Origin of the sequence: Blastococcus mobilis (genome assembly GCF_900188025.1) — a bacterium.
In the GTDB taxonomy this organism is placed as follows: domain Bacteria; phylum Actinomycetota; class Actinomycetes; order Mycobacteriales; family Geodermatophilaceae; genus Blastococcus_B; species Blastococcus_B mobilis.
The window spans coordinates 1-56694 of the sequence record NZ_FZNO01000012.1; the positions used below are offsets into that span (position 1 = coordinate 1).

Here is a 56694-nt window from a genome sequence, read left to right on the forward strand (position 1 = left end):
AAGGGCAGCGCGATGATGTAGACCTCGGGGTGGCCGAAGAACCAGAACAGGTGCTGCCACAGCATCGGCCCGCCGTTCTCATCCGAGTAGATGAGTGCACCGAGGTTGCGGTCGGCCAGCATGCCGAAGATGGCGGCGGTCAGGATGGGGAACGCCGCCAGGATCAGCACGCTGGTGACGAGCGCGTTCCAGGTGAAGATCGGCATCCGGAACATCGTCAGACCGGGCGCGCGCAGGCAGACGATCGTGGTGATGAAGTTGACCGCACCCAGGATGGTGCCCAGGCCGCTGACGGCCAGGCCGGCGAACCACAGGTTCGCGCCGATACCCGGCGAGTGCACGCCGTTGGAGAGCGGGGCGTAGGCGTACCAGCCGAAGTCCGCGGCGCCGGCCGGGGTGATGAATCCCGACACGGCGATGGTGCTGCCGAAGAGGAACAGCCAGAAGGAGAACGCGTTCAGCCGCGGAAAGGCGACGTCAGGAGCGCCGATCTGCAGCGGCATGATCAGGTTGCCGAACGCGAAGAACAGCGGCGTCGCGAACATCAGCAGCATGACCGTGCCGTGCATGGTGACCAGCTGGTTGTACTGCTCCGGCGACAGGAACTGCAGCCCCGGCTGTCCGAGCTCACCGCGCATGAGCAGGGCCATCAGGCCGCCCGCGAAGAAGAACGCGAACGACGCGGTCAGGTACATCAGGCCGATCGTCTTGTGATCGGTCGTCCGCAGCAGGTTCGACAACCGCGAACCCCTGGCCGCGACGTGCGCAGGGCTGGGTCGGCTGACGATCGGCTGCGGCGCGATCGCGGTCATGCCACACACCTCGTCCAGGTCGTGCTGCACCCGACGGGGCCCCGTCGGGGACCCCTCACGCTGCGGGACATGAGCGGCTCCCCGGTCTTCTGCGCTGGGCGCATGCTTGCGGTTCGCACGTCGCTCGCCGTACCGGGAGCGGCATGGTCATCGTGACGCATCCGACGGGGAAGGGAAACCCGAATCGGAACCGGCCCAGGCGTTGACCGATGTGGTCACGCGAGCGGCGTCAGCAGCGCACCGAGGCCCTGCCCGGCGTGGCCATCAGGCCGCGCGAACGCAGGCGCCGGCGTCGACGACGGCCGCCCGAGCTCGCCCGCCGAACGCGCGGGTCAGCGGACAGGAACCGCCCCGCCACCGCCGCCCATCTGCACGTCGGCCGGGAGTTCGGCCTCGGTGGTGGCGGCCGCCTTCGTGTCCCGGCGGGTCCGCTTCTCGACGTAGCGTGCGAGCCAGGACAGCAGGACGTTCACGATGATGTACATCAACCCGGCCCCGACGTACAGCGGGAAGGTGTAGATCCCGCCGAACTCGAAGTTCAACGTCTCCACGAGGCTGCGGGCGGTCCTCAGCAGCTCCATGTACCCGACGATGAATCCGAGGGAACTGTCCTTCAGCAGGACGACGAGCTGAGCGATGAGCACCGGCAGCATGCGCCGGACCGCCTGCGGCACGAGGACGAAGCTCATGACCTGCCACTTGCGCATCCCCAGCGCGTAGGCGGCCTCGCTCTGCCCGCGGTCCACCGACAGGATCCCCGCACGGATGATCTCGGCCAGGACGGCCATGTTGTACAGCGTCAGGCCCAGTGCGAGCGCCCCGAAGGCGCTGATGGAGATGCCGACCTGGGGGAGGAAGAGGAAGCAGAAGAGGATCAGGACCAGCAGGGGCACCGCGCGGAAGAACTCGATGGTCGCGGCGACGGGCAGCCGGACCCAGGCGTGGTCGGACAGCCGGCCCACCGCGAGCAGTGCTCCCAGCAGTGTCGCCGCAACCATCCCGACCGCCGCCACCTGGAGGGTGTCGACCAGGGCCTCGAGCAGTCGTTGCGGGACGTTCACGCGGGTGTCGAACAGGATCGCCCACCGGGCGGGGTCCAGCTGCCCGTTGACGCCGAGCCGCCAGAGCGCCAGGCCGATGAGGAGCAGCACGAGGAGGGTCCCGAGGACGCTCCCCAGGCGCTGGCGGCGCCGGGCGGCCGGTCCGGGGACGTCGAAGAGCACCGAGGCGGTCATCGGACGATCGCCAGACGTCGCTCGAGCACGCGGATGCCCCACGCGGAGGGCAGGGTGATCATCAGATAGCCCACGACCACGGCCACGAACACCAGCGCCAGCTGGTCGGCCGAGGCGTTCGCCAGCCGCTGCAGCACGGCCGTCAGGTCGGTCACGGCGAAGCCGGCGGCGATGGAGGTGTTCTTCGCCAGGGCGATCCAGACGTTGCCCAGCGGTGGGACGACGGTGCGGAAGGCCTGGGGGAGGACGACCGTCGTCAGCGTCTGGCGGAAGTCCAGCCCCAGCGCCCGCGCCGCCTCCGCCTGACCCGGCGGGACGGAGTTGATCCCCGAACGGACCGCCTCGCAGACGAAGGCCGCGGTGTAGAGGGCGAGCGCCGTCACGGCGGTGATGAACCGGCTCGGGAACTGCAGGTCGACGTAGACCAAGCCGAAGGCCAGGAAGAAGAAGACCACCGTCAGCGGAGTGTTGCGGAACACCTCGACGTAGAAGGTGGCCAGAGCCCGGAGGGCCGGGATAGGACTGACCCGCATGGCGGCCAGGATCGTGCCCAGCAGCAGGGCGAGCACACCGCTGACCACGGCCAGGCTCAGCGTGGTGAGGAACGCGTCGCGCAGCAGGGTGAAGTTGTCGGCCAGGAAGGACATGTCACCTCCCTCTCGGTCGGCGGGGAAGGGTGGTGCCTGCCGGGGGCCGACGAGCGGCCGGCCCCCGGCAGGCCGGGACGGTCAGTACCGGTCGACCTTCGGCGGCTCGGGAGCCTCGGTGTTGGTGATCGCACCTGCGGTCTTGTCCCAGGCCTCGGCCCAGGTGCCGTCCTCGAAGGACTCCTCGAGGACGTCGTTGATGAAGTCGCGGAAGTCGTCCTGACCCTTGGGCAGGCCGATGCCGTACGGCTCCTTGGTGAACGGGTTGCCGACCAGCTCGAAGGCCTCCGGGTCGCCGGCGACGAAGCCGGTGAGGATGACGTTGTCGGTCGTCACCGCGTCGACGTTGCCATTGCGCAGGTCATCGGCGCACTTGGAGTAGGCGTCGTAGAGGACCAGCTCGGCCTCGGGGTAGTTGGTCCGGATGTTCTCCGCCGGGGTCGACCCCTCGACCGAGCAGACCGACTTGCCCGCGAGGTCCTCGGGGCCCTCGATCTTCTCGGGGTTTCCGGCGGCGACCATGATGTCCTGCCCGGCCTCGTAGTACGGCCCGGCGAAGTCGACGACCTGCTTGCGCGTGTCGTTGATCGTGTAGGTGGCCACCACCATGTCGACCTGCCCGTTCTGGAGGAACGGCTCGCGGTTGGCGGACACGGTCTCGGTGAAGGTGATCTGGTCCTCTGTCAGCCCCATCTTGGCGGCGATGAACTTGGCCATCTCCACGTCGAAACCCTCGGGGTCGCCGGCCGTGTTCGCCAGGCCGAACCCGGGCTGGTCGATCTTCGTGCCGACCCGGAGTTCGCCGGCCTCGACGATCTCGGCCATGGTGCTGCCCGGCTCGAACTCGACCTCCTCCACCTCGGCGGTGGTCTCCTCGGCCTCTTGCTGGGCCTGGTTGCCGGCCTCACTGGCACAGCCGGTGAGGACGACACCGAATGCCGCCAGGGTGGCGGCATAGCGGGTGATGCGCATGGATGATCCCTTCGGGGTCAGTGGTTGAGGATCTTGGACAGGAAGTCCTTGGCCCGATCGGATTCCGGGCGGGTGAAGAAGGTCTCCGGATCGGCGGATTCGACGACCCGGCCACCGTCCATGAAGACGACGCGATTGGCCGCGCGGCGGGCGAAGCCCATCTCGTGGGTGACGACGATCATCGTCATGCCCTCGCGGGCGAGCCCGGTCATGACGTCGAGGACCTCGTTGATCATCTCGGGGTCCAGTGCCGAGGTCGGCTCGTCGAAGAGCAAGACCTTGGGGTCCATCGCCAGCGCCCGGGCGATGGCCACGCGCTGCTGCTGGCCGCCGGACAGCTGCGCCGGGTACTTGTCCGCCTGGGCGCTCACCCCGACCCGGTCGAGAAGCTCGCGGGCGCGCCTCTCGGCTTCGGCCTTCGACGTCCCGCGGACCTTGATCGGGCCCAGGGTGACGTTCTCCAGGATCGTCTTGTGGGCGAAGAGGTTGAAGCTCTGGAACACCATGCCGACGTCGCTGCGCAGGCGCGCGAGCTGCTTGCCCTCCTCGGGCAGCCGCTGGCCGTCGATGGTGATCTCGCCCTTGTCGATGGCCTCGAGACGGTTGATCGTCCGGCACAGCGTGGACTTCCCCGAACCGGACGGCCCGATGACGACGACGACCTCGCCGCGGGCGATCTCCAGGTCGATGTCCTGGAGCACGTGCAGTTCACCGAACCACTTGTTGACGCCGGACAGGCGGACGAGAGGCTCTCCGTTGGGGCGGCTGGTCACGTGAGGACCCTAAGGGGGGCGGAGAGAAGTTCCTCATCGAGGCGATCACGAAGGGGTAACGAAGCGGGCCGCCACGGCCGGGGACTCCTGGTCCGCGGGCCCCTGCACCGCCGCGCCGTACCCTCGCACTGTCATGAGCAGCCCAGCCGAGATCCCCGTTCCGCGCACCTACCGCGTGCGTACCTACGGGTGCCAGATGAACGTCCACGACTCCGAGCGACTGTCCGGACTGCTCGAAGCCGCCGGGTACACCGCCGCGCCGGAGGACGGTGACGCCGACGTCGTCGTGCTCAACACCTGCGCGGTGCGGGAGAACGCCGACAACCGGCTGTACGGCAACCTCGGGCATCTGCGGCCGGTCAAGGACGCCCATCCCGGCATGCAGATCGCCGTCGGCGGGTGCCTCGCGCAGAAGGACCGCGGCGACATCGTGCGCCGCGCCCCGTGGGTCGACGTCGTCTTCGGCACGCACAACGTCGGTTCGCTGCCGGCGCTGCTGGAGCGCGCCCGGCACAACGCCGAGGCCCAGGTCGAGATCGCCGAGTCCCTCGAGGTCTTCCCGTCGACCCTGCCGGCCAAGCGGGACTCCGCCTACTCCGGCTGGGTGTCGATCAGCGTGGGCTGCAACAACACCTGCACGTTCTGCATCGTCCCGTCGCTGCGCGGCACCGAGAAGGACCGCCGTCCGGGCGAGATCCTGGCCGAGGTTCAGGCGCTCGTCGACCAGGGCGTGCTCGAGGTGACCCTGCTCGGGCAGAACGTGAACGCCTACGGCGTCGAGTTCCGCGACCGCGGCGCCTTCGCCGACCTGCTGCGGGCCACCGGGCGGATCGAGGGCCTGGAGCGGGTGCGGTTCACCAGCCCGCATCCCCGGGAGTTCACCGACGACGTCATCGCCGCGATGGCCGAGACGCCGGTGGTCTGCCACCAGCTGCACATGCCGCTGCAGTCCGGGTCCGACGACGTGCTGCGCCGCATGCGCCGCGGCTACCGGCAGGAGCGCTACCTCGGGATCATCGAGCGCGTGCGGGCGGCGATGCCCGACGCGGCGATCACCACCGACATCATCGTGGGCTTCCCCGGCGAGACCGAGGAGGACTTCCAGCAGACCCTCGACGTCGTCCGGCAGGCGCGGTTCTCCAGCGCCTTCACGTTCCAGTACTCCAAGCGGCCGGGCACGCCGGCGGCGGAGATGGACGGGCAGGTGCCCAAGGACGTCGTCCAGGAGCGGTACCTGCGGCTGACCGCGCTGCAGGACGAGATCAGCTGGGCGGAGAACCGGGGGCAGATCGGCCGCCGGGTCGAGCTGCTGGTCGCCGCGGGGGAGGGCAGCAAGGACGCCGCCACCGGCCGGCTCTCGGGGCGCGCGCGTGACGGCCGGCTCGTGCACTTCCGTGCGGCCGACGGCGTCCGTCCCGGTGACGTGGTGGAGACCGTCGTGACCGACGCCAAGCCGCACTTCCTCGTCGCCGACGGCGCGCTGCTCGCCCACCGTCGCACCCGCGCCGGGGACGCCGCCGAGGCGGGGACGCGGCCCACGACCCCCGGTGTCCTGCTGGGCATGCCGCGGATCGGCGTCCCGGCGCAGCTGGCGCCGGCCGGCGGCTGCTGACGGAGACCCCCTTCTCTCCACCCCTCGCGAGCTCGGGGCGGTGCCCTGAAGGGGGCCGAGCCGCTAGCGGCGGCCGGCGGACTTCTCCGCCTCGGCCAGCCACTCGCGACGGGTGGCGAGGTTGGCCTGCGCCTCCTCGATCCGACGGCTGTCGCCGGCCGCCTCGGCCTTGGCCAGCTGCTCCTCGGCCTTGGTGACGGCGGCCCGCATCGAGGTCACCATCGGGTTCTCCGGAGCGGTCCGGGCACGGGTGCTGTCCGCGGCCCCGCGGACCTTCTGCTCCACCGCCTGCATGCGGTCCTCCAGCGCCCGCATCACCGCGCGGGGCACGTGCCCGATGGAGTCGTACCGCTCCTGGATCTTGCGGAGCGCGTTCTGTGCGCCCCGCAGATCGGTGGAGGGGTCGAGCCTCTCGGCCTCGGCGAGCAGCTCCTCCTTCTGCTGCTGGTTGGCCAGTTCCTCGCTGCTGCGCTTCTTGTCCGATTCGGACCGGGCGGCGAAGAAGACGTCCTGGGCGGCGCGGAACTCCTTCCAGAGGTCGTCGTCGCCCTCCCGTCCGGTGCGCGGGACGGCCTTCCAGCGGTCCATCAGCCACCGCATGGCGGCGCTCGTCGGGCCCCACTCGGTGGAGGTCGCCAGCTTCTGCGCCTCCTTGATGAGCTCCTGCTTGGCGGCGCGGGTCTCGCTGCGTTGCGCGTCCAGGGAGGCGAAGTGGGCGCCCCGGCGCCGGCCGAAGGCGTCACGGGCCGCGGCGAACCGGCTCCACAGCGCCTCGTCGGTCTTCCGGTCGATCCCGCGGATGGTCTTCCACTCCTCGACGATGGCCTTCAGCCGATCGCCGGCCGCCTTCCACGACGTCGACTCGGCGGCGATCTGCTCGGCCTCGGCGGCCAGCGCCTCCTTGCGGGCGACCTGCGCGGCGCGGGCGGCGGCCTTCTCCGCGCGGTACTCCGCGGTGGCGGAGTCGGCGGCCCCGACCATCGCCCGGGCCCGAGCGGCGAGCCCGTCCAGGTCCCCGACGGCCGCGGCCGAGGGGATCGTCTGGGCCAACCCCTGCGCCTTGGCGCGGATCTCCGACGGGTTGCCCGTGTGCGCCTTCAGTCGCGCCTCGAGCAGCGCCACCTCGGTGGCGAGGTCGTCGTAGCGGCGTCCGTAGTGGGCGAGCCCCGCTGCCGGCTCGCCCGCCTGCCAGGAGCCGACGGCACGCTCTCCCTCGGCCGTGCGCACGTACACCGTGCCGTCCTCGTCGACCCGGCCCCACTGGCCGGGGTCGCTGGCCGGCGCGGCCGGGGCCTCGGCGGCGGGCTCGGCGGCAGCAGGCGCCGCGGGCGCGGCGGAGGGGTGTGGAAGGGGCCGGGGCGCCATCGGCCGCGGCTTCGGCAGGGGCGCGTCCGTGGTCGGGTCGGCGACGGCGGCGTCGCTCGGTGAGGGCGCCTCCGGGGTACCGGCCTCCGAGGTGACCGCCGCCGACGCGCCCGTCCCGGCGGTCGTCTCCGTGGACGGGGCCCCGGAAGACTGCTCGCTCACCGCCTCGGGGGTGACCGTCTCCGTGTTCTCCGCAATCGGCGAAGAGTCCTGCTGCGCCCCGTCGCCGGGGTTGACCGTGCTCGACACGTCGGCAGTGTCCCACGTCGCATCCGGGAGACTGATCCCGTGAGTGCCATACCCGCAGGGCCACCGACGCCGGGCGCCCGCGCCTCGGCCGCCGTGGCCTTCTGCCCCGCGCCGCCGCTCCTGCTCCCGGCCGTCGAGGTCCGGGCGGACGACGCGACGACGGAGCTGCGCGCGGCCTGCGCCGCCGCGGTCGCGGACATGCTCCAGGTCCTCCCCGAGGTGGTGGTCGTGGTGGCCGACGGAGTTCCTCCCGGCGAGCGCTTCGGTGCGGGTGACGCCGGCGACCTGCGCGGCTTCGGCGTCGACGTCGCCGTCCCCTTCGACGGGCAGGTGCGCCCGGGCGGCCGGTGGGTGCCGCCGGCGCACGCCCTCGGCGCCTGGCTGCTCGACCAGGCGCGGTTCGCGGGCACGCGGATCGGCGTCGGACCCTGCGACCTGGGCCGGTTGATCCCCGAGCTCCCGGTTCCCGTCGGCATTCTCGCGATGGGTGACGGCTCGGCCCGGCGCAGCCTCAAGGCCCCGGGATACCTCGACGACGGCGCCGGACCGTTCGACGCCGGCGTCGCCCGGGCACTGGACGCCGGGGACGTCGCGGCTCTCGCCCGGCTCGATCCGGACGAGGGCAGGCGTCTCCTGGCTGCCGGTGTGCCCGTCTGGCGAGCGGTCGGCGGCGCGCTCGCCGGCCGGACGGTGACCGCCCGGTTGCACCACGACGCGGCGCCGTTCGGCGTCGGGTACCTCGCGGCGTCGTGGGTCGCTGCGTGATCGCGCCGCCGGTCGTCGCGGTGGTGGGACCCACCGCGACCGGCAAGACGGCGCTGGCCGTCGCCCTGGCGCACCGCCTGGGCGGCGAGGTGGTCAACGCCGACTCGATGCAGCTCTACCGCGGCATGGACATCGGCACCGCCAAGCCCGACCTCGCCGAGCGTGACGGCGTACCGCACCACCTGCTCGACATCTGGCACGTCCGTGAGGCCGCGTCGGTCGCGGAGTACCGGCGGCTGGCTCGCGCGGAGATCGACCGGCTCCGCGGCGCCGGCACCGTTCCGCTCCTCGTCGGTGGGTCCGGCCTCTACCTGCGCGCCGTCCTCGACGAGCTGGAGTTCCCGGGGACCGACGCGGCGCTGCGCGCCCGGCTGGAGGAGGAGCTCGCCGCGGTCGGACCGGCGGTGCTGCACGGGCGCCTGGCAGCCCTCGACCCGGCGGCCGCCGCCGCGGTCCTGCCCAGCAACGGACGCCGCATCGTCCGCGCGCTGGAGGTGATCGAGCTGACCGGCGGCCCGTTCCGCGCGCAGCTGCCCGAGCCCCGGCCGCACTATCCGGCCGTCGTCGTCGGCCTGGACCGAGACCCGGCGGAGCTCGACGCGCGGGTTGCCACGCGCGTCGACCGGATGTGGGCCGCCGGTTTCGTCGAGGAGGTGGCGGCGCTGGCCGCCGACGGCCTGCGCGAGGGGCCGACGGCGTCGCGCGCGCTGGGCTACGCGCAGGTGCTGGCACAGTTCGACGGCGAGCTGACCCCTGACGAGGCGCGGGAGCGGACCGCCGGCACGACACGGCGGTTCGTGCGCCGGCAGCGGTCGTGGTTCCGTCGTGACGCATCGATCAGCTGGTTCGACGCGGGGCGCCCCGACCTGGTCGACGCCGTCGCCGCAGTGATCACCGCCCGTACGATCGAGACGTGAGCGAGCTCGCGGGCGCACGAAGAGACACAGCACCGCGGGGCGCGGGTTCGGCGAGCGTCAGCGAGGAGGACACGTGAACCGGACGTCTCCCCGGGTGCTCGTCGGCCACGGGACCGAGAACGACTTCGTCGTGCTGCCCGATCCCGACGGCAGCGTGTGGCCCGGACATCGGCTGGACGGCGCGCTCGTCCGCCGGCTGTGCGACCGGCGGGCGGGGCTCGGTGGGGACGGCGTGCTGCGTGTCGTCCGCAGCGTGCACGTGCCCGATGCCGCGGACGTGCTGGGTGCGGACCTGGCGCGCTGCGAGTGGTTCATGGACCACCGCAATGCCGACGGCTCGACCGCTGAGATGTGCGGCAACGGGATCCGGCTGTTCGTGCACGTCCTGGTCAGCGAGGGGCTGCTCGACCGCGCCACGTGCGAGGCCGGCGTCCTGGTCGGCACGCGCGGCGGACCGCGTCGGGTGGGCGCCACTCCGAACGGTGACTACTGGGTGGACATGGGGCCTGCCCGGGAGTTCGGCACGGGTAAGGCCGAGGTGTCCAGACAGGTCTTCTCCGGCTTGGCCGTGTCGATGGGCAACCCCCATCTGGCCTGCCTCACCGACGCCGAGATCGACACGCTCGACCTGACCGGGACACCGTCGTTCGACTCCGCTCTCTTCCCGGACGGCGTCAACGTGGAGCTGATCAACGTCCTGGAGGCCGGAGCGCACGTCCGGCTCCGGGTCGTCGAACGAGGTGTGGGGGAGACCCGGTCGTGCGGCACCGGCGCCTGCGCAGCCGGCTACGCGGCCCTGGTCGCCGACGGGCGGACGGAGGGGACGGTGCAGGTCGACGTCCCCGGAGGCCGCCTGTCGGTGGAGGTGACCTCCGGGACGACGGTGCTCACCGGACCCGCGGTGCTCGTGTCCGCCGGCGTCCTGTGCCCGGAGTGGCTCGCGGGCTGACCCCGCTCAGGGGTTGTCCGGGGTGTCGGCCCGCGTCTCGGGCTCGGCGGTGGGTGCCTCGGGCTTGTCGGCCGGCCCGACGTTGCCCGTCCCGCGCGGCTCGCCGCGGCCGGTGTCCTGGTCGGCCCCGCCGAGGGGGTTGCGCGGCGGGCCCTCGAGGCCCCGGGGCTCCCGGCCCGGGTCCTCGGTCTCGCTGTTCGACCCCAGGCTGCTGGATCCGGTGTCGCTCATCAGGACCTCCTCGTCGAGAGAGACTGTGTCCCGCGAGCCCTACCCGGCCACCGGCGGGATGCACTCAGTCCCGCGATGTGTTGTACAAGCCGATGCCACGAGAGATGCAGACAACTCAGGTGCCTCGACTGCAGGCACATGCCACGCTGGAGACGATGACGACCGCACCCGACCACGATCCGTCCGAGCGTCCCCTCGACGCCCCGACCTCCCCCGCGCCCACCGGGCAGTGGGACGAGCCCGACGACACGACCGGCTCCTATGCGCTGGAGGCCCGCGGCGCGCTGCGCCGCGTGGCCGGGCTCTCCACCGAGCTGGCCGACGTCACCGAGGTCGAGTACCGGCAGCTGCGCCTCGAGCGCGTCGTGCTGGTCGGGGTGTGGACCGAGGGCACCCAGGCCGACGCCGACCGCTCGCTGGCCGAGCTCGCCGCCCTCGCCGAGACGGCGGGCTCGCAGGTGCTGGAGGCGGTCAGCCAGCGCCGCGACAAGCCCGATGCGGCCACCTACGTGGGGTCGGGCAAGGCCAACGAGGTCCGGGACATCGTCGCCGCGACCGGTGCCGACACCGTCATCTGCGACGGTGAGCTGACCCCCGGCCAGCTCAACCAGCTGGAGAAGATCCTCAAGGTCAAGGTCGTCGACCGGACGGCGCTGATCCTCGACATCTTCGCCCAGCACGCGAGCAGCCGGGAGGGCAAGGCTCAGGTCGAGCTGGCCCAGATGCAGTACATGCTGCCGCGGTTGCGCGGTTGGGGTGAGTCGCTGTCCCGGCAGGCCGGTGGACGCGTCGCGGGCGGTGGTGGGATCGGTACCCGGGGTCCCGGTGAGACCAAGATCGAGACCGACCGGCGGCGGATCCGCTCGCGCGTCAGCAAGCTGCGCCGCGAGATCGCCGGGATGGCCACCGCACGCGCCACGCAGCGGTCCAGTCGCGACCGCAACGCCACCCCCAGCGTCGCGATCGCCGGCTACACCAACGCCGGCAAGTCCAGCCTGCTCAACGCGCTGACCGGTGCCGGCGTGCTGGTGGAGAACGCGCTGTTCGCCACCCTGGACCCGACGGTTCGCCGGGCGCAGTCACCCGACGGCCGGGAGTACACCCTCACCGACACGGTCGGGTTCGTCCGGCACCTGCCGCACCAGCTGGTCGACGCCTTCCGCTCGACGCTGGAGGAGGTCGCCGCCGCCGATCTGCTGCTGCACGTCGTCGACGGCTCCGACCCCGACCCGCTCGGGCAGATCGACGCCGTCCGTGTCGTGCTCGGGGAGATCGACGCCGCGTCGGTGCCGGAGGTCATCGTCGTCAACAAGGTCGACGCGATGAGCGAGGAGGACATCCTGACCCTCCGCCGGGCGCTGCCCGGCGCGGTCTGGGTCTCCGCTCGTACCGGGACCGGGATCGAGGGCCTGCGCGAGCTGATCGCTGCCCGGCTGCCACATCCGGACGTCGACGTCGAGATCCTCGTGCCCTACCACCGCGGCGACCTGGTCGCCCGCATCCACCGGGACGGCGAGGTGCTCGCCGAGCGCCACGAGGACGGGGGCACCCGGCTCAGCGCCCGGGTCGACGGTGGACTGGCTGCCGCGCTCGAGGAGTTCGCGGTTCCGGTCGCCTGACACGTTCGGGGCGGAACCCGCTCGCCGGGTCACGGTGAGGTCACGGGCCGGTACGGTGACCTGGTGACGAGCGGCGTGATACGGGACGCCGGCGCGCCCGGCCGGACCCGCGTCGTCTCGACGGGCCGCCCGTCCTGGTGGCTGATGCTGGTCGCGCTGATCGTCGGGGGGCTGATCACGGTCGATCTGCTCGCCGGCGGCGTCCTCGAGCAGATCGACCTGCGGGTGTCGCGGATCCTCGGCGGGTGGGGTCTGCGCGACTCGTCCGCCTATCCCGTCGTCTGGCTGGTCACCCAGCTCGGCGGGCGGGCCACGATCCTGATCGTTCTGGCGATCCTCGTGGCTTACCTGGCCTGGCGCCGGCGGACCTGGGTGCCGCTGCTCCGCGTGCTCCTCGCGCTCGGCACGCTCACCGTCGGCGTCTACGCCATCAAGTACGGCACCGGGCGCACCGCCCCCGGCCATCCCGACGAACTGTTCTTCCACGTCGACGGCGCCTCCTTCCCGTCGGGACACGTGGCCAACGCCGTCATCATGTGGGGCGTGGCCCGGTGGCTCGCGGTGGAGTACGGCTTGCCGGCCCAGGTGCAGCGCGCGTTCTGGTGGCTGAGCGTGGCCGGGCCGGTGGCGACCGGCCTCGCGATGGTGTCGCTGGACTTCCACTGGGTCACCGACGCGGTCGTGGGCGGTGCCGTCGGCGTGTTGCTGTTGGGCGTGGTTCACAGACTCGATGCAGTGGTTCTGTCACGCTGGGTACGTGCCCGAGGCCGGCCGACCGCCTAGCCGCGTACGGGGACGGCTGTGGGTGACGGGGGGAGCCCTCGCTGCCTCCGCCGTCCTCGGGTCCGGTGTGCCTGCGCTCGCGGAGGACGCCGGTGCTGCGCCCAGCGTCCAGTGCTCGATCACCGATCCGCGCCTCGCCGAGATCTCGGGGCTGGTCGCGGTCGGGGACCGCGTGCTCGCGATGAACGACGGCGGCGATCAACTGGCCGTCTACCTGCTCGACCCCGCGTGCCAGGTGATCGACGCCCACACCGCCGCGGTCGACCCGTACGACCCCGAGGACATGGCGGTCGCCGCCGACGGGACGATCTGGTTGGCAGACACCGGCGACAACAACGCCACTCGGACGACGATCGCGCTGCATGCGCTGCGCCCTGACGGCTCGACGGGGATCGTCCGGCTGACCTATCCCGACGGGCCGCACGACGCCGAGGCCCTGCTCCTCGCGCCGGACGGGACCCCGTACGTGGTGACCAAGGAGGTGCTCGGCGCCAGCGGTGTCTACAGCCCGACGGCTGCGCTCACCGACGGGGGCACGGTCGCCCTGGGGAAGGTCGCCGGGGTGAACATGACGCTCACCGGAACCGAGGGCGGACCAGTGGGGCGGGCGAGCCAGCTGCTGGTCACCGGCGGGGCGGTCGCCGCCGACGGGCGGCACCTGGCGCTGCGCACCTACACCGATGCCTACGTCTGGCCGTTGGCCGGCAGCGACGTCGCCGGCGCCCTCCGGGTTGCCCCGGTCCGGATCCCGCTGCCGAACTCCCCGCAGGGCGAAGCGATCAGCTTCTCCGCGGACAGCCTGGATCTGCTCGTAGCCAGTGAGGGCCTGCCCAGCGACCTCATCCGCATCCCCCTGGCAGCCGCCGTCACCGCGTCGACCCAGCCGGCCGTGGAGGGGGCGGTCCCGGGCTGGACCGACCTCACCAGATCGGGACCGTCCCCCTGGACCTCGGCACTGATCGCCGCGGCCGTGGCCACGGTGGTGGTCTGGATCGGCGGCAGGCTGCGCCGGCGCGCCTGATGCCCAGGTCGGCACTCACCCCTGGGAGCCGGCGCCCCGGGCTCAGACGCGGCGCAGCACGCTGACCACCCGGCCGAGCACGGTGGCGTCGTCACCCGGGATGGGCTCGTACGCCGGGTTGTGCGGCATCAGCCAGACGTGACCGTCGCGCCGCTTGTAGGTCTTGACGGTGGCCTCGCCGTCGATCATGGCGGCCACGATCTCGCCGTTCTCCGCCGTCGGCTGCTGGCGGACGACGACCCAGTCACCGTCGCAGATGGCGGCCTCGACCATCGAGTCACCGGCGACCTTCAGCATGAAGAGGGTGCCCTCGCCGACGAGCTCCCGGGGGAGCGGGAAGACGTCCTCGACGGCCTGCTCGGCGAGAACGGGGCCACCTGCGGCGATCCGTCCCACCAACGGGACGTACATCGGCGCCGGGACCTGGGTGTCCTCGCCCGGGCCGGCGTCGGCCGTGGACGGGACCGCGTGCGGCGAGTCGTCCGGCAGCCGCACGTCCAGAGCGCGCGGGCGGTTGGGGTCGCGGCGCAGCCAGCCCTTCTTCTGCAGGACGGAGAGCTGGTGGGCGACCGAGGATGCCGAGGACAGGCCCACCGCCTCGCCGATCTCGCGGACCGAGGGCGGATAGCCGCGGCGCTCGATCGAGTCGCGGATGACCTCGAGCACCCGGCGCTGGCGCTGCGTCAGGCCGTCACCGTCGGCCGCCCTGTCGGGGAACGACCGGACAGCGGCCGTCCCGGCTCCCGTGGTGGCGCCCCTGGACGCCTCGCGGCCACCTGAGCTCCCGCTCTTCTCCGCCACGTCGCCTCCTCGCCCGCCGCTCGCGCAGCGCCCTTGTCCGTCTGTCGGACGGTAGCGCGTCTGCGACCTCTGATCAAACACTTGTTCGAAGTCGGGGTCGCGTCCTGTCGCTTTCGTCGGTGTCATCCGGTAGACATCGAACAGTCGTTCGATTCGAACAGGCGTTCGAGGTTCGGACAGTGTCGGGAAGCAGGGAGGGGCGGGTCATGGGGTCCGTACAGCAGGCCGTGCTGGAGTTCGACGAGGAGATCCCGGCGCCGTGGCGGCCGCGGCTGGTGCCGTCGCCGGAGGTCGGTCAGGGATTCGCGCTCGCTGTCCCGGCGCGCCGCAGCCCGTCACGGGTGGGTGTCTGCCGGCCGCCCGCGTCCGCCGCCGGACGTGAGGCGACCACCCGGCGGGTGGGCGGGCGACCCGCGGTGCGCGCCACGTCACCGGGGGCACGGCCGGCGGCGCGGCCGCCGGCACGTCGTCGCTCCGCATCCGCTCCGACGGCGAACGCCCGGCTGCCGCTCACCCGCCGTGCCCGCAGGCTGGTGGGGGTTCTCCTGTTGGCCACGGGGGTGGCACTGGGCTCGTGGCTGGAGCCTTTCGTCGGAGGTGACGGCGACCTGCGCCTGGCGGGCGGGAGCAGTGTGGTCGTGCAGCCCGGCGACACGCTGTGGTCGATCGCTTCGGCGCTTCCAGGGGACGGCGACGTGCGCGCCCTGATCGACGAGATCCAGGAGTTGAACGGCCTGAGTGGCGCGGACGTGCGTCCCGGGCAGGTGTTGCTGCTCCCGTGAGCGGTGCGGCCCACGTGACCCACCCTCGGTCTCGGTCGGCCCGGTTGCGCTCGCGTAGTGGCGAGGGGGTCGCGGCTGCCGACGCGCACGACGCCAGGCGCGCAGCTCGCCACGGCAATAGGTCCACAACCTGAGCGCGCGACTTCGTCAACCCTCAGTGCGCCCGGGTTCACAGTCCGTGGTCACATCAGCGCTTACGGTCATCGCGTGTCAGGCGCCATGGAGAACCGAGCAGCGGTGTTCACCAGTCAACCCCAGGCAGTGGAGGTCTACCAGGCAGGTGCCTGGTGGGCCGGTGAGCTTCTCGGCTGGCGGCACGACGCCACCGGCTCCTGCCAGGTGTGGGTGCGCGTCGTTCTGGGTGGCGTCGAGGAGACCGCGTGGACCGATCTGGCTTCCCTGCGCCTGCCCGAGCGGCACCTCGCCCTGGCCGCCGAGCCCCCGGCCGGAGGAGGCGCCGCCTACGCGCCCGTGACGCAGGAGATGTCGGTGGCACGTCACCCGTCGGGCCGTCGTGCCCGCTCACTGGAGGGCAAGGCCCCGGTCACCCCCGGGCTGCCCGTGGTCCGCGATCTCTCCGTCGTCCCCGATCTCCCGTCGCCGGGCGGCCGGCGCACCGCCGACGAGACGGCACAGTTCGCATCGATCGGCCGCCGTCGTGCGCCCGAGACCGCCGATCTCCCGTCCGGTGGCCGCCGCCGCGCGCCGGAGACGGCCGAGTCGGCCTCGGGCGGCCGGCGTCGTGCGCCCGAGGGTGCACCGGCCGCGTCGGGCGCGCCCGGGGCGTCCGGTCGGCACCGCGCGCCCGTGGATCCCGGTCGGCACCGCACCGCCGACACCGGTCTGTCCCCCGTCGCGTCCGAGGCGTCGCCGACCTCCGCTCGCTCGTCGGTCGACCGGCGGATGGAGGCCGGTGCCCAGGCGATGCCGCGCGTCCCCGGTGCACGGGTGGACGAACCAGCCGCGCGGGCCCGGATCGGCTGGACGGCACCGCAGGGCCTCGAGCCGGAACTGCTCACCCGGCCGATGCGGCTCAGCGACCACGCTCCGCACCCCCGGCGTCCCCGGGTGGACGGCACCCGCGGCTGAGGCCCGGCGCCTGAGTTCTTCCGGTCAGCTCCCGATGGTCGAGCGCGGGCGGGCTGCGTGGTCGTGCGACGTCCGTTCGCACGGGGTGACGGCCGGGCCGCCTGGCGCTGCGAGGCCTGCCGCACCGGTCCGGAGATGGCGCGCACCCCGGGCCGCGGCTCGCGCCTGATGACGACCGTCGGGATGTGCGGCTGCTGTGGAGCCGCCGGCGCTCGCAGGGCCGGAAGCGTGCCGCCGCGGGCGACCGGTTCCGGGCTGTTCCCGGCGCGTCGCGGCCGCGTGTCGTGTGACTCGTGGGAAGCGATGTCCTCCCTGATGACGGCAGTGTCGGTGCGGAACACGCCGAAGCGACGATCACTTGCACATCTTGTGTAGCCCGGCCTAGGGTTCCCCTACATCTAGTAGTTACAGAGTTGTAAGCCTGTCCACAGGCCGCTCCTCAGGTTCTCCCCGGGGCATCCACCGGATGTCCCCAGGAGGGTCCACAGGACGGCTCCGGCGGACCGGCCGAACGCTCGGGAGGAGGCGAACCGCGATGCGCTGCCCGTTCTGCCACAACGCCGACAGCCGGGTCATCGACTCGCGGGAAGCCGACGAGGGGGCGACCACCCGCCGTCGCCGCTCCTGCCCCAAGTGCGGGCGCCGGTTCACCACGGTGGAGGAGGCCGTGCTCGCCGTCGTCAAGCGCAGTGGCGTGAGCGAGCCGTTCAACCGGTCCAAGGTGGTCGCCGGTGTCCGGCGGGCCTGCCAGGGCCGGCCGGTCGACGAGGACCAGCTGCAGTTGCTGGCGCAGCAGGTCGAGGACGCCATCCGTGCCACCGGTGCGGCGGAGGTCCCCAGCAACGAGGTCGGGCTGGCCATCCTGCGGCCCCTCCGGGAGCTCGACGAGGTGGCCTACCTGCGCTTCGCGAGCGTCTACCGCTCCTTCACCTCGGTGGCCGACTTCGAGAAGGAGATCGCCGAACTCAAGGCCCGGCCGTCACAGGCTGCCGAGCCGTCCGCATCCGGCCCCCCGGGCACCGTCACCGGCGCCTGAGAACTGTCAGCACCACCCGCTAGACACGTTCTCGAGAAGCACGATCGCGGCTCTTCCCCAGCCCACCGCTCCACCCCCGCGCAGCACCACACCGCGCACCCGACACATCGAACGACGACCCAGTGATCCACGAGCAGGGAGAGCTCCACACCATGACCGAGACAGACGACCGCCTGGCCGGCTCCCGCACCCGACGCACGGCCAAGACGCCGAGCCGGGGCAAGGGCCTGAAGATCAAGCGCGTCTTCACCACCGCAGGTGTGCACCCCTACGACGAGGTGACCTGGGAGCGCCGCGACGTCGTCATGACGAACTGGCGCGACGGTTCGATCAACTTCGAGCAGCGCGGCGTGGAGTTCCCCGCCGAGTGGAGCATCAACGCCACCAACATCGTCACGACGAAGTACTTCCGTGGTGCGGTCGGGAGCCCCCAGCGGGAGAGCAGCCTGCGTCAGCTCATCGACCGGGTGGTGCTCACCTACGGTGCGGCGGGTCGGGAGCACGGCTACTTCGCCAGCGAGGGCGACGCCGAGATCTTCGAGCACGAGCTCACCTGGATGCTGCTGCACCAGGTGTTCAGCTTCAACAGCCCCGTGTGGTTCAACGTCGGCACGAGCGCCCCGCAGCAGGTCAGCGCCTGTTTCATCCTCGCCGTCGACGACCAGATGGACTCGATCCTCAACTGGTACCGCGAGGAGGGTCTGATCTTCAAGGGCGGCTCCGGCGCCGGCCTCAACCTCTCCCGCATCCGCTCCTCCAAGGAGCTGCTCTCCTCCGGTGGCACCGCCTCCGGCCCGGTCAGCTTCATGCGCGGCGCCGACGCGTCCGCCGGGACCATCAAGTCCGGTGGCGCGACCCGCCGCGCGGCGAAGATGGTCGTCCTCGACATCGACCACCCCGACATCGAGGAGTTCATCGAGACCAAGGCGCGCGAGGAGAACAAGATCCGCGCGCTGCGGGACGCCGGCTACGACATGGACCTCGGTGGCAAGGACATCACCAGCGTCCAGTACCAGAACGCCAACAACTCCGTGCGCGTCTCCGACGAGTTCATGCGCGCGGTGGAGGAGGGCACCGACTTCGGTCTGCGCGCCCGCCTCGACGGCTCGGTCATCGAGACCGTCGACGCCAAGACCCTGTTCCGCAAGGTCACCCAGGCCGCGTGGGAGTGCGCCGACCCGGGCATCCAGTACGACGACACGATCAACGACTGGCACACCAACCCCGAGACCGGCCGGATCAACGCGTCCAATCCGTGCTCGGAGTACATGAGCCTGGACAACAGCTCGTGCAACCTGGCCTCGCTCAACCTCATGAAGTTCCTCAAGAGCGACGGCACGTTCGACTCGAAGAGCTTCGTGAAGTCCGTCGAGCTGGTCATCACGGCGATGGACATCTCCATCTGCTTCGCCGACTTCCCGACCGACCCGATCGGTGAGACCACCCGGGCCTACCGTCAGCTGGGCATCGGTTACGCCAACCTGGGCGCCCTGCTCATGGCGACCGGCCACGCCTACGACTCCCGGGGCGGCCAGACCCTCGCCGCGGCGATCACCTCGCTGATGACCGGCACCGCCTACCGCCGCTCGGCCGAGCTGGCCGGCATCGTGGGCGCCTACGAGGGCTTCGCCCGCAACGCCGACGCCCACGCCCGCGTCATGCGCAAGCACGCCGCGGCCAACGACGCCATCCGCCCGGTCGGGGCGGACGACGCCGACGTGCTGAAGGCCGCCACGCAGCAGTGGCAGGAGTGCCTGGAGATCGGCGCCGACAACGGCTGGCGCAACGCGCAGGCCTCGGTGCTGGCCCCCACCGGGACCATCGGCTTCATGATGGACTGCGACACGACCGGTATCGAGCCGGACTTCTCGCTGGTCAAGTTCAAGAAGCTGGTCGGCGGCGGCTCCATGCAGATCGTCAACCAGACGGTGCCGCGCGCGCTCAAGAGCCTGGGCTACCAGGAGGAGCAGATCGAGGCGATCGTCGAGTTCATCGCCGAGCACGGTCACGTCGTGAACGCCCCGACCCTGCGTCCGGAGCACTACGAGGTCTTCGACTGCGCCATGGGCGAGCGGGCCATCTCCCCGATGGGCCACGTCCGCATGATGGCCGCGGTGCAGCCGTTCATCTCCGGCGCGATCAGCAAGACGGTCAACATGCCGGAGTCGGCGACCGTCGAAGAGGTCGAGAACATCTACTTCCAGGGCTGGAAGATGGGCCTCAAGGCGCTGGCCATCTACCGCGACAACTGCAAGGTGGGCCAGCCGCTCTCCGACGCCAAGGCGAAGAAGGCCGACGCCCAGGTCGAGGAAGCCGCTCCCGCCGCACTCGCGCAGCCGGTGCGCAAGCGGCTGCCGAAGAAGCGGACGAGCGTCACCACCTCCTTCAGCGTCGCCGGCGCCGAGGGCTACATGACCGCAGGCATGTACGAGGACGGCAGCCTCGGTGAGGTCTTCCTCAAGCTGGGCAAGCAGGGGTCGACCCTCGCCGGTGTGATGGACGCCTTCTCGATCTCGCTGTCCATCGCGCTGCAGCACGGTGTGCCGCTGGAGACCTACATCCAGAAGTTCACCAACATGCGGTTCGAGCCGGCCGGCATGACCGACGACCCGGACATCCGGATCGCGCAGTCGGTGATGGACTACATCTTCCGTCGCCTGGCGCTGGACCACCTGCCCGTCGAGAAGCGGGCCGGCCTCGGGATCTTCACCGCGGAGGAGCGCGCCGCGCAGGTGGCCGGCTACGACGCCTCCGCGTCGACGGCCGCGGTCGTCGAGGAGGAGGAGGTCGACCTCGAGGCGCTGCGCGGCTCCGCACCCACCGAGACCGCCCCGGTCAAGGAGAAGGTCACCCCGGAGGGCCCGAAGACGGTCAAGGAGGCCCACTCGTCGGCCGAGCTCCTCGAGCTGGTCACCGGCACGGCCACCGACGCGCCGCTGTGCATGACCTGCGGCACGAAGATGCGCCCGGCCGGGAGCTGCTACGTCTGCGAGGGCTGCGGCTCCACCAGCGGCTGCAGCTGAAACCCCGCCTTGTTGCATCTGATGCAACATGCGAGGCGCGGGGTCCAAGGGTGAAAGCGTCTTGAACGGAGGGCGGTGTCGGGTGCTCCCGGCACCGCCCTTCTGCATGTCAGGTGCGGGATGCGCGCGTCGGCTGCGGTCCAAGGCCTCGTTGCCGGAGTGAGGCCGCTACGGGGAGCTCCAGGTGCGGTGGGGCAAGGGCATTCGCGGTGGTGCACCGTGCTGCTCTTCCCCCGAGTTCGACTGGGTGGGCGACGCCGCGGCCAGACCTCACCCGTCCCGACTCGTGGCTCGCGGCCTGTCGACCGCTGAGTCGCACCGACACGTCGCCGACAGGTCCTCGTCGTTCCTCGCCATCCGGGTCGCAAGCCCCGGCGAAGCCTGAGCGGCCCACTGGGGGACGCCTCAGCAACCAGTGAGGACGGTGGCCGGGGTGAGCGTCGAGTCGTTCTGGCGCACTCGACGCGGGTGGCTCCGGTACGGCGACACGTGGGGACGACGACTGCCCGCCCTCACGAGCAGTTGACGAGTGCCGAATGCGGCCGGTCCCCGGCCGAGAGCGTCGATCTGGTGAGCCGCCTCTCGGTCGCTCTAGCGTGAGTCATGCGTGCTGCAGTGATCACCGCGCTCACCGGGCCGGATGCCGTGGAGGTCCAGGAGCGGCCGGAGCCCGTGCCCGAGTCGCACCAGGTACTCATAGACGTCGAGTGCGCCGGTGTCACCTTCCCGGACGTGCTGCAGACCCGGGGCCTCTACCAGCGGCGTCCCGACGTGCCGTTCACCCCCGGGTGGGAGGTGTCCGGGGTGGTGCGGGCGGACGCCGGTGGCTTCCGTGCCGGTGATCGGGTGGCGGCCATGCCCATCACCGGCGGCCTCGCCGAGAGCGTGGCGGTGGACGGCCAGATGGTGTTCCCGCTGCCCGACGGCCTGTCGTTCAACAAGGCTGCCGCACTGCCGCTGAACTACCTGACGGCGCACTTCGCGCTCACCCGCCGCGCGCAGCTGAAGGAGGGCGAGAGCGTCCTGGTGCACGGCGCCGCCGGGGGGCTCGGCACCGCCGCCTGCCAGCTGGCTGCGGCCTACGGCGCGCGGGTCGTCGCGGTCGTGTCCTCGCCCGAGAAGGGGGAAGTCGCCAGGGCGGCCGGAGCACACGACGTCGTGCCGGTCGACGGCTTCCGCGAGGAGGTCCGGCGGCTGACCGAGGGCCGCGGGGTGCACGTCGTCGTCGACCCGGTCGGCGGGGACCGGTTCACCGACTCCCTGCGCTCGCTGAGACGGGAGGGCCGGCTGCTCGTCCTCGGGTTCACCAGCGGTGAGATCCCCACCGTCAAGGTCAATCGGCTGCTGCTGACCAACACGTCAGTGCTGGGCGTGGCCTCGGCCGAGTTCTGGTCCGACGAACCCGACTACCCCGGTCGGCAGTGGCGCGACCTGGTGCCGCTGATCACGTCCGGCGCGATCGACCCGCCGATCGGCCCGCTCTTTCCTCTGGAGGAGGCCGCCGCCGCGATCCGCGAGCTGGACGAGCGCCGGGCCGCCGGCAGGGTGCTCATCCGACCGCGCTGACGTGCGACGTCGTGCGGGCTTGGTCGCACGACGAGACAGTGGAGGTTCAGCCGGCCAGGACCGGAGCCCAGGCTCGTCCAGAGCCCGGCCGGCTGTGCGCAACGCGAGACCCCGCCGTGGAACGGGCTTCCGCACCGACGCGCGCCAGGAAGGGCACCGGGAACCACTTGTCGCTGACCTCGCCTTCCGCGAGTGAGACAGCTGCTGCGGTTCGGCTGGATCGAGGCGCAGTGCTGCCTGTTCGCCGTGCTGTTCTTCCTGGGCCTGGCTCTCGTGCGGCTCGTTCCGCTCCCGATGGATCCCGCTGACGCGCTGCTGCTCTGGTGCCTTGCGGTCACGCTGGTGCTGTGGCTCGTCCGCTGGGAGCCCGGCCGCGAGGTCGTCGTGATCTTCGGCTTCCACCTCGTCGGTCGGCCGCTCGAGTTGTTCAAGGTGCGGCAGGGATCGTGGTCCTATCCCGACACCGGTCTCGCATCGATCGGTGGGGTTCCGCTCTACAGCGGCTTCGTGTACGCCGCCGTCGGCAGCTATGTCTGCCAGGCCTGGCGCCGGCTGGACCTGCGCATTACGGGTTACCGAGCCCGTGCCACGGCGTGTGTGGCCGTCCTCATATACCTCAACTTCTTCACGTCCCACGTGATGTGGGACGTGCGGCTGGTGCTGGCGTTGGCCCCGCTGATGGTGACGAGGCGTACGTGGGTGCATGTCACCGTCGGCCGGAGCCGCTACGCGATGCCGCTCGCGCTGTCCTTCGTCCTCATCGGCTTCGTCCTCTGGGTTGCGGAGAAAGCCGCCACCTTGCTGCGGGCCTGGCAGTACCCGTCGCAGGAGTCCGTGTGGACGCTCGTGCACGCTGCCGAGCTCGGATCCTGGTCGCTGCTCGTCGTGGTCAGCATCGTGCTGGTCGCGGCGGTCGAGGCGCACGAGGGACAGCTGTACGGGACCGCTCGCGAGCCGACCGTCGTGAGGCAGACGAAGCGCCGCGGAGCTGCTGTCCCCACCGGTCGCCGCTGCACCCCGCGGAGCCACGCCCACCGTCCACGGGTGACTCGGTAGCGGCCACCTGATGTGAGGGGAACGGCGACCCGACGCGTGCCACGCACCGGGTCTGTTGCTGAGGGCGGAGGAGCCCGTGGCCGGGCGTCGCTCCCCGCGGACCGCTGGCGTGGATGTCATACGGCGTCGCCGTTGCAGACAGCCGGCCGGCGGCCACGTCCGCCCCGTCGGCGCCCGGGCGGTGCTTGCGGCCGCAGCCTGACGGGGCTCGGGGGCGACGTCCGCCGCTCCGTGGATCGACGAGCAAGGACGGATCGCTGGCCCGTCACCGGCCCGGCTCCTTCGTCCGGAGCCGGGCCGGTGACGTCCGCGCGGGTATCAGCCCGAGCCCTCGCGCATAACCGGCGGTAGGCACGAAGACCCGCGATCGGGCGGTCAGCAGGGGCCGGGGGTGACGGTGCCCTCCGTCATGGTGTCCGGGGCGAGCGTCAGGCACGCGACCTCGCCGTCGTAGGTCACCTGGACCCGATCGCCGACGGCCTGGAGCTCCAGTGGCGGCGTCATCCCGGCGAGTACTCGGCGATCATCGGCAGGTGCTCCACCGTCGGGGGAACCCCTTCCATCTCGGCGTACACCTGGAAGTCCATGCTGATCGACTTCGCCATCGCGGTCGCCCCGACGTCGGTTCCGCCGGCCCCCACCGACCCGCCGGGGAGCAGCTGCGGGGTGGCACCGCTCATCGCGATCAGCTCCTCCACGTCGACCGCCACGGCATCGTCCGGCGCCTCGATCGGCTCCCCGTCGGCAGCCTCCACGCAGATCACGAAGTGGCCGGCCGGCCCGTCCCGGAACTGTGCGAGGTCCAGCTCCACGCGCTGCAGTTCGCCGTCCTCGACCCAGAACGAGGCACTGACCTCCTGGTCGGGCACCTCGCGGGCAGGCGGCATGCCCTCCTCCGCGCCGGGCATGATCTCGGCCAGCAGCTCGGTCAGCTCGTCCCCGACCTGGGCGTACATCTCACGGGTGTTCACCGTCGCGATGAGCCGGTCGCCGGCCCTGCGAACAGCCACGGACGCGTCCATCGCCTTCCCGGCGAGGTCCATCACTCGCTGCCCGACGTCCTCGGGCAGCGGCATGCCCTCCTCCTCCATGATCTTCTGCTGCTCGGCGAACCACGAGCCCTCGCCCATGTCGACCGATACCCAATCCCCGGCGAGGGCGGCCTCGGCGGTCTCCTGCAGCGAGCCGAGGTCCGCCGCATCGAGTTCTGCTTCCAGCTCGTCGACGCCCTCGGTCATGTCAGGGAAGCGCTCGGTCAGGGCGGGCAGGTCGACCCGCGCGTAGAGAATCTCGTCCACGACGCGCAGCTCGCCGTGGTCCTCATCGTCGAAGAGCACCCGGAGCCGGCTGGTGTCGTCGGCGGTGCCCGTCTCGTCCTCGCCGTGGTCGTACGCGATGGCGAGCTCGGCGCCGAGCAGGTCGCGGAGCACGGAGTCGTCGGCGGCGGCGGCGTCCTCGCCCGCGGCGATGAGGAACGCGCGCACGTCCTCCTCCGAGCTCGCCAGGGAGACGACGACCGACCCGCTACGGGCCTCGGCGAACGCCGCGAGGGCATCCCGCAGCTCGACCTTCGGGGCGACGGAGTCCACGCCGCAGGCAGCGGTGCCGGCGAACAGGACGAGGACCGCACCACGGGTCAGGGCACGGGACGGGCTCATGGGGCCTCCAGATCGACGTGCCGACGCTCGTCGGCGCACCGAATGGTGCCCGGTGTCGCCGCCTCTCGAGGGCGGTGTCCACAGCCGGTCACTCAGCCGGGTCCGCCTTCGTTCGGCAGCGATGGTGAACGCGAGAGGACACGCGGTCGCGGCGCGCTGACTCGTACGCGAGCCGGCTGCTCTGCCCGCACGCTGCGTGCCGGCGGGCCCCGTACCGCTGTTCAATCTCCGCGACAGGCCATGGGCGCCCCCAGCACCCCGTCAGTCGGGACTTCACATGACCAGTGGTCGCACCTCCGTCCTGAGCGGTCTCACCGCGCTCCTCGTCGCGGTCGCGCCAGCCGTCGCCGCCGCGAACCCCCCTGCGCTTCCCCTGCTGCCGGACGGGCCCGTCCCGGAGCTGTCCTGGACGCAGTGCGGCACCACCAGCGATGCCGTCGCGGCCGGCGTCCAGTGCGCCACCGCGGCGCTCCCCATGGACTACGACCAACCGCAGGGGACGCAGGTGCACATCGCCGTCGCGCGGGTGCCGGCGACGGACCCGACGCAGCGGATCGGCTCGCTGTTCTTCAACTTCGGCGGTCCCGGCGCCCCGGCGGTGGCGTACCTGCAGTCGACGGGCGCCGGCATCTTCTCCGCCCTCAACGCGCGCTTCGACATCATCGCCTTCGACCCGCGGGGCGCGGGCCAGAGCGAGCCGTCGATCGACTGCCGGGTGGATGCGACCACCGAGGGGTTGGTCCCGCGGCCGGCGCCGACCCCCTTCGACCTGGACGCCGGCGCGCTCGTGGCCCGCGCCCAGCGCTACGTCGACAGCTGCCTGGGCAACAACGGTGAGATCCTTCAGCACGTCTCGACCGCCAACGTCGCGCGGGACATGGACGCGCTCCGTGCCGCCGTCGGGGACCAGCGGCTCAGCTACCTCGGCTTCTCCTACGGGACGTTCCTCGGGGCCACCTACGCCGCCCTCTTCCCCGACCGGTACCGGGCCCTGGTGCTCGACGCCCCGGTGGACCCTCAGCAGTGGATCCACGACCCCGTCTCCCTGAGCGCCACCCAGCTCGTCGCCTTCGAGCGCGCGCTGGACCGCTTCCTCGCCGCCTGCGCCGCGGACCAGACCGCGTGCTCCGGGTTCGGCGACGGTGATCCATCCACCGCCTACGACGCGCTGCTCGCATCGACGGCCGCGACACCCATCCCGGCGCCCAGGTACACCGAGAATCCCGCGCCGGTGACCGTCGACGACATCAGGGACGCCACGCTCCAGCTCCTGTACGCCAAACGGTTCTGGGGTCTGCTCGGTGCTGCGCTCGCCCAGGCGGAGTCGGGGGACGGGTCGCTGATCCGGTTGATCATGGACCGGGTCGTCGCGCCGCGGGACGACCCGCGCCAGGACCGCTTCTTCGCCATCGCGGGCAGCGAGCAGCAGTGGCCTCGGGACGTCGATGCCTACCTGGAGCGTGGAGCGCGCGAGTGGGCGGACCACCCCCACTTCTGGTCGCATTTCGCCTACGCCGAGATCCCGTTCGCACTGTGGCCGATCCGGGACGAGGACGCCTACGGGGGCCCCTTCACCGTCGCCCCGTCATCCGTCACCCCGCTGGTCATCGCCACCACGTACGACCCCGCGACGCCGTACTCGCTGGCGGCGGGCATGGTGAGGGCACTCGGCAATGCCCGCCTGCTCACGATGGAAGGCGATGGCCACGCCGCCTACGGCCGGAACTCCGCCTGCATCGACCGGTTGACCGAGAGCTACCTGATCGCGGGCACTCTCCCCGCCGCGGGGACCGTCTGCCGGCAGGAAGTCCCGTTCGTCGCCCCCGCGCCGGCCCCGTCCGGCACGGGACGGGTGACGGTTCCGGACGCGGTGGGGACCGGGGTTCTCGGCCGCCCCTGACCGCTGGCCGGGACCGGGGCCCTCGGGGTCGGTCAACGAGGACGTTCGCGGGAGAGGGACCCCGCCCGGATACGCCCGAGGACGGCCATCCAGGCTCGGATGACCGCCCTCGGGCGTAACGCGGTGCGGCCGGTGTTTCAGCGCCGCCCGCAGGCGGTGAGGTTCACCCGCAGCTGCTGCCCGCGCTCGACGGTCACCGGCACCCGCTCGACCACCCGGCCGTCCCGCTCACAGGTCAGTGTCCAGTTCTCCACCAGTCCCGCCACGGTCTCGGACTCGGCGTTGAACAGCGAGGCGGTCAACGTCCAGCTCGGGGTCACCGAGGCGAAGTTGAGCACCCGCAGGACGTACGTGCCCTGCGCCGGGTCCTGGAGCAGCACCCGCTCCTTCTCGCCGACGAAGTTGCCCGAGCCGCCGACCGAGGTCAGGGAACCGTCGGCGTTCTTGCGGTAGACCTCGAGGTCCAGGTCGTCGGGGGTGGGCCAGTCGAGGGCGATCTCGAACAGGTCGACGTCCTGGTCGATGGTGAACTCCCGGTCGGTGGACTGGGCCGGCAGCGTGGTCCCGGTCCAGGACTGCTCCGCCACCGGCTCCCCGGACACCGTCTCCACCTGCCGGTCCATCACCACCGGTCGGGTGGAGGGGTTGACGTGCCAGGTGTACTTGCCGTCCGGCCCGACCGTCATGGTGGTGTCCAGACTGTCCTGGATGGAGCCGTCCCAGGTCGGGGTGGCGAAGGTCTTCCGCAGCCGCAGCGTGGCGCCGGCGGGCGCCTTGCCGGTGAGCACGGAGTGCGTCGCCGGGTTGACGGCGTTCTCCAAGGCGATCAGGTACGCCTCCCGGTTCCCCTTGCCGGCGTACTCCCCGGCGCCCAGGTACTCGTCGACCACCTCGGGGAACGGCGGGTGGAACTCGTCGGGGCCGATCTCGAAGGTGTAGCCGAAGCCGCCGGTGGCGTTGTACGACCAGTCCTCCGTGGAGCCCGTGGTGTCGTAGAGCTCCCACGCGTGCTGGCTGGTGTAGCCGTTCTGCGCGGCCATCTCGTCCCCGAGCGCCTTCAGCGCCGCCTCGTCGAACGGGTCGCCGAGCGGCATCCCCTCGCTGGGCGCGACCAGGTCGGGTGCCGCGCCGTTCGGTCGGAGCACCAGGTTCGAGAAGGTGTGGTTGGTGATCAGGGTGGTCACGTGCCGGCTGCTGACCAGCTCACGGATGTTCTGGGTCTCGGGCTCGGAGAACGGCGCGGCACCCCGGTACGTCGGGTCGGCGAACAGGTCCGACGCCCCGGGACCGCCCCAGTAGCCGCCGTAGTTGCGGTTGGGGTCGACGCCGACCCCGTAGCCGCCGTTGCTCGTCACGGCGAGCGCGCAGCTGCCGTCGGGCGTGTCCTGCCCGTCGACGACGCGGCAGTTCTTGCGCTTGTAGGCGTTGCCCGGCGTGCCCAGGATCGTCGCGGTCCCGCCGCCGTCGGTCTCGCGCAGGTCGACCAGCCCGCCGTCGGTGCGGGACAGGTGGAAGCCGTCGACGTTGACCACCGGGACGACCACCACGCGGGACCGGTCGACCAGGTCGGTGATCCGGGCGTCGGTGCCGTAGTTGGTCACCAGGTCCACCGCGAACTCCATCGCGTGCTCCCCGGACGGCCACTCCCGCGCGTGGTGGACCCCCAGCATCAGGAAGGTGGGCAGCCCGCGGTCGGGGCCGCGCACGTCCTTGCCGATCTCGACGCCGTGGATCTTCCGGCCGTCCAGCGACGGGTGCGGCAGGGTGATGAGCTCGACCAGGTCGGGATGGTCGCGCTCCAGCGCTGCCATGTCGGCGTTGTAGTCGTCCAGGGTGCGGTAGCCGTCCCGGCCGGAGGGCAGCGGCGAGCGCGCCGTGGCTGCCGCGTACGCGGCGTTGGCGCGGTTGTTCTCCGCCTCGCGTGCGAGCAGATCGGGAATGCGGACGTCGTAGCCCAGCCCCGCCGACACCAGTGCGGTCACGTCGGCCGGGCTGTGCAGCACGACCTCGACGTAGTCGTGGCCGGCATGCTCGGTGAGGTCCAGGCCGAGGGTCTGCAGCAGCCGCTTGTCCTCGCGCGTCGGGGTGTCGACGGTGACCAGCTGCGGCCGGAACTCCTCCGACGTCGCCGCGGCGGGGGCCGTGGGGCCGGCCGTGGCGAGGCCGACGAGCACGGCGGTGGGGAGCGCGCACAGCGCGGCACGTCTGCGGACGGAACGAGTGGTCATGCGCGTCTCCGAACTGAGCAGGGGGTTCGTCGTTGCGTAGCCAACGAGCCTGCGACCCAGAGGTCACGCCGCGCCGTCCCTCGATGTGGCAGGCGCTGATCCGGCGTGACCCGTCCCCCGGGAACCGGCCCTCGGGTGCCGGCTCGACAGGCGGCCGGGCGTGGGCGAGGCTGCGGCCATGACGGCGAACCCGTACGCGGTCCCGGTCGACCAGTTCGTCGCGCGAGCCCGGGTGCCGCTCGTCGATCAGGTCGAGCTGCAGCCCGAAGCGCAGCAGCCGCCGGCCGACTGGTCGACCGACGTGGTGACCTACGGTGGCGACGTGGACGGGGAGTGATCACGCTGCCTGGTCGAACCGGAGACAGCGGCCGGCCGCCGGGGGAGTCCGACGGCTGGGACGAGCTCCTCGTCCAGCTCTCGCCGGAGGTGGCCGCGCTCGTCTCCGCCGCCGACGAGCTCGTCCGGCGCACCGACCCGGAGGTGGTCCGCGTCGTGTGGCCGCACCAGAAGACGGTCGGGTACGGGGTCGGCCCGAAGAAGATGTCCGAGCACTACGCCTACCTCGCCGTCCACCCCCGGCACGTCAACCTCGGCTGCAACTACGGCGCACACCTCGGCGACGGCGGCCTGCTCGAGGGCACGGGGCAGAACATGCGCAAGATGACGGTGCGCAGCGTCGAGGCGCTGGACGACGCGCGGCTGGTGCCGCTGCTCCGGGCGGCCCGCCGGGAGCGGCTCACCGCCCTCGGGCGAGCCTGACGAGCTACCGGCCGCGCGGCAGGCTCTTGTGGTCGCGCTTGTTCCAACCCAGTGCGGCGGTCCCGACGAAGAAGATCAGGCCCACGACGGCGAGCCAGAACAGCCCCTCCACGACCGCGCCGATCACGGTGAACGCGAGCCAGATCACCAGCAGCAGTCCGAGAAGACGGAGCATCGGGATCTCCCTGTGTCGGTCGGCAGCGCCCTCAGCCTAGGGCCCGGACGGCCGCCTTCGTGATCGTCACCGCCGAGCGATGTCCGGCCCGCGGACCGGTTCCGATCACCGGCGGGAGCGCACGCACCGCGGCCCCCGGCCAAGATGGACCCATGGCCTACCGCGCAGCCGACGACCGTTACGACTCGATGACCTACCGCCGGACCGGCAGGAGCGGCCTCGACCTGCCCGCGATCAGCCTGGGCCTGTGGCACAACTTCGGTGACGACATGCCCTTCGACCGGCAGCGGGCGATCCTGCGCCGCGCCTTTGACCTCGGCATCACCCACTTCGACCTGGCCAACAACTACGGCCCGCCCTACGGGTCCGCCGAGCGCAACTTCGGCCGGCACCTCGCCGACGACTTCGCGCCCTACCGCGACGAGCTCGTCATCTCCACCAAGGCCGGTTACGACATGTGGCCCGGCCCCTACGGCCAGGGCGGCGGCGGCCGCAAGTACGTGCTGTCCAGCCTCGACCAGTCCCTGGAGCGGATGGGGCTGGACTACGTCGACATCTTCTACAGCCACCGCCCGGACCCGACCACGCCGCTGGAAGAGACGATGGGCGCCCTCGACACCGCCGTCCGGTCCGGCAAGGCGCTCTACGCCGGTATCTCGTCCTACTCCCCGCAGGACACGGCCAGGGCGGCGGCGATCCTCGCCGACCTCGGGACGCCGCTGCTGATCCACCAGCCGTCGTACTCGATGCTCAACCGCTGGATCGAGACCCAGGGGTTGCTCGACACCCTCGAGCAGGTCGGCGCCGGCTGCATCGCGTTCTCGCCGCTGGCGCAGGGCATGCTCACGAACAAGTACCTCAACGGCGTCCCGGAGGGCTCCCGGGCCAGTCTGGACAAGTCGCTGTCGACCGAGCTGCTCAGCGAGGAGGCGCTGCGCCGGATCCGCACGCTCAACGACATCGCGCAGACGCGCGGGCAGAGCCTGGCGCAGATGGCGCTGGCCTGGGCGCTGCGGGACCCGCGGATGACGACGGTGCTGATCGGGGCCAGCAGCGTCGTCCAGCTCGAGCAGAACGTCGGGGCGCTGCAGAACCTGTCGTTCAACGACGACGAGCTGTGCGCCATCGACGAGCACGCCGTCGACAGCGGGATCGATCTCTGGGAGGCGCCCCGCACCGCCTGATCCCGTCGCGGGGACGCGCCCCGTTCCCGATGAGCGCCCTGCCGCGCTGAGGCACCGGACGGCGGATCTCCCTCGTCCGGGGGATCAGGTCGGACTCGTTCCGCGCCGATCTCGCGGAAGTGACCAGAGCCCAGGTGCGCGGCCGCGCGGCCGACACGGCCGACACGGCCGGCCGCCCCGTCGCCCCGGCCCCGCTGGCCCGGCCGACCGGGGCGCGGGACGGCGTCCCGGCGCCGGACGGCCGCCGGCGCCTGTTCCTCGTCCGGGGCGCGGCGCTGGCCGCCCTGGTCTCGACGTTCGCCTATCTCACCTGGCGGGTCGCGGACACCCTGCCCGAGGGCCCCGCGCTGTGGATCGGCGTGCCCTTCCTCGTCCTCGAGCTGTACGGCGGGGTCGCCCTCGTGCTCTTCGTGATGACGACGTGGAACGTGGCGCCCGCGACCGTTCCGCCGTCCCGCCCGGACGGCGAGCGGCCGACGGTCACCGTCCTGATCGCGACGTACAACGAGCACCTCGACGTCCTGCTCCCCACCGTCGCGGCGTGCCTGGCACTCGAGGGAGAGCACGAGACCTGGGTCCTCGACGACGGGGACCGGCTCGAGGTGCAGGAGATGGTCACCGCCCTGGGTGCGCGCTACATCAGCCGTCCCGAGCACGACCACGCCAAGGCGGGCAACCTCAACCACGCCCTCGGACTGGTCCGGACCGACCTCGTCGCCGTGTTCGACGCCGATCACGTGCCGGACGGCGAGTTCCTCACCCGCACGCTGCCCTACTTCGCCGACCCACGCCTGGCGCTCGTGCAGACGCCCCAGCACTTCTACAACACGTCCTCCTTCGAGCACCTCCGGCCGGGCGCCGACCTGCACGAGGAGTCGCTGTTCTACCGGGTGATCCAGGCCGGGAAGCACAACGCAGGGGCGGCGTTCTGGTGCGGGACCAACGCCGTGCTGCGCGTCGAGGCGCTGCGGGACATCGGCGGGGTGGCCACGGAGTCCCTCACCGAGGACTTCCACACGACCATGAAGCTGCACCGCGCCGGCTGGCGCAGCGCCTATCACAACGAGGTGCTCGCCCGCGGCCTGGCCGCCGGTGGGCCGGCGGCCTTCTACGCGCAGCGGCGGCGATGGGGCCGGGGGGCGATGCAGGTGCTCCGGCACGACAACCCGCTCACCTCCTCGGGCCTCACGCTGGGCCAGCGGCTGGGCTACATCTACTCGCTGTCCGCGTGGTTCGACTCGTGGCGGACGCTGGGTCTGGCGCTGGTCCCGGTGGCAGTCCTGCTCACCGGGCTGTTCCCCGTCGAGGCTCGCCCCGTGCAGTTCGCGGTCATGGCCGGGTCCGCGTTCGTGCTGCAGCAGCTGGCGCTCACCCTGTTGTCCCGTGGGTTCGCGCCCGCGCGCTTCGCGCTGCTGTTCGAGGTCATCCGGCTGCCGTCGAACCTCGCGGCCACGCTGTCCCTCGTCCGGCGGGGGACGGGCCGCTTCGCGGTGACCGCCAAGGGCAGGACCGGCGACGCGCGCGTCCGGGCGCACGTGCCGGGGCTGCTCGTGGCGCTGGCCCTGCTGCTCGGTGGCACCGTGGTCTACGCCCTGCTCAGCCTCGTCGGCTGGACGCCGACGGCGTATCCGCTGCGCGGCATGATGCTCGTGCCCCTCGTGTGGATCGCCCTCACGCTGGCCTTCGTCGTCGCGGGGATCCGGCGGATCCGGGATCCCCGCTTCTCGACCGAGCGCCGCGACGGGCACCGCTTCCCGGCCGTCCTGCTGGCCACCGTCACCGGTGCTCCGGCTCGGGTCGTCGACGTCTCCCTCGGCGGTGCGCAGGTCGTGGTGCAGGGTGTCGGCACCCCGGTGGGGGACGACGTGCTGCTCGCCGTCACCGTGCCCGACCGGTCGGAACCGGTCGTCTTCCGGGCCACCGTGCGCAGTCGGCAGGGCGGCCTGCACCGGCTGCAGTTCATCGGCCGCCAGTGGATCGCCCTCGCCGCGCTCTCGGCGACGGCCTTCGGCGCCGGTGCGGCGCGGTGGGCGGCGGTCCGCGAGCAGGCCGCGTTCCAGCCCCGCGAGGACGTCGTCCGCATCACCACCCCCCTGCCGGTTCCGCCGCCGGCAGCCCCGGACCGGCTCCGGGTGGAGCAGCCGGCCCTGGCGCGGCGCTGAGCGCCGGGGCTCCCGCGACGCTCGGGCGTGGGGCAAGCTGGCGGACGACGACCGGCGAACGGAGCGCTCATGGCAGGGAAGTCCGAGACGGGGTTGCGATCGGTCGAGCGCGGACCGACTCCGCCGACAGCAGCCGGGGGTGACCCGGAGGCCGAGCGCTGGCTGGCGGAGCACCGGACGGGCGCGGAGCCCGGTGAGGTGCTCGCCTTCTTCGACGGGCTGCCGACGGTGACGGTGGCGGAGATGCTCGGCCGGTGGCGGGGGAGCGGCCTGCACACCGGGTCGCGGCTGGACGGGCTGCTGGAGGCCTACGGCTGGTACGGCAAGGAGTTCAGCGGTCCCGAGGCGGTGCACCCGCTGCTCTTCCACGGCCGTGACGGTCGACCTCGGCCGGTCGACCCCGCACTGATCCCGCTCGGCCTGCTCCGCGACTACGCCGGACTGGCCCGGTCGTGGCCCATCCGGACGGCGTTCGGTCGCCTGCGCCCGCTGGTCCACACGAACCAGCCCAAGGCACGGCTGCGCACGGTGGAGCACCGGGGGGTGAACACCGCGGCGATGGTCTACGACTCGCTGCCCGTCATCGACGTGTTCCGGCGGGTCGGCGCCGACGTCGTCCTCGGGGCGATGGACATGCGGGGCCTGCCCGAGCCGTTCTTCTTCCTGCTGGAGCGCGACGAACCCGCCTGAGCATCAGGCGGACGGCACCTGCAGCTCGGCCAGCAGGCCGCGGATGCGGCCCTCGATCTCGTCCCGGATGGGCCGCACGGACTCCACCCCCTTGCCGGCGGGGTCCTCGAGCTGCCAGTCCAGGTAGCGCTTGCCGGGGAAGATCGGGCACGCGTCCCCGCAGCCCATGGTGATGACGACGTCGGAGGCCTCGACCGCGTCGGTGGTGAGCACCTTCGGCCGCTGGTCGGAGATGTCGATGCCCACCTCGGCCATCGCCTCGACGGCGGCGGGGTTGACCCGGTCGCCGGGCAGGGAGCCGGCCGAGCGCACCTCGACGGCGTCCCCGGCGAGGTGCCGGAGCCAGCCGGCGGCCATCTGGGAGCGGCCGGCGTTGTGGACGCAGACGAACAGCACGCTGGGCTTGTCGGACACGGATGGCCTCTCGGGGGTGGGGGTGGTTGTCACGTCGTGGTGCCGGCGGGATGGAGTTCGGCGAGCAGCCAGCGCACGCGGGCGTCGAGGTCGTCCCGGATCGCCCGGACCTCGCCCACGGAGAGGCCGGCGGGGTCACGGACCTGCCAATCGAGGTAGCGCGTGCCCGGATACACCGGGCACGCGTCGCCGCAGCCCATGGTGACGACGACATCGGCAGCGCGGACGACGTCGTCGGTGAGCGGCTTGGGGAACTCGGCGGAGAGGTCGAGACCGATCTCGGACATCGCGGCCACTACCGCGTCGTCGACAGAGGGTGCCGGCTGCGAGCCCGCTAAGCGCACGTGGACCCGCCCGCCGGCGCGGTGCTGCAGCAGGCCGGCTGCCATCTGGGAGCGGCCGGCGTTCTGCACGCACACGAAGAGCACCTCGGGCACGTCGCCGGCGAGCACGCCCTTCGACCGGGCGAGCGCGGTCAGTCGTTCGGTGGCGAACCGGCCGGCGAGCACGGGCAGGTGGGTCGTGACCCTCGCCGTCCGGGCCAGGGCCGTGTAGGACTCGAACACGTAACGGTCGATCGTCTCCCGGGCGAACACGCCGGTGAACCGCGCCGACAGCTCGTCGGCGAGCCGGTGCAGGGAGGCCTCGGGCATCAGCAGACCGGGCACGGCTCTCTCGTCGCTCATTGCGCATTCCGGGCGGGGACGGGGACGGTGGGGTCGCCGGGGAACCAACGGCGGGCCGCCCACAGGGCGACGTAGACCAGCGCGACCAGCACCGGTACCTCGATCAGCGGGCCGACGACGCCGGCGAGCGCCTGGCCGCTGGTGACGCCGAAGGTCCCGATGGCGACGGCGATGGCGAGCTCGAAGTTGTTGCCGGCGGCGGTGAATGCCAGCGTGGTGGTCTTCGCGTACCCGAGCCGCAGCCGCATGCCGAGCAGGAACGAGCCGCCGAACATGAGTACGAAGTACGCCAGCAGCGGGAGGGCGATCCGGGCGACGTCCCAGGGCTGAGACGTGATCGCCTCACCCTGCAGCGCGAACAGCATGACGATCGTGAACAGCAGCCCGTACAGCGCGACCGGGCCGATGCGGGGCAGGAAGCGTTGTTCGTACCAGGTTCGGCCGTTCCGCCGCTCACCCAGCGTGCGGGTCAGGAACCCGGCGACCAGTGGGATGCCGAGGAAGACCAGCACGGAGGCGACGATCGCCCACACGCTGAACTCCGCTGACGTGGTCGACAGGCCGAGCCAGCCGGGGAGGACCTGAAGGTAGAACCACCCCAGCGCGGCGAAGGCGATGATCTGGAAGACCGAGTTGATCGCCACGAGGACCGCGGCGGCCTCGCGGTCGCCGCAGGCCAGGTCGTTCCAGATCAGCACCATCGCGATGCAACGGGCCAGGCCGACGATGATCAGACCGGTCCGGTACTCGGGCAGATCGGGCAACAGCAGCCAGGCGAGGGCGAACATCAGCGCCGGGCCGAGCAGCCAGTTGAGCACGAGTGAGGCGCCCAGCAGCCTCCGGTCGCCGGTGACCCGGTCGAGCTCGGAGTACCGCACCTTCGCCAGCACCGGGTACATCATCAGCAGCAGGCCGACGGCGATCGGCAGGCTGACGTTGCCCACCTCGACGGCCGACAGGGCGTCGTCCAGCCCCGGCACCCAGCGGCCCAGCGCCAGGCCCAGCGCCATCGCGGCGATGATCCAGACCGGCAGGAAGCGGTCGAGGGTGGAGAGCTTCTGGAGGACCGGGGCGTCGTCGGGGACGTCGACCCGGGCGGTCTCCCGGACGGCGTCGCTCACGCCGGGACCGGCATGGTCGTGTCGAACAGGTTCGCGACGGCGGACAGGGCCTCGGGCTTGACCGCGTAGAAGACCCAGACGCCGCGCTTCTCGCGGTCGAGCAGGCCGGCGGAGTGCAGCACCTTCAGGTGGTGGCTGATCGTGGCCTGGGTGAGGTCGAAGGCGTCGTTGAGGTCGCAGACGCACGCCTCGCCCCCGGCGCTCGCGGCGATCAGGCTGACCAGCCGCAGCCGCACCGGGTCGGCGAGCGCCTTCAGCAGCGGAGCGACCTGCTCGGCCTGGTTGGCGGACATCGGCGTCCCGGTCAGGGGAGTGCAGCAGGCCAGGCCCGGGTCGCTCATCGGTTCTCCTCGTTCGCAGACATCGGCGACCATCGTACAGACGAGAATCGTATTGACAACCATCGATGCGAGTGGTCGCATGACGGTCAGGCATCGACGACCGTCGATGTCTTCGATTGAAAGGGGTGCCCACCATGTCCCGCGTCCAGCTGGCCCTCCGTGTCGCCGATCTCGACGCCGCCGTCGACTTCTACTCGCGGCTGTTCGACGCCACCCCGGCCAAGCGCCGTCCCGGCTACGCCAACTTCGCCATCGCCGAACCGCCGCTGAAGCTGGTCCTGCTCGAGGGCACCCCCGGCGAGGCGACCCGCCTGGACCACCTCGGCGTGGAGGTTCCCTCCGCCGAGGAGGTCACGGCCGCGACCGCCCGGCTGGCCGATGCCGGGCTGGCCACCCGCGTCGAGGACAACACCACCTGCTGCTACGCCGTCCAGGACAAGGTGTGGGTGACCGGTCCGGGTGGCGAGCCGTGGGAGGTCTACACCGTCACGGGCGACGTACGGCCCGACCTGGAGGGCAGCGCCGAGGCCGAGCCGTCCGCCGTCGCGGGCGACGGCTCGTGCTGCAGGGAGGGGTCCGACACCGACGCGCGACTGGCCACCGCCTGCTGCTGAGCCTGACACTGGGTGCTACGAACTGGCGGTGATCGCAGCTGATCACCACCAGTTCGTCGCATCCGATGCGGAGGCGCTGCCATGGATCTCGACGAGGTGGCCGACGAGCTGTACGAGGTGCCGCCGGAGGAGTTCATCGCTCTCCGCGCGGCTCGCCAGGACGAGGCGCGGGCCGGCGGTGACAAGGTGCTGGCCACGGCGATCGGGACGCTGCCCAAGCCGTCGACCGCGGCCTGGGTGAGCAACCTGCTGGTGCGTGCGCAACGGCCCGAGATCGAGGGCCTCGTCGAGCTCGGGGGGCTGCTCCGGGAGGCGCAGGAGAACCTGGCCGGCGACCAGATGCGGGCGCTGAGCTCCCAGCGCTCCCAGTTGGTCAGCGCACTCACCCGCCAGGCGTCCGCCCTCGCCCGGGAGCGCGGTCGCCGGATCAGCAGCGCCATCGCCGACCAGGTGGAGGAGACGCTGCGCGCCGCGATGGCCGACCCCGAGGCGGGGGAGGCGCTGCTCACCGGCCGGCTCACCTCGCCGATGTCCTACAGCGGCCTGGGGACGACGGTGTCGCGACCGGACCTCCAGCTCGTCCGGCCCCCGGTGGTGGAGCGCACGCCGCGGCCCGCGGCCACCCCGCAGCGCCCCGCGGCCGACGAACGCAAGCGGGCCCGGGAGCGGCAGCGGGCGGAGGAGCGCCGCGCGGAGGAGGCGCGACGCCGGCGGGAACTGGCGGAGGCCCTCCGGGCCGCCGAGGAGGCCGCGGACCTGGCCGCGGAGGCTCAGGCAGCGGCCGAGGACGAACGGCAGCGGATCGACGAACTGGAAGCGCGTCGAGCGTCCCTGGAGTCCCGGGTCGCCGAGCTCGCCGACCAGCTCGCTCGTGCCGAGGGCGAGGTGACCGAGGTCTCCGCGCAGCTGAAGAGGGCCGAGCGACGGCGGAAGAGCGCCGAGCACGAGGCGGCCGAGGCGGTGGTCGCCCGTGAGCGCGCCCGCGCCCGGGTGGAGGAACTCGGTGGCAGCGCACCCGATGGAAGCTGACGAGGTTCAGCCCATCGTCTTCTGACCGTCGAGGGATTCCCGGACGATGTCGGCGTGCCCGGCATGCTGGGCGGTCTCGGCGACGATGTGGAGGAAGACCCGGCGGGCGGAGCGGACGGCGCCCGGCTGGAACCACGGTGCCTCCGGCAGCGGGTGCGAGGCGTCCAGGTCGGGGAGGGTGTGCACCAGCTCGTCGGTGCGCCGCGCGACGTCCTCGTAGTGGGCCAGGACGCCGGCGAGCGTCTCACCGGGCAGCAGCCGGAACTCCTCCGCCCACTTCTCGAACCCCGCCGGGTCGGTCGGCGTGGCCATCGCCTGTGTTCCCTCGACGATGAACCGGGCCCAGTTCGCCTCCTGGTGGGCGACGTGCTTTACCAGCCCGCCCAGGGTGAGCTCGCTGGCGGTGGTCCGCTGCCGCGCCTGGTCGTCGGTGAGCCCGCGCACCGTGTGCCGCAGGAAGTGCCGGTGCGCCGCCAGGGTCTCCAGCAGGTCGGCCCGCTCGCCGGTGAGGGTGGTGCTCGTCATCGCTGCCTCCCGATGCGTCCCCGTGGGTCCGAACCGGACGGTAGGGGCGGGCAGTGACATCCGGGCCGATCGGCATCCGGCGATGACCTCGGCGCCGAAGAAGGGTCATACCCACGACCTAACGTGCGGCGTGCAGACGCCGATCGTGAGGAGGCCGTCATGAGCCCGACCGGTACCAGCCTCGACCAGCTCGACCACGACATCTCGGTCGCCTACATCGCTCTCGGCGTGGCCCGGTCGTCCTACACCCGCTGCCCGTCGGCCGAGAACGCGCGCCGGGTGGACGAGGCGGAGGGCGCCGTCGACCGCCTGCTGGACGAGCGGTTCGCCGCGCAGCGGTGACCGCCGCCGGCCTGCGGGGCCCCGAAGCCCTCCCTAGCCTGTCCGCATGACCGGGAGCACGGGGCGCGTCGCGATCATCACCGGCTCCGAGTCGGGTATCGGCCGGGCGATCGCCGTGGCTCTGGCGGAGCAGGGCTGCGACGTCGGCATCACCTGGTACCGCGACGAGGCGGCAGGGCAGGCGACCGCCGAGGAGGTGCGATCCCTCGGCCGGCGCGCGGAGGTCCGCCACCTCGACCTCACCCGGCTGCCGCAGGCCGCAGACGTCGTCGACGAGCTGGCCGAGTCCCTCGGCGGGGTCGACGTGCTGGTCAACGATGCGGGCACCGGGCACGTGACCCCGTTGCTGGACCTCGACCTGGCCACCTGGCGGACGGTGCTGGCCACGGACCTGGACGGGGCCTTCCTCTGTCTGCAGCGCGCCGCCCGGCGGATGGTCGCCGCCGGCCGTGGTGGGCGGATCGTGAACATCACCAGCGTCCACGAGCACCAGCCTCGCGTGGGCGCCGCCGCGTACTGCGCGGCGAAGGGCGGCCTGGGGCTGCTCACCCGGGTCGCCGCGATCGAGCTGGCCGAGCACGGCATCACCGTCAACGCGGTCGCGCCGGGGGAGATCGCCACGCCGATGACCGGCCAGGAGGACGAGGACCCGACCGGTCCCGGACACGAGCGCCCCGGTGTCCCGCTGCGGCGGCCCGGCGACGCCCGCGAGGTCGCCGCGGTCGTGGCCTTCCTCGCCTCCGCCGCCGCCGGCTACGTCACCGGGGCATCGTGGGCCGTGGACGGCGGCATGCTGCAGATGGGCCCGATGGCCGGCTCGCACCTCGACAGCGACGACTGGCGCCGGCCCTGAGCCGGCTCACGCGGTGAGCAGGTCCAGCAACGCGGCGCGGTCGGGACCGGGGGAGGGCCGTGGGGCCGCGTCCCCGTGCCGCTCGATGCCCGCCTGGACGGCCGGTCGGCTCAGGACGTCGCGCGGGAAGGTGAGGCAGGTGACGATCTCCAGCAGTCCCCGGTACACGTCGGGGTCGTACATCGCCGCGCTCTGGAACCGGATCATGAGCGGGTCGGGCGGGGCCGGCGGGATCCCCTGGCGGATGGCGTCCATCTCCGCGGCGCGGGCCCGGTCCGCTCTGACCTGGCTCCAGTAGAACGGGGCAACCACGGCGTCGGTCCGCTCCTCGTAGACCCGGGCGAGCGTCACGGGGTCGTCGAGGTGGCCGGCCACCGCCCGGCGAAGAAGTTGGGCCTGGGCGAGCCCGACCGACAGGCCACGGCCGGCCGACGGGTTGGTGCACGCCCAGGCGTCCCCCACCTGGACCACACCGGTCACCACCGGTTCGCCGTCCACGACGAGCCGCCGGTAGCAGTCCACGACGCCGGCCATGGCGAGGACGCCGGTGATCGGGCGACCGTCGAGCCAGTGCGCCTGCCTCGGGCAGGCGGCCACCACGCGGTCGAAGACCTCGGGGTTCCGCAGGGCCTTCAGCGGGGTGTCCCTGCTGAGCCCGAGGATCGTCAGCGACCAGGTGCCGTTGTCGCCCTCCAGCGTCAGGATCGAGAAGCTGCCCATGGGCGTCAGCGCGGCACGCGTCCGGCGCGGCGGCGTGGGCCCGGTGAAGTAGCGCGAGTAGTACACGAGGCTGCTCGTGTCGGACTCGACCTGCGGCGGACGCGCTCCCAGGGCAGCCAGCCAGTCGACCACGGGCGTGCGCCGGCCCATCGCGTCCACGACGAGATCGGCGGTGAGCTCCTCTCCGGAGGCGGTGCGCACGCCTGCGGCATGCGGGACGCCGGGGCTCGCCGACGGCCCGGACACGAGCCCGGCGAGCTTGACCCCTCTGCGCACGGTCAGTCCCGGCTGCTCCTCGGCGGCGCTCGCGACCACGGACTCGAGCACCGGCCGGCGGGCGGTGACGAACCGGATGCGGTCGTCGCCGGGGCGCGAGGCGCGATCGGTCAGCGTGGGCGGCATCGTCTCCAGGCTGTCCACCCAGACGCCGCCCGCGGCCACGAGCCGGTCCATCAGCCCGGGCAGCTCCGCGTCGCTCACCTCGCGGAACCGGGAGAACAGCGTGTGCGGCTGGTGGAACTGGGCGACTCCGGTGCGCCGCCAGGACGACCAGGCCTCCGCCGGCGTCCCCGGTGCGCGGTCCGGATCCCCCTCGAGCACAGTGACCTCGTGGCCGTCGCGCGCCAGCATCATGGCGGTGCACAGGCCGATGACGCTCCCACCGCACACGATCACCGATGCCATGGGGGCCTCCCGGCGACGGACCTGGCTCCGATCGGCCGACCGTGGCAGGCGGCAGCGCCCCGGGACAGGGTCGTGCGGCCTTCAGGCGGTGCGGCCGCCGCGCTTCTGCAGGTAGAGGTCGGCGTCCGCGCGGGCCAGGACGGCGGGCAGGGTGTCGCCGGGTCGCATGGTCGCGATGCCGACCGACCAGGGGAAGGCGTGGGTCGTCCCCAGCTGGCGCAGGATCTCCTGGGCGCCGCCCTCGTCGGTGGCCGGGAGGCGCAGGAGGAATTCATCGCCGCCGTATCGGCCCAGCAGGTCGGACTCCCGGAGCCGGGCCGTCCAGCCGGCGGTGAGGTCGCGCAAGAGCGCGTCGCCGGCGCCGTGCCCGTCGCGGTCGTTGACCTCCTTGAAGCCGTCGAGGTCGAGGATCGCGACGCTGAGCGGCTCGCCCGTGCGCTCGGCGCGGGCCAGGTGCCGCGCCGCTTCGGTCTCCCACGCCCGGCGGTTCGCCACGCCGGTGAGCGGGTCGGTGGTGGCGGCCCTGCGCAGGTTCCGGGCGAGCCGACCGTGCGCCTCGGTGAGCGCGACGACCGACACCACGATCGGCGCCCAGGAGGCGGCGAACACATCGGGCTCCGCGGCGACGGCTCCGGCCGTTGCCAGGACGACGAGGAGCGCGGCGTGCAGCCGGGCCGCCGGCAGGTCGAAGAAGTGGGCGGCGAACAGGCCGACGGCGATCAGTGCGGGTCCCAGGCCGACGATCCCGATGGCGGTCACCGACTGCCAGGCGAGGAGCGCGACCAGCACGCCGGCCAGAGCCACGGCGGAATGCATCATCCAGTCGCGCAGGCGGAAGCGGAGGCACCAGATCAGCACCCCGCCGCCGAGCCCGGTCGCCGCGAGCACCCACAACAGTCCCACCGGGGTGTCGCGGTGCATCGGCCAGCGTGTCGAGCTCAGGCACAGCACCCCGCTGACGCCGTACAGCACCGCCAAGAGCAGGGCCGGCGTGCGCCGATCGACAAGCATGCGCGTCATCCTGCACGCCGATCTCCGGCACCCCGGAGCGCAGCCACCCGGGGGAGTGGCGCGTCGTTCAGCCTCCGGTGAGCTCGCTCGGCACGGTGATCACGTCGACCATCGCGCCCCGCCGGTGCACGGTCATCGGCAGCGGCCGCCCGATCGCCTCGGCGAAGAGGAGCCGCTGGAGGCTCTGCGCATCCGCGACCGGGCGCCGACCGGCCTCCAGGACGAGGTCGCCGGCCTTGAGCCCGGCCCGGTCCGCCGGGGCGCCCGGAACGACGTCCACGATCCGCAGCCCCCGCCGCCGGCCGGTGCGCTCGGCCAGCGCGGCCGGGAGCGGCGCCGGCGTGCTCACCAGGCCGAGGTAGGCGCGGCGCACCCGCCCGTCGGCGACCAGCGTCTCGATGATCCGCCGGCTGGTGTCGTTGATCGGCACCGCCAGACCCAGGCCCCAGCCGGCGACGGCGGTGTTGATGCCGACGACGCGGGACGAGGCGTCGGCCAGCGCCCCGCCGCTGTTCCCCGGGTTGAGTGCGGCGTCGGTCTGGATCACGTCCTCGACCACCCGCGCCGTTCGCCCGTCCCTGGTCGGCAACGACCGGCCCAGTCCACTCACCACGCCCGCCGTGACCGACCCGGTCAGCCCCAGGGGATTGCCGACGGCGACGACGAGCTGGCCCACCCGCAGCGTGCCGGCGTCCCCCAGCTCCGCCGGCGGCGGCGTCTCGCCGCGCGCCCGCACCACCGCCAGGTCGGACAGCGGATCGGCGCCGACCACCACGACGTCGGCCTCGCTGCCGTCGCTGAACACCGCCACCCCGCGGGCCGCCCGGGAGACCACGTGCGCGTTGGTGAGCAGCAGGCCGTTCCCGCTGACGACGACCGCCGAGCCGGCCCCGCCCCGCCCGTCCCGGCCCGTCACCTGGAGGGCGGCGACGTGCGGGGTGAGATCGGCGGCGACCGCGGTCACGATCCGGGAGTACGCATCGAGCGCCGGCTCGGTCGCGGGTTCGGGTGCCACGCTCATCGGGCCCTCCTGATTACCGGCTTACGGAGACCAGTGAACGCCTTTCCGGGGCCGGACGGCAGCTCTCATGCCCTGGGCGAACAACGCCCCGATACTGGGCCGATGATCGGGCGCGGGCACCGGTGACCACGTCGGACGCCGGCCGGCGCCGGGCTGCCGACGCGGCGTGGCAGGCGCTGCGCCCCTCGCTGACCGACGACGCCGTCACCGCCCTCGGCGGAGACGAGGCCGACGCCTTCCTCACCCGGGTCGAGGTCGCGCTCGTCGACGTCCACGAGCCCCTGGCTGTCCTGTACGGCGAGCGGGGCGACGTCGACACGCTCTTCGAGCAGGCGCTGCGGACGGCGCTGGCCGCGGCGGCCGAGCGTCCCGAGCGCCTGCGGCGCCTCGACCGTCGCCGGGAGATCGACCCCGGCTGGTTCCAGCGGGCCCGGATGCAGGGCTACGTCTGCTACGTCGACCGGTTCTGCGGCTCGCTCCGCGAGCTCCCCGGGAAGCTGGACTACCTGGGCGAGCTCGGCATCACCTATCTGCACCTGATGCCACTGCTCCAGCCCCGTCCCGGGGAGAACGACGGCGGTTACGCCGTCGCCGACTACCGCGCCGTCGACCCCCGGCTCGGGACGATGGCCGACCTCGAGGACGTGGCCCGCGCCCTGCACGACCGGGAGATGAACCTGTGCATCGACCTGGTGCTCAACCACACCGCGCGCGAGCACGACTGGGCCCGAAGCTGGCTGGCCGGCGATCCCGCGTACGCGGGCTTCTACACCGCCTTCCCGGACCGCACGATGCCCGACGCCTACGACGCGACCATCCCCGAGGTCTTCCCGGACCGGGCGCCCGGATCGTTCAGCTGGGTGCCCGAGGCGTGCGACGGTGCCGGCGGGTGGGTGTGGACGACCTTCTGGCCCTACCAGTGGGACCTGGACTACACGAACCCGGCGGTCACTCTGGCGATGCTGGGGGAGATCACCTGGCTGGCCAACCGTGGCGTCGACGTGTTCCGGATGGACGCCGTGCCGTTCATGTGGAAGCGCCTGGGTACCAGCTGCCAGAACCAGCCGGAGGGTCACACCCTCCTGCAGCTGCTGCACGCGCTGACCCGGCTGGCGGCTCCGGGCGTCGTCTTCAAGGCCGAGGCGATCGTCTCGCCGGAGGACCTGGTGCCCTATCTCGGGGGCCACGACCGGTACCGCCCCGAGTGCGAACTGGCCTATCACAACCAGCTCATGGTGCTGAGCTGGAGCAGCCTCGCCACCGGGGACGCCCGGCTGGCCGCGCACGCCCTGCGCCGCATGCGGCCCGTCCCCCCGAGCACGTCGTGGGTGACGTACGTGCGGGGGCACGACGACATCGGCTGGGCGATCAGCGACGCGGACGCGGCCGCCGTGGGCGTCAGCGGTTTCGGGCACCGGCGCTTCCTCAACGACTTCTTCAGCGGACGCTTCCCGGGTTCCTTCGCGCGGGGTGCGCTCTTCCAGGAGAACGAGGCCACCGGCGACGCCCGCATCTCCGGTTCCACCGCGTCGCTGTGCGGCATCGAGGACGCCCTCGAGCGGGGGGACGGCGCGGCGCTGGACGCCGGTGTCCGACGGTTGGTCCTGCTGTACTCGGTGATGTACGCCTACGGCGGGATCCCGCTGGTCTACATGGGCGACGAGCTGGCGCTGCGCAACGATGCCGCCTACCTCACCGACGCCGAGCGGGCGCCGGACAACCGGTGGATGCACCGCCCGCCGATGGACTGGGAGGCCGCGGCTCGCCGGTCGGACCCCAGCACCCTGGAGGGCCGGGTGTTCGGCTGGCTGCGGCGGCTCGGGGAGGCGCGGCGGTCGCTGGTGTCGCTCCGCGGCGGGGTGGAGTCCGACGTCCTGGACGCCGGGAACGAGGCGGTGCTCGCCTGGCGGCGCAGGCATCCCCGCGGCGGGGCCTTCGTCGCCGTGGCGAACGTCAGCGCGCAGGCACAGACCGTGGACGCCGACACCGTGACCGGTTTCGGCACCTACCGCGAGGTGATCAGCAGCGATGGGCCGCTCGGCATCTCGGGTGGGCGCCTGCTGCTGCCGGCACTGGGCTTCGCCTGGTTCGCCGAGCCCTGAGCGGGGTGCGGCGCCGGGGCGCAGGACCTACCGTCAGGAGCACGGCTGGCCCTCAGTCGCCCCCGCGTCCGGGGAGGCCGGCGACCATGACGTCGCCTCGCTGCACAGGAGCGCGCGTGGAGGTGGAGCCCTCCCGGCGACCGACCGCACCGCGGCCCGTCCCGACGTCCGCGCCGGCAGGCGCCACCTTCGGCGTCGAGGAGGAGTTCCACCTCGTCGATCCCGACACATACCGGCTGACCCGCAGCCCGGCCCTCGCCGCGGCCGTGCTGCGCCACGAGGCGGGCCGGCACCTGCACGCCGAGATCACCACCACGCAGCTGGAGTCGGCGACCGACATCTGCCGGACCCTGGCGGAGCTGCGTGCCGAGCTCGTCACCACGCGCGCCGAGGCGGCCGGCGCCGCCGCCCGGGCCGGCGTGCGGATCCTCGCCGCATCGACCCATCCGTTCGACAGCTGGCAACAGCAGGACATCACCCCGGTACCGCGGTACGAGGCGATGGTCGACCGGTGGGCCGGTCTGGCGCTGCAGCAGGACATCTGCGGCTGTCACGTGCACGTGGGCGTGCCCGACCTGGAGACGGCTGTTGCGGTGATGGACCGGGCCCGCCCCTACCTGCCCGTGCTGCTGTCCATGACCGGCAGCTCGCCGTTCCACGACGGCGTCGACACCGGGCACGCCAGTTACCGCACGATGTGGTGGTCGCGGTGGCCGACCACGGGGCCGCCGGAGTACCTGGGCAGCGCCGACCGGTTCCACGAGGTTGTCACCGGCCTCGTCGCCTCCGGCGTGGTCGCCGACGCCTCCCACCTGTACTGGGACCTGCGCCCCTCCTACCACCTGCCCACCCTGGAGTTCCGGCTCGCCGACGTGTGCACGGAGGTCGACGACGCGGTGCTGCACGCGGCCCTCGCCCGATCGCTGGTGCGGGTGCTGGCCGCGCGCGCCGAGCGGGGCGAGCCGTGCCCGCGACCGCGGGCCGAGCTGCTGCGGGCGGCGCGGTGGCGGGCAGCCCGATACGGGCTGGAGGGAGAGCTGTTCGACCCGCTGCGCTGCGATCTGATCCCGGCGCGGGTGGCCGTCCGACGGCTCCTGGCCGAGCTCCAGGACGACCTGCGCGCCCGCGACGAGTGGGATGTCGTCGTCGAACTGGTGGAACGGCTCTTCGTCCGGGGTACCTCGGCGTCGCGGCAGCGGAGGACCTGGCTGCGCACCGGTGACTGGCGGGAGGTGGCCGCCGGCATCGTTCGCGAGGGCACCGCATGGGAGAACCGATGACCGGGCGAGTGGACGACGACATGCGGGCCCTGGCCCGCCCGCTGCGTGACGCGAAGGACCTGGATCCCCTGCTCGAGCGGATCGGCGACGCTCGGATCGTGGCGGTGGGCGAGGCCAGCCACGGCACGCACGAGTACTACGCCTGGCGGGCCGCGCTGACCCGCCGACTGATCGAGGAGCGCGGCTTCGCGTTCGTGGGGGTCGAGGGCGACTGGCCCGACTGCTACCGGGTCAACCGCAGCGTGAGACTCCGGGAGGGCGCGGACGAGGACCCGCGTGATGCGCTCGACGCCATGGAGCGCTGGCCGACCTGGATGTGGGCCAATGAGGACGTGGTCGAGTTCTGCCGGTGGCTGCGGGAGTTCAATGCCGGGCGACCGGAGCACCAGCGGGTCGGCTTCTACGGTCTCGACGTGTACAGCCTCTGGAACTCGATGCACGAGCTGATCGGCTGGCTGCGGGAGCACGAACCGGAGCACGTCGACCGGGCGGTGCAGGCGCTGCGGTGCTTCGAGCCGTTCGGTGAGGACGGCGCCGAGTACGCCTTCGCGAGCCGGTTCGCGCCCACCTCGTGCGAGCAGGCCGTGGTCGGGCTGCTGCACGACCTCGTCGAGGTCCACTGCAGGAAGGAGTACGCCGGGGACCCGGAGGGCCGCTTCTCGGCCGAGCAGAACGCCGCCGTCGTCGCCGCCGCCGAGCGCTATTTCCGCGCGATGCTGCTGGGCTCCGTGGAGTCCTGGAACGTCCGCGACGTGCACATGGTGGACACGCTGGACCGGCTGCTGGAGAACACCGGGGGCAAGGCCGTCCTCTGGGAGCACAACACCCACATCGGCGACGCCCGGGCCACGGACATGGCCGGCGCCGGCATGGTCAACGTCGGCCAGCTGCTGCGCGAGCGGCACGGTGCGGACGACGTGGTCCTCGTCGGTTTCGGCGGCTTCCAGGGCGCCGTGATCGCCGGCGAGCAGTGGGGCGGGCAGATGCGGCCCATGCCCGTACCGCCGGCCCGCTCCGGCAGCCTCGAATCGATGATGCACGCTGCCCTCGGGGAGGACGCGTTGTTCGTCCTTCCGCGCAGTGGAGGGCCCGAGTGGCTGAGTCGCCGGCTGGACCACCGGGCGATCGGCGTCGTCTACCGGCCCGAGCGGGAACGGTGGGGCAACTACGTGCCCACCGTGCTCGGCGAGCGCTACGACGCCTTCCTCTACCTGGAGGACACCTCACCGCTGCAGCCGCTGCACCTGGAACGGGCGGAGGAGCACGTCCCGCCCCTCGCCCACGCGGTCTGAGCCGTGGCCGTCCCCCGGTGGGCAGCCGACGGGCGTCTGGTCAGCCGCCCGTCGGCCCAGCCGGCCGGCGTGCCGCTGCCCGCCGGAGTGCACGAGCTGTCCCTGGGGCCGCAGGCCGCCGCGCTGCTCGCCGTCCCGCCGGGGGAGGCCCTCGCCCGCCCGCTGCTGGTCTTCCTCCACGGCGCGGGCGGTGCCGCGGAGCAGAGCCTGGCGGCCGTCGGGGGCATCGCGGCGGAGCGCGGGGTGCTCGTGCTGGCCCCGACATCGGTCGCCGCGACGTGGGACCTCATCGCCGGCGGGCTGGGCCGCGACGTCGCCGTCCTCGACGCTGCCCTGGCCGACGTGTCGGAACGGGCCGCGGTCAGCCGCGTCGCTGTCGGTGGCTTCTCCGACGGCGCCTCGTACGCGCTCTCACTGGGTGTGGCCAACGGCGACCTGTTCGACGCGGTGCTCGCGTTCTCCCCGGGGTTCGTCGCACCGCCCGGCCTGGAAGGGCACCCGCGGATCTGGATCTCCCACGGCACCCACGACCGGGTCCTGCCGGTGGAGCGCTGCGGCCGGCGGGTGTCGGCCGACCTGGCGGCGGCCGGGTACGACGTCGCCTACGACGAGTTCGACGGCGGGCACGTGGTGACCCCGGACCTGGTCACCGCCGCGCTGGACTGGTGGCTGAACGAGGACCCCGCTGCCCCCCACCGCTCGCCAGCTCGGGGCGGGCCCCTGCAGCGCGGCCGTTAGGCGGATTCGCGGCCGGTGAGGTCCTCGTCGTGGGGAGCGGTCTTGAGGCCTCCGGTCTTGGACGCCTCGAACTGCGGCCCGACGTTCTCCAGTGCCAACCGGCCGAACACCTGCTGCTGGGTGGCCACCCGCTGCGACCGGCCGCGGCCGAGGAAGCTGACCAGCCAGTGCAGGACCGTCGTCACCCGGCTCTTGAACCCGACGATGTAGAAGAGGTGGAGGGCCAGCCACATCACCCAGGCGATGAAGCCCTCGAACTTCAGCTTCCCGAGGTCGACGACGGCGTGGAACCGGGAGATCGTCGCCATCGAGCCCTTGTCGTGGTACTCGAACGGGCCCAGCGGCGCCTTGCCGGCGAGCCGGCGCTGGATCTGGTCGGCCGAGTAGCGGGCGCCCTGGATGGCCACCTGGGCCACCCCCGGCAGCCGGTTCAGCGCCATCATGTCGCCGACGACGTGCACCTCGGGGTGGCCGGGCAGCGTGAGATCGGGCTGCACCGCGATGCGCCCGGCACGGTCCACCTCGGCGCCCGACTGCTCGCCGAGGATCCGGGCCAGCGGGCTGGCCTGCACACCGGCGGCCCAGATCTTGGTGGCGGCGTTGATCCGGCGGACCTGTCCGTCGGCGTCCTTGATCTCGATGCCGTTGGCGTCGACGTCGGTGACCATGGCGCCGAGCTGCACCTCGACGCCGCTCTGGTTGAGCTGGCGGCGCGCGCGTTCGCCGAGCTTCTCGCCGAACGACGGCAGGACGGCGGGTGCGGCGTCCAGCAGGATCACGCGGGCGGTGGTGGGGTCGATGCGCCGGAAGTCCCGACGCAGCGTCCGGTGGGCGAGCTCGGCGATCTGGCCGGCCATCTCCACGCCGGTGGGGCCCGCGCCCACGACGACGAAGGTGAGCAGCCGGTCGATCTCGGCCTGGTCCTCGGCCAGCTCGGCCAGCTCGAAGGCGCCGAAGATGCGGCCTCGGAGCTCGAGGGCGTCGTCGATGCTCTTCATCCCGGGCGCGAACTCCGCGAACCGGTCGTTGCCGAAGTAGGACTGGCCGGCCCCGGCCGCGACGATCAGCTCGTCGTAGGGGTGCACGGTGGTGCGCCCCAGCACCGTGGAGGTGACGGTGCGCGCGGTGAGGTCGATGTCGACGACCTCACCGAGGACGACGCGGACGTTCTCCTGCCGCCGCAGGACCTCACGGGTCGCGGGCGCGATCTCGCCCTCGGAGAGGATGCCGGTCGCCACTTGGTAGAGCAGCGGCTGGAAGAGGTGGTGGCTGGTCTTGCCGATCAGGGTGATGTCGACATCGGCGCGGCGCAGCCGCCGGGCGGCGAACAGGCCGCCGAAGCCGGAGCCGATGATGACGACTCGCGGGCGGCCGCCGGAGGACGGGCGGACGGCGGAGACACGCGCTGGTGAAGTCGTCATGATGATTCATCCTTCCACTTCGGGCCTCGCCGCCCCGGGGCGAGCCAGGGCGGTTTCCTGCGATCCACGACACACTCTGCCGGGTTCGTGGCTCTTGCCGGGGGCGGGTACACCGTCGGAATGCCTGTGACCCCGCGTCAACCCCCTGTCCGGTTCGTCCTCGTACCCGGCCTCGGGCTCGACGAACGCTCGTCGCGACGGCTGCGCACCCACCTGCCCGCGACGGTGGTGCCCCTGCCGGGCATGGGGCTGGCGGCGCCCGTCCCGTCGCTGGAGGTGCTGGCCGACCGGTTGCTCGAGCGGATGGGGGAGGGGCCGGTGGTGCTGGTCGGTCACTCGCAGAGCTGCCAGGTGGCCGCCGTGGCCGCGGCGCGGGACGCCCGCGTCGTCGCCGTCGTCCTGCTCGGGCCGACGACCGATCCGCGACTCCGGTCGCGGCGCGGGCTGGTCCGGCACTGGCTGGCGACGGCGTTCCGCGAGCCCTGGTGGCAGGTGCCGCTGATCGCTGCCCAGTGGTGGCGCACCGGGCCACGCGCGATGGCTGCGCTCTGGCGGGTCGCCGCCCCGGACGACACCGACCGGCGGCTGCGCGACGTCCGGGTGCCGGTCACGGTCGTGCGCGGCACCCGCGACCGGCTCTGCCGGCACGACTGGGCCGCCCGGCTGGTGGCGGCGGCACCGCGGGGCCGTCTGACCGAGCTGCCGGGGGCCGCGCACATGACGCCGCAGACCCACCCGGACGCGGTGGCCGCCGTGTTGCGGTCCCTTGATCCGGCCCCGTCCGGAGGCTGGTGACGTGCTGGGGCGGCTTCCCTGCAGGCCCGCCGTGGCCCCGTCCCGGGGCCCGCCCTGAGCTTGCGAAGGGTGGGGAGGACGGGGTCCTCTTACTGCCCGTCGGTGCGGCCGCGCACCTGGGCGTACCGCTCCCGTACGCCGGGTGTCGGCGCGGACTCGAACCTCTGGAGCCCGGGCAGCGCCCACTCGGGGGGTGCGGCGGCGCCGGACAGCACCCAGGCCGCCTGGCGGGCGGCGCCGTCGGCGACGTACTCACCCGGCGACGGCACCAGGACAGGGCGCCCGAAGATCCCGGGGGCCAGCTGCTGGACGGCAGGGGAACCGGCGGCCCCGCCGATCAGCAGCACCCGGTCCACGGCGACCCCCTGGGCCACGACGGCCTCGATCCCGTCGGCCAGACCGCACAGCAGACCCTCGACCGCGGCTCGCGCGAGGTGAGCGGGGGTGGCCGTCCGCAGCGTCAGCCCGTGGACGGCGCCGGTCGCGCGGGGGAGGTTCGGCGTGCGCTCGCCCTCGAGGTAGGGGACCAGGACCAGGCCCTCTGCTCCCGGAGGAGCCGACAGCGCCAGGTCCGACAACCGCGCGTGGTCGACGCCGAGCATGGTCGCGGCCGCATCGAGCACCCGGGCGGCGTTCAGCGTCGCCACCAGGGGAAGGTGGTTGCCGGTGGCGTCGGCGAACCCGGCGACGGTGCCGGTCACGTCGGCCACGGCCGTGGTGCTGACCGCCGAGACCACGCCGGAGGTGCCGATCGAGACGATGACGTCGCCGGGACGGGCGGCGAGTGCCAGCGCCGCGGCGGCGTTGTCCCCGGTGCCGGGTCCCAGCACCGCCGACGTCCCGGCGAGAACGCCCACCTGCTCGGCGGGTCCGGCGACACGCGGGACCGCCGGGCGGCGACCACGCATCGCCAGTTCCAGCAGGTCGAGGCGGTACTCCCCGGAGCGGGCCGACCAGTACGCGGTGCCGCTGGCGTCGCCGCGGTCGGTGACGAGGGTGCCCGGGCCGCGCTCGGCCGACAGTCGCCAGGTCAGCCAGTCGTGCGGAAGGCAGACGGCGGCGGTGCGGTCGGCGTTGCCCGGTTCGGCGTCGGCCAGCCAGCGCAGCTTGGCCGCGGTGAAGGAGGCCACCGGCACCAGCCCGACGGCGTCGGCCCAGGCCTGCCGTCCGGTCGCCTCGTCGCCGTCGCCGAGCTCGGCGATGAGGTCCGACGCGGCGCCCGCGGACCGCACGTCGTTCCAGAGGAGTGCGTCGCGCACGACGGTGCCGTCGTCGTCGAGGCAGACCATGCCGTGCTGCTGGCCACCGATCGACAGGGCGGCGACGTCGGCCAGCCCTCCGGCGGCGTCCGCCGCGGCGGTGAAGGCGGCCTCCCACGCGCGCGGGTCGACCTCGGTGCCCGCGGGGTGCGGGGCGCGACCGGACCGGACCGGCGCGCCGGTCTCGGCATCGCGGACGACCACCTTGCAAGCCTGCGTGGAGGTGTCGACGCCGGCGACGAGGGTCCGGGCCGGCGTCATCGCGGGGCCGGGGTGGGAGACGGCACGGGCGGACTGTAGCCACGGTCGGGCCCGACCGGCGGGCATGCGCCCTTGACCACACGGCCCTCACGCCCCTAATTTGTCGCCGCAATCGACTAATCGTCGAGGGCAGCGATCGCGGAAGGTGGGGCGCCGCCGTGTTCGAGGAACGCCGGCTGTACGACGGTGCGGTCGGCCGGAGGCAGGCGCCGGCCGATCAGGCCGCCGTCCGCCGCAGCAACCTCGGGCTGGTCCTGCGGCACCTGCGCGACGCCGGCCCGCGCTCCCGCGCCCGGATCGCCCAGGACACCGGCCTGAACAAGGCGACCGTGTCCAGCCTGGTCGCCGAGCTCGCCGACCGCCGGCTGATCACCACCGGTGACGTGGACCGCGCCGGCGCCGTGGGGCGGCCGGGGCTGATCGTTCATCTCGACGGCCGTGGCGTCTGCGGCATCGGGGTGGAGCTCAACGTCGACTACGCCGCGATCCTGGTCCTGGACCTGCGCGGCGAGGTGCTGTTCGAGCACCGGGTGGCGCTCGACGTCCCTGAGCTCGGCCCGGAGCGGACGCTCGACGAGGTGGCCCGGTTGGTGAACGAAACCCTCGAGGCGGCGGCGAGGGATGTGGTCCCGGTCGGGCTGACCGTCGCGATCCCCGGTCTGGTCCGCAGTGTCGACGGCGTGGCCGGCTACGCGCCCAACCTCGGCTGGCGCGACGTGCCGGTGCGCGAGGGGTTGCGCGCCCGGGTGGGCCTCGACTGCCCGATCCGGGTGGAGAACGACGCGAACCTGTCCGCGATCGCCGAGTGGGCGATGGGTCCCGAGGCCCGGACGCCGGACCTCGTCTACCTGACCGGTGAGGTGGGGGTCGGTGGCGGCGTGATCGTGGACGGCCGGCTGCTGCGCGGGGCCGGCGGGCTCTCGGGCGAGGTGGGGCACACCGCGCTGGGCGATCCCGACCTCGTGTGCGGCTGCGGCCGGCGTGGCTGCTGGGAGACCGTCGTGGGACTCAGCGCGCTCCTGCGGGCCGCCGCCGACCCGGGGGACCCGGTCCACGACCACGGTCGCGACCTCGAGACCCGCCTGGCCGAGATCGCCGCCCGTGCCGACGCCGGCGACCGGCGGTCGCTCGACGCCCTGCACCGCGTCGGCACCGGCCTGGGCACCGGGGCCGCCGTCCTGATCAACCTGTTCAACCCGCAGGTCGTGCTGCTGGGCGGCTACTTCGCCGTCCTCGGCCGGTTCCTGCTGGAGCCGATGGCTGCCGAGCTCCGTGCCCGGGTGTTCGCCCCCGACCTGGCCGATGCCCGCATCGTGCTGTCCACCCTGGGGTTCACCGCGGCCGTCCGGGGTGGCGCGTACGTCGCCCTCGAGTCGGTCTTCGACGACCCGACCCTCATACCCGTCGACGCCGCCATGGACCCCGCCCCGGCGGCCGGGTCGTGACGCCGAGCGCTTTCCGTGCGCGCCACCGATCGATCCGGATGGAGACCCCCGCATGAGCGACTACACCCCGACCAAGGACGACAGGTTCAGCTTCGGCCTCTGGACCGTGGGCTGGCAGGGCGTCGACGTCTTCGGTGGTCCGGTACGGCCGCCGCTGGACCCGGTGGAGGCGGTGCACCGGCTCGCCGAGCTCGGCGCCGCGGCGATCACGTTCCACGACGACGACCTCGTGCCCGACGACGCGACCCGCGCGGCGACCCTCGAGCGGTTCACGAAGGCCCTGGCCGAGACCGGCATGGGCGTGGAGATGGCCACCACCAATCTCTTCGGCGCCCCGGTCTTCAAGGACGGCGGCTTCACCGCCAACGATCGCGCCGTCCGCCGGTACGCGATCGCGAAAGTGCTGCGCAACATCGACCTGGCCGCCGAGCTGGGCGCGGAGACCTACGTGCTGTGGGGTGGCCGGGAGGGAGCGGAGTCCGGCGGCAGCAAGGACGTCGCCGCCGCGCTCGACCGCTACAAGGAGGCCCTCGACATCCTCTGCGGCTACGTCCGCGAGAAGGGCTACGACCTCCGGTTCGCCCTGGAGCCCAAGCCCAACGAGCCGCGCGGCGACATACTGCTGCCGACCATCGGCCACGCGATTGCCTTCATCGACGAGCTCGACGAACCCGACCGCGTCGGACTCAATCCCGAGGTCGGGCACGAGGAGATGGCCGGGCTGAACTTCGCGCAGGGCATCGCCCAGGCGCTGTGGCACGGCAAGCTCTTCCACGTCGACCTCAACGGCCAGCACGGGCCGCGCTTCGACCAGGACCTCCGCTTCGGCGCGGGCAACCTGCGCGGCGCCTTCTGGACCGTCGACACCCTGCTGGGCGGCGGATCGGGCAACGCCTACGACGGCTACCTGCACTTCGACTACAAGCCCCCGCGGACCGAGGACATCGACGGCGTCTGGGAGACCGCTCGGGCGTGCATGCGCAACTACCTGATCCTCAAGGAGAAGGCGCAGGCGTTCCGGGCCGACCCGGAGGTGGCCGCGGCGCTGGAGGCGGCGCGCGTCGGCGAGCTCGCCGTCCCGACGCTGGGGGAGGGGGAGTCCCTGGACGCGCTGCGCGCCGAGCCGGTCGACCCGCAGGCGCTCGGGGAGCGAGGCCTGCAGTTCGAGCGGCTCGACCAGCTCGCGATGGAGCACCTGCTCGGCGTGCGCTGAGTCCGGACCTGGCGAGGGATCGGGTCGGCTACCGGCAGGCGGCCGTCTGGGTCACCGAGGAGGAGTTCGACGCGATGGTGGCCGACCTGGCAGCCGTCCTGCAGGCGCGCATGGCCCACGGGCCGGACGGCGAGCGCCGACGCCGGCTGGTCACCACCGTGCACCTGCCGGCCGACCGAGCCCGGCGTCACCGGGAGGTGCGACGTGCCTCCCGGGCGGCCTGCCTGGCCTGCTTCCTCGCCAGCTTGTTCGCCTTCGTGACCGTGACCCTGGGCCGGCGCTCGATGAGCCCGCGGGTCATCAGGCCGATCCCGATGCCGACCAGCCAACTGTCCTTGGCGATGGACAGGCCCTGCTCGGTCGGGGCGAGGCTGCCCGGCTTCCGCATGCCCGGCGTCCTCAGGTAGAGCCCGAGGAGCCCGCTGGAGAAGGCGGTCAAGGCGGCCCCGGCGACGAAGGTGGGCACGAACGGCGTGAGCAGCGCGGCGCCCAGGACGATCTCGGTGGTCGCCAGTCCCTGCACGAACTGCTGCGGGGGCACCGACTTGAGGAACGGATAGGTGCCGGCGGCGAAGCCGTGCACGCCGGCCGCGGTCTCCGCGTCGGCGCCGCGCTTGCTGAGCCCGCTGTTGAGGATGAACGCGCCGGCGGAGATGCGCGGAGCGATCTCGGACAGGGTGATGGGCAGACCCATGGAGGTACCTCGCTGTTGGTCGGGAAGGCTCGTCCAGAGGCTTCAGCGGATGGTCGTTCGTCGGGCTCAGTGCCCATCGGCCCGTCGGCCAATCGTCGGCTCGGCAAGACCTCGTCCCGGTGAAGGACCCCGGACGGCCTGGCGGGGTGGCCGGCGTCGACCGGTCGGCAGCGGCCCTCGTCGCCGCGGTCCGCGCCCGCCACCCCTCTCCCGCTGGCGTCAGCGGCCGCCGCGGCGGGAGCGGGCGCTGAAGGAGGCGGCCGACGACGAACCGGCGCGAGCGGCGAGCTCGGCGCGGGTGCGTGCCGGGCCGCTCGACCGGCCGGAGCCCCCGCGGGCGCCGCTCGAGGAGTTCCCGTTCGAGGAACCGGTCGACGAGCCGCCACCCGAGCCGCCGCGACGGCGACGGCCGCCGCCCTGACCCTGCGGCTGCGGTTCGGGGGCCGGCGCCGGCTCGACGTAGGGGGCGGCCGGCCCGGTCAGCGCCGCGATCTCCGGGGCACCCGGACCGACGGCGCTCACCTTCGGGCTGATGCCGGCCTGCCGGGCGAGCGTGCGGACCTCGCCGGCCTGGTCGGGCGTGGAGACGGTGACCACGGCGCCCTCCGCACCGGCTCGGGCGGTGCGGCCCGAGCGGTGCAGGTAGGCCTTGTGCTCGGCCGGCGGGTCGACGTGCACGACGAGGGCGACGTCGTCGACGTGGATGCCGCGGGCGGCGATGTCGGTGGCGCAGAGCACGCGGCTGGCCCCGGTGGTGAACGCCTCGAGGTTGCG

The 56694-nt window shown here is 72.7% G+C and carries 54 protein-coding genes (1 of these 54 only partly in view); 30 read left to right on the top strand and 24 right to left on the bottom strand.

What is annotated here, in order from left to right; all coding sequences use genetic code 11:
- From CHB94_RS12060 to CHB94_RS12080, 5 genes are all read right to left on the bottom strand, one after another.
- Window positions 1–812 (bottom strand): cytochrome c oxidase subunit I (locus CHB94_RS12060; RefSeq protein WP_176445528.1); only part of this gene is annotated, 812 nt, incomplete at its 3' end.
- Between the two features lie 332 nt (window positions 813–1144).
- Window positions 1145–2047: an amino acid ABC transporter permease gene (locus CHB94_RS12065; RefSeq protein ID WP_089336823.1), complete on the bottom strand. Its 903-nt coding sequence runs from the start codon at window positions 2045–2047 to the stop codon at window positions 1145–1147.
- Window positions 2044–2694: an amino acid ABC transporter permease gene (locus CHB94_RS12070; RefSeq protein ID WP_089336824.1), complete on the bottom strand. Its 651-nt coding sequence runs from the start codon at window positions 2692–2694 to the stop codon at window positions 2044–2046. Before CHB94_RS12070 ends, CHB94_RS12065 begins: the two co-directional genes overlap by 4 nt.
- 81 nt (window positions 2695–2775) lie before the next feature.
- Window positions 2776–3666, bottom strand: coding sequence for a glutamate ABC transporter substrate-binding protein (locus tag CHB94_RS12075; RefSeq protein ID WP_089336825.1), 891 nt, complete (start codon window positions 3664–3666; stop codon window positions 2776–2778).
- Window positions 3667–3683: 17 nt separating this feature from the next.
- Complete coding sequence (locus tag CHB94_RS12080; protein WP_089336826.1) at window positions 3684–4439, bottom strand: amino acid ABC transporter ATP-binding protein; 756 nt, start codon at window positions 4437–4439, stop codon at window positions 3684–3686.
- A gap of 133 nt (window positions 4440–4572) precedes the next feature.
- Here CHB94_RS12080 and miaB point away from each other — a divergent pair, with 133 nt between their 5' ends.
- Window positions 4573–6051 (top strand): tRNA (N6-isopentenyl adenosine(37)-C2)-methylthiotransferase MiaB, encoded by a 1479-nt coding sequence (gene miaB / locus CHB94_RS12085; RefSeq protein WP_089336827.1) that lies wholly within the window; start codon window positions 4573–4575, stop codon window positions 6049–6051.
- Between the two features lie 63 nt (window positions 6052–6114).
- Here miaB and CHB94_RS12090 read toward each other — a convergent pair whose 3' ends face one another.
- A complete protein-coding gene (locus CHB94_RS12090) occupies window positions 6115–7665 on the bottom strand; it encodes a DUF349 domain-containing protein (protein ID WP_089336828.1) in 1551 nt (516 codons plus the stop codon).
- Window positions 7666–7704: 39 nt separating this feature from the next.
- Between CHB94_RS12090 and CHB94_RS12095 the strand changes: the two genes are divergently transcribed.
- From CHB94_RS12095 to dapF, 3 genes are all read left to right on the top strand, one after another.
- Window positions 7705–8430: a class III extradiol ring-cleavage dioxygenase family protein gene (locus CHB94_RS12095; protein ID WP_254920591.1), complete on the top strand. Its 726-nt coding sequence runs from the start codon at window positions 7705–7707 to the stop codon at window positions 8428–8430.
- Entirely contained in the window at window positions 8427–9347 is a 921-nt protein-coding gene (miaA, locus tag CHB94_RS12100) for a tRNA (adenosine(37)-N6)-dimethylallyltransferase MiaA (RefSeq protein WP_089336939.1), read from the top strand. The genes CHB94_RS12095 and miaA overlap by 4 nt, the downstream gene beginning before the upstream one ends.
- Before the next feature lie 73 nt (window positions 9348–9420).
- Complete coding sequence (gene dapF, locus CHB94_RS12105) at window positions 9421–10296, top strand: diaminopimelate epimerase (protein ID WP_254920592.1); 876 nt, start codon at window positions 9421–9423, stop codon at window positions 10294–10296.
- A 6-nt stretch (window positions 10297–10302) separates the two neighbouring features.
- Here the strand turns inward: dapF and CHB94_RS12110 are convergent, their stop codons facing one another.
- Complete coding sequence (locus tag CHB94_RS12110) at window positions 10303–10527, bottom strand: hypothetical protein (protein ID WP_089336829.1); 225 nt, start codon at window positions 10525–10527, stop codon at window positions 10303–10305.
- A 155-nt stretch (window positions 10528–10682) separates the two neighbouring features.
- On the opposite strand from CHB94_RS12110, the gene hflX reads away from it, so the two are divergent.
- The 3 genes from hflX (at window position 10683) to CHB94_RS12125 (ending at window position 13950) form a co-directional block, all read left to right on the top strand.
- Window positions 10683–12146: a GTPase HflX gene (hflX, locus tag CHB94_RS12115; protein WP_089336942.1), complete on the top strand. Its 1464-nt coding sequence runs from the start codon at window positions 10683–10685 to the stop codon at window positions 12144–12146.
- A gap of 63 nt (window positions 12147–12209) precedes the next feature.
- On the top strand, window positions 12210–12929 hold the full coding sequence (locus tag CHB94_RS12120) for a phosphatase PAP2 family protein (protein ID WP_254920593.1): 720 nt from the start codon (window positions 12210–12212) through the stop codon (window positions 12927–12929).
- 22 nt (window positions 12930–12951) lie between these two features.
- Window positions 12952–13950 carry a hypothetical protein gene (locus tag CHB94_RS12125; protein ID WP_254920594.1) on the top strand — a complete coding sequence of 333 codons (999 nt, stop codon included), beginning with the start codon at window positions 12952–12954 and terminating at the stop codon, window positions 13948–13950.
- A 42-nt stretch (window positions 13951–13992) separates the two neighbouring features.
- On the opposite strand, the gene lexA is transcribed toward CHB94_RS12125, so the two are convergent.
- Window positions 13993–14751 carry a transcriptional repressor LexA gene (lexA, locus tag CHB94_RS12130; protein ID WP_141137476.1) on the bottom strand — a complete coding sequence of 253 codons (759 nt, stop codon included), beginning with the start codon at window positions 14749–14751 and terminating at the stop codon, window positions 13993–13995.
- 206 nt (window positions 14752–14957) lie between these two features.
- Here lexA and CHB94_RS25710 point away from each other — a divergent pair, with 206 nt between their 5' ends.
- The 6 genes from CHB94_RS25710 (at window position 14958) to CHB94_RS12160 (ending at window position 23303) form a co-directional block, all read left to right on the top strand.
- Window positions 14958–15533, top strand: a complete 576-nt coding sequence (locus CHB94_RS25710; protein WP_089336832.1) for a LysM peptidoglycan-binding domain-containing protein — start codon at window positions 14958–14960, stop codon at window positions 15531–15533.
- 207 nt (window positions 15534–15740) lie between these two features.
- Window positions 15741–16622 (top strand): hypothetical protein, encoded by an 882-nt coding sequence (locus tag CHB94_RS12140; protein WP_141137477.1) that lies wholly within the window; start codon window positions 15741–15743, stop codon window positions 16620–16622.
- A gap of 535 nt (window positions 16623–17157) precedes the next feature.
- Window positions 17158–17658 carry a transcriptional regulator NrdR gene (nrdR, locus tag CHB94_RS12145; RefSeq protein WP_089336834.1) on the top strand — a complete coding sequence of 167 codons (501 nt, stop codon included), beginning with the start codon at window positions 17158–17160 and terminating at the stop codon, window positions 17656–17658.
- A 152-nt stretch (window positions 17659–17810) separates the two neighbouring features.
- Complete coding sequence (locus CHB94_RS12150) at window positions 17811–20681, top strand: vitamin B12-dependent ribonucleotide reductase (protein ID WP_089336944.1); 2871 nt, start codon at window positions 17811–17813, stop codon at window positions 20679–20681.
- 603 nt (window positions 20682–21284) lie between these two features.
- Window positions 21285–22247 carry an NADPH:quinone oxidoreductase family protein gene (locus CHB94_RS12155; RefSeq protein ID WP_089336835.1) on the top strand — a complete coding sequence of 321 codons (963 nt, stop codon included), beginning with the start codon at window positions 21285–21287 and terminating at the stop codon, window positions 22245–22247.
- Between the two features lie 192 nt (window positions 22248–22439).
- Complete coding sequence (locus CHB94_RS12160) at window positions 22440–23303, top strand: DUF817 domain-containing protein (protein WP_089336836.1); 864 nt, start codon at window positions 22440–22442, stop codon at window positions 23301–23303.
- A gap of 375 nt (window positions 23304–23678) precedes the next feature.
- Here the strand turns inward: CHB94_RS12160 and CHB94_RS26145 are convergent, their stop codons facing one another.
- Together CHB94_RS26145 and CHB94_RS12165 are read right to left on the bottom strand one after the other, a co-directional pair.
- Window positions 23679–23807 (bottom strand): hypothetical protein, encoded by a 129-nt coding sequence (locus CHB94_RS26145; RefSeq protein ID WP_254920595.1) that lies wholly within the window; start codon window positions 23805–23807, stop codon window positions 23679–23681.
- The gene (locus CHB94_RS12165) at window positions 23804–24961 is read right to left on the bottom strand and encodes a hypothetical protein (RefSeq protein WP_089336837.1); all 1158 of its coding nucleotides are present in this window, start codon (window positions 24959–24961) and stop codon (window positions 23804–23806) included. The genes CHB94_RS26145 and CHB94_RS12165 overlap by 4 nt, the downstream gene beginning before the upstream one ends.
- A 277-nt stretch (window positions 24962–25238) precedes the next feature.
- Here CHB94_RS12165 and CHB94_RS12170 point away from each other — a divergent pair, with 277 nt between their 5' ends.
- A complete protein-coding gene (locus tag CHB94_RS12170; protein WP_089336838.1) occupies window positions 25239–26861 on the top strand; it encodes an alpha/beta hydrolase in 1623 nt (540 codons plus the stop codon).
- A 137-nt stretch (window positions 26862–26998) separates the two neighbouring features.
- Here CHB94_RS12170 and CHB94_RS12175 read toward each other — a convergent pair whose 3' ends face one another.
- A complete protein-coding gene (locus CHB94_RS12175) occupies window positions 26999–29089 on the bottom strand; it encodes a M14 family zinc carboxypeptidase (protein WP_089336839.1) in 2091 nt (696 codons plus the stop codon).
- Window positions 29090–29267: 178 nt separating this feature from the next.
- Here CHB94_RS12175 and CHB94_RS25155 point away from each other — a divergent pair, with 178 nt between their 5' ends.
- Both CHB94_RS25155 and CHB94_RS12180 read left to right on the top strand, forming a co-directional pair.
- Window positions 29268–29426, top strand: coding sequence for a hypothetical protein (locus CHB94_RS25155; protein WP_176445529.1), 159 nt, complete (start codon window positions 29268–29270; stop codon window positions 29424–29426).
- Entirely contained in the window at window positions 29423–29848 is a 426-nt protein-coding gene (locus CHB94_RS12180; protein ID WP_089336840.1) for a DUF1801 domain-containing protein, read from the top strand. Before CHB94_RS25155 ends, CHB94_RS12180 begins: the two co-directional genes overlap by 4 nt.
- Window positions 29849–29852: 4 nt before the next feature.
- Here the strand turns inward: CHB94_RS12180 and CHB94_RS25160 are convergent, their stop codons facing one another.
- Window positions 29853–30023 (bottom strand): hypothetical protein, encoded by a 171-nt coding sequence (locus CHB94_RS25160; protein ID WP_176445530.1) that lies wholly within the window; start codon window positions 30021–30023, stop codon window positions 29853–29855.
- A gap of 152 nt (window positions 30024–30175) precedes the next feature.
- On the opposite strand from CHB94_RS25160, the gene mgrA reads away from it, so the two are divergent.
- The 3 genes from mgrA (at window position 30176) to CHB94_RS12195 (ending at window position 34059) form a co-directional block, all read left to right on the top strand.
- A complete protein-coding gene (gene mgrA, locus CHB94_RS12185; protein ID WP_089336841.1) occupies window positions 30176–31207 on the top strand; it encodes an L-glyceraldehyde 3-phosphate reductase in 1032 nt (343 codons plus the stop codon).
- Between the two features lie 119 nt (window positions 31208–31326).
- A complete protein-coding gene (locus CHB94_RS12190; protein WP_141137478.1) occupies window positions 31327–33369 on the top strand; it encodes a glycosyltransferase family 2 protein in 2043 nt (680 codons plus the stop codon).
- Between the two features lie 69 nt (window positions 33370–33438).
- Window positions 33439–34059 carry a DUF4334 domain-containing protein gene (locus CHB94_RS12195; protein ID WP_089336843.1) on the top strand — a complete coding sequence of 207 codons (621 nt, stop codon included), beginning with the start codon at window positions 33439–33441 and terminating at the stop codon, window positions 34057–34059.
- 3 nt (window positions 34060–34062) lie between these two features.
- Here the strand turns inward: CHB94_RS12195 and CHB94_RS12200 are convergent, their stop codons facing one another.
- From CHB94_RS12200 to CHB94_RS12215, 4 genes are read right to left on the bottom strand one after another with little or no spacing between them, the layout of a single operon-like run.
- A complete protein-coding gene (locus CHB94_RS12200) occupies window positions 34063–34473 on the bottom strand; it encodes an arsenate reductase ArsC (RefSeq protein ID WP_089336844.1) in 411 nt (136 codons plus the stop codon).
- A gap of 29 nt (window positions 34474–34502) precedes the next feature.
- Window positions 34503–35159 carry an arsenate reductase/protein-tyrosine-phosphatase family protein gene (locus tag CHB94_RS12205; RefSeq protein WP_089336845.1) on the bottom strand — a complete coding sequence of 219 codons (657 nt, stop codon included), beginning with the start codon at window positions 35157–35159 and terminating at the stop codon, window positions 34503–34505.
- Entirely contained in the window at window positions 35156–36280 is a 1125-nt protein-coding gene (arsB, locus tag CHB94_RS12210) for an ACR3 family arsenite efflux transporter (RefSeq protein WP_089336846.1), read from the bottom strand. The genes CHB94_RS12205 and arsB overlap by 4 nt, the downstream gene beginning before the upstream one ends.
- Entirely contained in the window at window positions 36277–36621 is a 345-nt protein-coding gene (locus CHB94_RS12215; RefSeq protein WP_089336847.1) for an ArsR/SmtB family transcription factor, read from the bottom strand. The genes arsB and CHB94_RS12215 overlap by 4 nt, the downstream gene beginning before the upstream one ends.
- Window positions 36622–36755: 134 nt before the next feature.
- Here CHB94_RS12215 and CHB94_RS12220 point away from each other — a divergent pair, with 134 nt between their 5' ends.
- Window positions 36756–37235, top strand: a complete 480-nt coding sequence (locus tag CHB94_RS12220) for an ArsI/CadI family heavy metal resistance metalloenzyme (RefSeq protein WP_089336945.1) — start codon at window positions 36756–36758, stop codon at window positions 37233–37235.
- Window positions 37236–37316: 81 nt separating this feature from the next.
- Complete coding sequence (locus tag CHB94_RS12225) at window positions 37317–38264, top strand: hypothetical protein (RefSeq protein ID WP_089336848.1); 948 nt, start codon at window positions 37317–37319, stop codon at window positions 38262–38264.
- A gap of 6 nt (window positions 38265–38270) precedes the next feature.
- Here CHB94_RS12225 and CHB94_RS12230 read toward each other — a convergent pair whose 3' ends face one another.
- A complete protein-coding gene (locus CHB94_RS12230) occupies window positions 38271–38789 on the bottom strand; it encodes a DinB family protein (RefSeq protein ID WP_089336849.1) in 519 nt (172 codons plus the stop codon).
- Between the two features lie 159 nt (window positions 38790–38948).
- Here CHB94_RS12230 and CHB94_RS12235 point away from each other — a divergent pair, with 159 nt between their 5' ends.
- Both CHB94_RS12235 and CHB94_RS12240 read left to right on the top strand, forming a co-directional pair.
- A complete protein-coding gene (locus CHB94_RS12235; RefSeq protein WP_089336850.1) occupies window positions 38949–39131 on the top strand; it encodes a hypothetical protein in 183 nt (60 codons plus the stop codon).
- Between the two features lie 46 nt (window positions 39132–39177).
- Window positions 39178–39984 (top strand): SDR family oxidoreductase, encoded by an 807-nt coding sequence (locus CHB94_RS12240; protein ID WP_089336851.1) that lies wholly within the window; start codon window positions 39178–39180, stop codon window positions 39982–39984.
- A gap of 6 nt (window positions 39985–39990) precedes the next feature.
- Here the strand turns inward: CHB94_RS12240 and CHB94_RS12245 are convergent, their stop codons facing one another.
- From CHB94_RS12245 to CHB94_RS12255, 3 genes are all read right to left on the bottom strand, one after another.
- Complete coding sequence (locus CHB94_RS12245) at window positions 39991–41388, bottom strand: FAD-dependent oxidoreductase (protein ID WP_089336852.1); 1398 nt, start codon at window positions 41386–41388, stop codon at window positions 39991–39993.
- An 81-nt stretch (window positions 41389–41469) separates the two neighbouring features.
- Complete coding sequence (locus tag CHB94_RS12250) at window positions 41470–42399, bottom strand: GGDEF domain-containing protein (protein ID WP_176445531.1); 930 nt, start codon at window positions 42397–42399, stop codon at window positions 41470–41472.
- A 67-nt stretch (window positions 42400–42466) separates the two neighbouring features.
- Entirely contained in the window at window positions 42467–43420 is a 954-nt protein-coding gene (locus tag CHB94_RS12255) for a S1C family serine protease (RefSeq protein ID WP_089336854.1), read from the bottom strand.
- Between the two features lie 122 nt (window positions 43421–43542).
- Between CHB94_RS12255 and CHB94_RS12260 the strand changes: the two genes are divergently transcribed.
- The 4 genes from CHB94_RS12260 (at window position 43543) to CHB94_RS12275 (ending at window position 48832) form a co-directional block, all read left to right on the top strand.
- A complete protein-coding gene (locus tag CHB94_RS12260) occupies window positions 43543–45522 on the top strand; it encodes an amylosucrase (protein ID WP_089336855.1) in 1980 nt (659 codons plus the stop codon).
- A 116-nt stretch (window positions 45523–45638) separates the two neighbouring features.
- Entirely contained in the window at window positions 45639–46802 is a 1164-nt protein-coding gene (locus CHB94_RS12265; RefSeq protein ID WP_176445532.1) for a carboxylate-amine ligase, read from the top strand.
- On the top strand, window positions 46799–48094 hold the full coding sequence (locus tag CHB94_RS12270; RefSeq protein WP_176445533.1) for an erythromycin esterase family protein: 1296 nt from the start codon (window positions 46799–46801) through the stop codon (window positions 48092–48094). The genes CHB94_RS12265 and CHB94_RS12270 overlap by 4 nt, the downstream gene beginning before the upstream one ends.
- A gap of 3 nt (window positions 48095–48097) precedes the next feature.
- Window positions 48098–48832 carry an alpha/beta hydrolase gene (locus CHB94_RS12275; RefSeq protein ID WP_089336857.1) on the top strand — a complete coding sequence of 245 codons (735 nt, stop codon included), beginning with the start codon at window positions 48098–48100 and terminating at the stop codon, window positions 48830–48832.
- Here the strand turns inward: CHB94_RS12275 and CHB94_RS12280 are convergent.
- Window positions 48829–50253, bottom strand: a complete 1425-nt coding sequence (locus CHB94_RS12280; RefSeq protein WP_089336858.1) for an NAD(P)/FAD-dependent oxidoreductase — start codon at window positions 50251–50253, stop codon at window positions 48829–48831. The two genes, CHB94_RS12275 and CHB94_RS12280, sit on opposite strands and share 4 nt — an antisense overlap.
- A 120-nt stretch (window positions 50254–50373) precedes the next feature.
- Here CHB94_RS12280 and CHB94_RS12285 point away from each other — a divergent pair, with 120 nt between their 5' ends.
- Window positions 50374–51048, top strand: a complete 675-nt coding sequence (locus tag CHB94_RS12285; protein ID WP_089336859.1) for an alpha/beta fold hydrolase — start codon at window positions 50374–50376, stop codon at window positions 51046–51048.
- Window positions 51049–51137: 89 nt separating this feature from the next.
- On the opposite strand, the gene CHB94_RS12290 is transcribed toward CHB94_RS12285, so the two are convergent.
- Window positions 51138–52634, bottom strand: coding sequence for a xylulokinase (locus CHB94_RS12290; protein ID WP_254920596.1), 1497 nt, complete (start codon window positions 52632–52634; stop codon window positions 51138–51140).
- A 92-nt stretch (window positions 52635–52726) separates the two neighbouring features.
- On the opposite strand from CHB94_RS12290, the gene CHB94_RS12295 reads away from it, so the two are divergent.
- Window positions 52727–54013, top strand: a complete 1287-nt coding sequence (locus tag CHB94_RS12295) for an ROK family transcriptional regulator (protein WP_254920597.1) — start codon at window positions 52727–52729, stop codon at window positions 54011–54013.
- Window positions 54014–54065: 52 nt separating this feature from the next.
- A complete protein-coding gene (gene xylA, locus CHB94_RS12300; RefSeq protein WP_089336861.1) occupies window positions 54066–55226 on the top strand; it encodes a xylose isomerase in 1161 nt (386 codons plus the stop codon).
- 187 nt (window positions 55227–55413) lie between these two features.
- Here the strand turns inward: xylA and CHB94_RS12305 are convergent, their stop codons facing one another.
- On the bottom strand, window positions 55414–55920 hold the full coding sequence (locus CHB94_RS12305; protein ID WP_089336862.1) for a hypothetical protein: 507 nt from the start codon (window positions 55918–55920) through the stop codon (window positions 55414–55416).
- 219 nt (window positions 55921–56139) lie between these two features.
- Window positions 56140–56694: the end of a DEAD/DEAH box helicase gene (locus CHB94_RS12310; RefSeq protein ID WP_303395985.1), read on the bottom strand. It continues 1044 nt past the right edge of the window; only the last 555 of its 1599 coding nucleotides appear in the window; the start codon falls outside the window, past its right edge — the gene reads right to left on this strand; the stop codon is at window positions 56140–56142.

Coding starts and splice junctions, on each gene's coding strand:
- CHB94_RS12065 (WP_089336823.1), bottom strand. CDS start 2,047: ATGACCGCCTCGGTGCTCTTCGACGTCCCCGGACCGGCCGCCCGGCGC.
- CHB94_RS12070 (WP_089336824.1), bottom strand. CDS start 2,694: ATGTCCTTCCTGGCCGACAACTTCACCCTGCTGCGCGACGCGTTCCTC.
- CHB94_RS12075 (WP_089336825.1), bottom strand. CDS start 3,666: ATGCGCATCACCCGCTATGCCGCCACCCTGGCGGCATTCGGTGTCGTC.
- miaB (WP_089336827.1), top strand. CDS start 4,573: ATGAGCAGCCCAGCCGAGATCCCCGTTCCGCGCACCTACCGCGTGCGT.
- CHB94_RS12110 (WP_089336829.1), bottom strand. CDS start 10,527: ATGAGCGACACCGGATCCAGCAGCCTGGGGTCGAACAGCGAGACCGAG.
- hflX (WP_089336942.1), top strand. CDS start 10,683: ATGACGACCGCACCCGACCACGATCCGTCCGAGCGTCCCCTCGACGCC.
- CHB94_RS25710 (WP_089336832.1), top strand. CDS start 14,958: ATGGGGTCCGTACAGCAGGCCGTGCTGGAGTTCGACGAGGAGATCCCG.
- nrdR (WP_089336834.1), top strand. CDS start 17,158: ATGCGCTGCCCGTTCTGCCACAACGCCGACAGCCGGGTCATCGACTCG.
- CHB94_RS12150 (WP_089336944.1), top strand. CDS start 17,811: ATGACCGAGACAGACGACCGCCTGGCCGGCTCCCGCACCCGACGCACG.
- CHB94_RS12155 (WP_089336835.1), top strand. CDS start 21,285: ATGCGTGCTGCAGTGATCACCGCGCTCACCGGGCCGGATGCCGTGGAG.
- CHB94_RS26145 (WP_254920595.1), bottom strand. CDS start 23,807: ATGACGCCGCCACTGGAGCTCCAGGCCGTCGGCGATCGGGTCCAGGTG.
- CHB94_RS12165 (WP_089336837.1), bottom strand. CDS start 24,961: ATGAGCCCGTCCCGTGCCCTGACCCGTGGTGCGGTCCTCGTCCTGTTC.
- CHB94_RS12170 (WP_089336838.1), top strand. CDS start 25,239: ATGACCAGTGGTCGCACCTCCGTCCTGAGCGGTCTCACCGCGCTCCTC.
- CHB94_RS12175 (WP_089336839.1), bottom strand. CDS start 29,089: ATGACCACTCGTTCCGTCCGCAGACGTGCCGCGCTGTGCGCGCTCCCC.
- CHB94_RS25155 (WP_176445529.1), top strand. CDS start 29,268: ATGACGGCGAACCCGTACGCGGTCCCGGTCGACCAGTTCGTCGCGCGA.
- CHB94_RS25160 (WP_176445530.1), bottom strand. CDS start 30,023: ATGCTCCGTCTTCTCGGACTGCTGCTGGTGATCTGGCTCGCGTTCACC.
- mgrA (WP_089336841.1), top strand. CDS start 30,176: ATGGCCTACCGCGCAGCCGACGACCGTTACGACTCGATGACCTACCGC.
- CHB94_RS12195 (WP_089336843.1), top strand. CDS start 33,439: ATGGCAGGGAAGTCCGAGACGGGGTTGCGATCGGTCGAGCGCGGACCG.
- CHB94_RS12205 (WP_089336845.1), bottom strand. CDS start 35,159: ATGAGCGACGAGAGAGCCGTGCCCGGTCTGCTGATGCCCGAGGCCTCC.
- CHB94_RS12215 (WP_089336847.1), bottom strand. CDS start 36,621: ATGAGCGACCCGGGCCTGGCCTGCTGCACTCCCCTGACCGGGACGCCG.
- CHB94_RS12220 (WP_089336945.1), top strand. CDS start 36,756: ATGTCCCGCGTCCAGCTGGCCCTCCGTGTCGCCGATCTCGACGCCGCC.
- CHB94_RS12225 (WP_089336848.1), top strand. CDS start 37,317: ATGGATCTCGACGAGGTGGCCGACGAGCTGTACGAGGTGCCGCCGGAG.
- CHB94_RS12230 (WP_089336849.1), bottom strand. CDS start 38,789: ATGACGAGCACCACCCTCACCGGCGAGCGGGCCGACCTGCTGGAGACC.
- CHB94_RS12235 (WP_089336850.1), top strand. CDS start 38,949: ATGAGCCCGACCGGTACCAGCCTCGACCAGCTCGACCACGACATCTCG.
- CHB94_RS12240 (WP_089336851.1), top strand. CDS start 39,178: ATGACCGGGAGCACGGGGCGCGTCGCGATCATCACCGGCTCCGAGTCG.
- CHB94_RS12245 (WP_089336852.1), bottom strand. CDS start 41,388: ATGGCATCGGTGATCGTGTGCGGTGGGAGCGTCATCGGCCTGTGCACC.
- CHB94_RS12250 (WP_176445531.1), bottom strand. CDS start 42,399: ATGCTTGTCGATCGGCGCACGCCGGCCCTGCTCTTGGCGGTGCTGTAC.
- CHB94_RS12255 (WP_089336854.1), bottom strand. CDS start 43,420: ATGAGCGTGGCACCCGAACCCGCGACCGAGCCGGCGCTCGATGCGTAC.
- CHB94_RS12270 (WP_176445533.1), top strand. CDS start 46,799: ATGACCGGGCGAGTGGACGACGACATGCGGGCCCTGGCCCGCCCGCTG.
- CHB94_RS12280 (WP_089336858.1), bottom strand. CDS start 50,253: ATGACGACTTCACCAGCGCGTGTCTCCGCCGTCCGCCCGTCCTCCGGC.
- CHB94_RS12285 (WP_089336859.1), top strand. CDS start 50,374: ATGCCTGTGACCCCGCGTCAACCCCCTGTCCGGTTCGTCCTCGTACCC.
- CHB94_RS12290 (WP_254920596.1), bottom strand. CDS start 52,634: ATGCCCGCCGGTCGGGCCCGACCGTGGCTACAGTCCGCCCGTGCCGTC.
- xylA (WP_089336861.1), top strand. CDS start 54,066: ATGAGCGACTACACCCCGACCAAGGACGACAGGTTCAGCTTCGGCCTC.
- CHB94_RS12305 (WP_089336862.1), bottom strand. CDS start 55,920: ATGGGTCTGCCCATCACCCTGTCCGAGATCGCTCCGCGCATCTCCGCC.